At 45.4% G+C, this 43,683-nt stretch carries 32 protein-coding genes and 1 pseudogene; 10 read left to right on the forward strand and 23 right to left on the reverse strand.

The window, feature by feature from the left end:
• A partial coding sequence (locus tag CKO50_RS24225) for a hypothetical protein (protein ID WP_217989642.1) occupies positions 1 to 247 on the forward strand: 247 nt, incomplete at its 5' end.
• A gap of 133 nt (positions 248 to 380) precedes the next feature.
• Here the strand turns inward: CKO50_RS24225 and nagP are convergent.
• The 5 genes from nagP to secA form a co-directional block, all read right to left on the reverse strand.
• The gene (nagP, locus tag CKO50_RS02995; protein ID WP_010605791.1) at positions 381 to 1,682 is read right to left on the reverse strand and encodes an N-acetylglucosamine MFS transporter NagP; all 1,302 of its coding nucleotides are present in this window, start codon (positions 1,680 to 1,682) and stop codon (positions 381 to 383) included.
• Between the two features lie 240 nt (positions 1,683 to 1,922).
• A complete protein-coding gene (locus CKO50_RS03000) occupies positions 1,923 to 4,514 on the reverse strand; it encodes a family 20 glycosylhydrolase (protein ID WP_095726948.1) in 2,592 nt (863 codons plus the stop codon).
• A gap of 324 nt (positions 4,515 to 4,838) precedes the next feature.
• On the reverse strand, positions 4,839 to 6,911 hold the full coding sequence (locus CKO50_RS03005) for a M13 family metallopeptidase (RefSeq protein ID WP_095726949.1): 2,073 nt from the start codon (positions 6,909 to 6,911) through the stop codon (positions 4,839 to 4,841).
• Between the two features lie 114 nt (positions 6,912 to 7,025).
• Complete coding sequence (gene mutT / locus CKO50_RS03010) at positions 7,026 to 7,418, reverse strand: 8-oxo-dGTP diphosphatase MutT (protein WP_095726950.1); 393 nt, start codon at positions 7,416 to 7,418, stop codon at positions 7,026 to 7,028.
• Positions 7,419 to 7,525: 107 nt separating this feature from the next.
• Positions 7,526 to 10,234 (reverse strand): preprotein translocase subunit SecA, encoded by a 2,709-nt coding sequence (secA, locus tag CKO50_RS03015; RefSeq protein ID WP_095726951.1) that lies wholly within the window; start codon positions 10,232 to 10,234, stop codon positions 7,526 to 7,528.
• Between the two features lie 483 nt (positions 10,235 to 10,717).
• On the opposite strand from secA, the gene CKO50_RS03020 reads away from it, so the two are divergent.
• Positions 10,718 to 11,203 carry a DUF721 domain-containing protein gene (locus tag CKO50_RS03020; protein ID WP_010368638.1) on the forward strand — a complete coding sequence of 162 codons (486 nt, stop codon included), beginning with the start codon at positions 10,718 to 10,720 and terminating at the stop codon, positions 11,201 to 11,203.
• Between the two features lie 45 nt (positions 11,204 to 11,248).
• On the opposite strand, the gene lpxC is transcribed toward CKO50_RS03020, so the two are convergent.
• The 16 genes and pseudogenes from lpxC to mraZ all read right to left on the reverse strand — a co-directional run bounded on the left by lpxC (position 11,249) and on the right by mraZ (position 28,894).
• Positions 11,249 to 12,172: a UDP-3-O-acyl-N-acetylglucosamine deacetylase gene (lpxC, locus tag CKO50_RS03025; protein ID WP_010368639.1), complete on the reverse strand. Its 924-nt coding sequence runs from the start codon at positions 12,170 to 12,172 to the stop codon at positions 11,249 to 11,251.
• 88 nt (positions 12,173 to 12,260) lie between these two features.
• Positions 12,261 to 13,499: a cell division protein FtsZ gene (ftsZ, locus tag CKO50_RS03030; protein WP_095726952.1), complete on the reverse strand. Its 1,239-nt coding sequence runs from the start codon at positions 13,497 to 13,499 to the stop codon at positions 12,261 to 12,263.
• A 21-nt stretch (positions 13,500 to 13,520) separates the two neighbouring features.
• Positions 13,521 to 14,753 carry a cell division protein FtsA gene (gene ftsA / locus CKO50_RS03035; RefSeq protein ID WP_010605798.1) on the reverse strand — a complete coding sequence of 411 codons (1,233 nt, stop codon included), beginning with the start codon at positions 14,751 to 14,753 and terminating at the stop codon, positions 13,521 to 13,523.
• On the reverse strand, positions 14,750 to 15,535 hold the full coding sequence (locus CKO50_RS03040) for a cell division protein FtsQ/DivIB (protein WP_095726953.1): 786 nt from the start codon (positions 15,533 to 15,535) through the stop codon (positions 14,750 to 14,752). The genes ftsA and CKO50_RS03040 overlap by 4 nt, the downstream gene beginning before the upstream one ends.
• Before the next feature lies 1 nt (position 15,536).
• Positions 15,537 to 16,448, reverse strand: a complete 912-nt coding sequence (locus CKO50_RS03045) for a D-alanine--D-alanine ligase (protein ID WP_095726954.1) — start codon at positions 16,446 to 16,448, stop codon at positions 15,537 to 15,539.
• Positions 16,445 to 17,878, reverse strand: a complete 1,434-nt coding sequence (murC, locus tag CKO50_RS03050; RefSeq protein WP_095726955.1) for a UDP-N-acetylmuramate--L-alanine ligase — start codon at positions 17,876 to 17,878, stop codon at positions 16,445 to 16,447. The genes CKO50_RS03045 and murC overlap by 4 nt, the downstream gene beginning before the upstream one ends.
• 8 nt (positions 17,879 to 17,886) lie before the next feature.
• Complete coding sequence (gene murG, locus CKO50_RS03055) at positions 17,887 to 18,954, reverse strand: undecaprenyldiphospho-muramoylpentapeptide beta-N-acetylglucosaminyltransferase (protein ID WP_095726956.1); 1,068 nt, start codon at positions 18,952 to 18,954, stop codon at positions 17,887 to 17,889.
• Positions 18,951 to 20,126: a cell division protein FtsW gene (ftsW, locus tag CKO50_RS03060; RefSeq protein ID WP_010368646.1), complete on the reverse strand. Its 1,176-nt coding sequence runs from the start codon at positions 20,124 to 20,126 to the stop codon at positions 18,951 to 18,953. Before ftsW ends, murG begins: the two co-directional genes overlap by 4 nt.
• A pseudogene (gene murD / locus CKO50_RS03065) lies at positions 20,123 to 21,443 on the reverse strand (UDP-N-acetylmuramoyl-L-alanine--D-glutamate ligase). The gene ftsW and the pseudogene murD overlap by 4 nt, the downstream one beginning before the upstream one ends.
• Positions 21,443 to 22,525 (reverse strand): phospho-N-acetylmuramoyl-pentapeptide-transferase, encoded by a 1,083-nt coding sequence (gene mraY, locus CKO50_RS03070; RefSeq protein WP_010368649.1) that lies wholly within the window; start codon positions 22,523 to 22,525, stop codon positions 21,443 to 21,445. Before mraY ends, murD begins: the two are co-directional and overlap by 1 nt.
• Before the next feature lie 18 nt (positions 22,526 to 22,543).
• Positions 22,544 to 23,902 carry a UDP-N-acetylmuramoyl-tripeptide--D-alanyl-D-alanine ligase gene (gene murF, locus CKO50_RS03075; RefSeq protein WP_095726957.1) on the reverse strand — a complete coding sequence of 453 codons (1,359 nt, stop codon included), beginning with the start codon at positions 23,900 to 23,902 and terminating at the stop codon, positions 22,544 to 22,546.
• The gene (locus CKO50_RS03080; protein WP_095726958.1) at positions 23,899 to 25,362 is read right to left on the reverse strand and encodes a UDP-N-acetylmuramoyl-L-alanyl-D-glutamate--2,6-diaminopimelate ligase; all 1,464 of its coding nucleotides are present in this window, start codon (positions 25,360 to 25,362) and stop codon (positions 23,899 to 23,901) included. Before CKO50_RS03080 ends, murF begins: the two co-directional genes overlap by 4 nt.
• A complete protein-coding gene (locus CKO50_RS03085) occupies positions 25,355 to 27,169 on the reverse strand; it encodes a penicillin-binding protein 2 (protein ID WP_095726959.1) in 1,815 nt (604 codons plus the stop codon). Before CKO50_RS03085 ends, CKO50_RS03080 begins: the two co-directional genes overlap by 8 nt.
• Positions 27,166 to 27,489: a cell division protein FtsL gene (gene ftsL, locus CKO50_RS03090; RefSeq protein ID WP_095726960.1), complete on the reverse strand. Its 324-nt coding sequence runs from the start codon at positions 27,487 to 27,489 to the stop codon at positions 27,166 to 27,168. The genes CKO50_RS03085 and ftsL overlap by 4 nt, the downstream gene beginning before the upstream one ends.
• On the reverse strand, positions 27,489 to 28,421 hold the full coding sequence (gene rsmH, locus CKO50_RS03095; protein ID WP_095726961.1) for a 16S rRNA (cytosine(1402)-N(4))-methyltransferase RsmH: 933 nt from the start codon (positions 28,419 to 28,421) through the stop codon (positions 27,489 to 27,491). Before rsmH ends, ftsL begins: the two co-directional genes overlap by 1 nt.
• 14 nt (positions 28,422 to 28,435) lie before the next feature.
• Positions 28,436 to 28,894: a division/cell wall cluster transcriptional repressor MraZ gene (mraZ, locus tag CKO50_RS03100; protein ID WP_010368661.1), complete on the reverse strand. Its 459-nt coding sequence runs from the start codon at positions 28,892 to 28,894 to the stop codon at positions 28,436 to 28,438.
• 429 nt (positions 28,895 to 29,323) lie between these two features.
• On the opposite strand from mraZ, the gene CKO50_RS03105 reads away from it, so the two are divergent.
• Positions 29,324 to 32,317: an EAL domain-containing protein gene (locus CKO50_RS03105; RefSeq protein WP_095726962.1), complete on the forward strand. Its 2,994-nt coding sequence runs from the start codon at positions 29,324 to 29,326 to the stop codon at positions 32,315 to 32,317.
• A gap of 29 nt (positions 32,318 to 32,346) precedes the next feature.
• Here CKO50_RS03105 and CKO50_RS03110 read toward each other — a convergent pair whose 3' ends face one another.
• A complete protein-coding gene (locus tag CKO50_RS03110; RefSeq protein ID WP_095726963.1) occupies positions 32,347 to 34,011 on the reverse strand; it encodes an alkaline phosphatase in 1,665 nt (554 codons plus the stop codon).
• A 175-nt stretch (positions 34,012 to 34,186) separates the two neighbouring features.
• Complete coding sequence (locus CKO50_RS03115; protein WP_095726964.1) at positions 34,187 to 35,401, reverse strand: sodium:proton antiporter; 1,215 nt, start codon at positions 35,399 to 35,401, stop codon at positions 34,187 to 34,189.
• A gap of 250 nt (positions 35,402 to 35,651) precedes the next feature.
• On the opposite strand from CKO50_RS03115, the gene CKO50_RS24405 reads away from it, so the two are divergent.
• From CKO50_RS24405 to CKO50_RS03145, 7 genes are all read left to right on the forward strand, one after another.
• Complete coding sequence (locus tag CKO50_RS24405; RefSeq protein WP_255229268.1) at positions 35,652 to 36,575, forward strand: TonB-dependent receptor; 924 nt, start codon at positions 35,652 to 35,654, stop codon at positions 36,573 to 36,575.
• Positions 36,576 to 36,787: 212 nt separating this feature from the next.
• The gene (locus tag CKO50_RS24410; protein WP_255229270.1) at positions 36,788 to 38,452 is read left to right on the forward strand and encodes a TonB-dependent receptor; all 1,665 of its coding nucleotides are present in this window, start codon (positions 36,788 to 36,790) and stop codon (positions 38,450 to 38,452) included.
• A gap of 85 nt (positions 38,453 to 38,537) precedes the next feature.
• Positions 38,538 to 39,884 carry a DUF5690 family protein gene (locus tag CKO50_RS03125; protein WP_255229272.1) on the forward strand — a complete coding sequence of 449 codons (1,347 nt, stop codon included), beginning with the start codon at positions 38,538 to 38,540 and terminating at the stop codon, positions 39,882 to 39,884.
• 17 nt (positions 39,885 to 39,901) lie between these two features.
• Entirely contained in the window at positions 39,902 to 40,711 is an 810-nt protein-coding gene (phnX, locus tag CKO50_RS03130; protein WP_095726966.1) for a phosphonoacetaldehyde hydrolase, read from the forward strand.
• Positions 40,711 to 42,129 (forward strand): FAD-dependent oxidoreductase, encoded by a 1,419-nt coding sequence (locus tag CKO50_RS03135; protein WP_095726967.1) that lies wholly within the window; start codon positions 40,711 to 40,713, stop codon positions 42,127 to 42,129. The genes phnX and CKO50_RS03135 overlap by 1 nt, the downstream gene beginning before the upstream one ends.
• Complete coding sequence (locus CKO50_RS03140; RefSeq protein ID WP_255229276.1) at positions 42,126 to 42,389, forward strand: hypothetical protein; 264 nt, start codon at positions 42,126 to 42,128, stop codon at positions 42,387 to 42,389. Before CKO50_RS03135 ends, CKO50_RS03140 begins: the two co-directional genes overlap by 4 nt.
• Before the next feature lie 100 nt (positions 42,390 to 42,489).
• On the forward strand, positions 42,490 to 43,182 hold the full coding sequence (locus tag CKO50_RS03145) for a UTRA domain-containing protein (RefSeq protein ID WP_095726968.1): 693 nt from the start codon (positions 42,490 to 42,492) through the stop codon (positions 43,180 to 43,182).
• Positions 43,183 to 43,683 lie beyond the last annotated feature (501 nt).

Genomic DNA, 43,683 nt, shown 5'->3' on the forward strand with positions numbered 1-43,683 from the left:
GCAAACACCAAACAATAAGCACCAAACACCACACATCTGCGTAGCAGCGATTTTATATCGCGACGTAAGAAAGCAACCCTCTCAGCATAAAGCAGCTCCTACACGGCAAACACCAAACAATAAGCACCAAACACCACACATCTGCGTAGCAGCGATTTTATATCGCGACGTAAGAATGCAACCCTCGCTGCATAAAGCAGCTCCTACACGGCAAACACCAAACAATAAGCACCAAACACCAACGTAGCAGCGATTTTATATCGCGAAAAAGATCCCAGCATCAAGCTGGCCCTATAGGTAAAGGAAGACATAAAAAAAATGCCACCTTATTCAGGTGGCATTACACACGGGATTATTTCTACATACATAGAAATTCTGTATTACTTCCAGCTTCTCATTTTATGACCCTTCAATGCATAGAAGAGAATGAATAAGTAGCTAGGTAGCATTAAGCTGTACGCACCTTGAGCACCTAGTCCAGCAACATTACCTAAACCGATAAGCAATGGTCCAAGTGCACCACCGGCAATACCCATAATAAGTAGGCCTGATGCAGTGCCTGTTAAGCGCCCTAAGCCATCAAGTGCTAAAGGCCAAATTGCAGGCCATACCATGGCATTAGCAAAACCCAACAATGCAATACACAATAGCGGATCTGGCAAGTGAGGTCCACCAAAAGGTATCAATAGTATATTCGATAGGAAGTATGACTCATTGCTGCCTAAAACAACAGCAAAAACAGTGACTATACCTGCAATAGCTGACATCACAAGCGCAGTTTGCTGTGACATAAAGCGTGGAATAGTCGCGATTCCGATCGCATAACCGATTAACATACAGCCCATGGTATATGAGGTCATCACAGAGTAATCAGCAATCCCCAGCTGCAATGCATATGAACCAATCGTATCTGCTGCAATAACTTCCACTGCAACATATAGCGCAATACCAATGACGCCTAATGCTAAGTGAGGGTGACTAAGCGCTTCTTTTACTTCACCCTTGCCTGTTGAGCTTTCTTCTTCAAATACAAGATCTGGGAGAGGTGACACTTTTGCAAATAAAGCAAATAAGAAGATTAAACCTGCGATACTCATATATGGAGCAATCAAGCTGTTTGCCATCGCGTCCTTTTGAACTTGTGATAGTGCTTCACCTTCATTTACTACGCCGCTGACTACAACAGCTGCAAATACGATAGGTACGATTACACCCGCAGATTTATTGAGTAAACCCATAATACATACGCGGACAGCCGCTGATTCTTCAGAGCCCATTTTTACCACATATGGATTTACAGCGGTTTGTAGCACAGTTTGACCAACACCTATCATTAATTGAGCAAATAGGAAGATTTCGATCATTTGCATTTTTGCAGCCGGAATATACATCAATGCAGATAAAGCCATAATCGCGCAACCGATAGCCATACCATTTTTGTAACCGACTTTTTTGATCAGCATCGCAGATGGGATACCCGCGATCGTCACTGCAATATAGAAAGAAGAAATGATAAATGAAGCTTGGAGCGGTGATAGCTCCAACATCTGTTGTAAAAATGGCGTAATAGCCCCATTTAACCAAGTAATGCAGCCCAATATGAAAAACATTGACCCTGCGAGTGTCATAGGTAGCCAGACGCTTTGTTTGGCGAGTTGTTCTTTATCCACTGTCGCTTCCATAAAACTCTTCTTGTTGCTAGGGGTACATTGAAGTTTTGAAGCAAACTCAGCAATGTACAAAGTTAATTTGGATTATTATTTTTGCGCTTTATGTGCTCAATTTGGCATAGATCAAGAAAAATGACAGCGCTGACATTTAACTTTACGTTAAAATCTATTTCATTACCAGTTAGAATTTGAGCAAAATTATCACCAAAAAAGGGCCATAGCCCTTTTTTGCGATAAACTGAATACGAGGGTTTATTTCAACCCTGTGACACGGCTCGTATTTTTTTCTCCGGCTCGCGTTCTCAACAATACCTTACTTTCATCTGAGATACTCATCTGATCAGTATAAGGCTGCCAAGATTCACCATTGTCTAAGCTCACTTCAATTGCAAGATAAGGGAAAGCACTATTCGCTTCAAGTTTACCCAACACCACCTTGGCACCGGGAACCGGAAGGTTTGGCTTAATGCCATCGTTTTGCAATTTTGCAATCTCTTTTAAAGACAGGGCTGCTGCAAAGGTTGAGAAGTCCTTGTTTAACTCTTTTTGGTTAATACGACGCCCTTCCCAATCCGCTTTATGCCAAGCGCGCTCCGCAAGCGAAAGCAAACGAGGGAAAATTAATCGTAACACTTGGTCTTCCGAGCGAATGGTCTCACTCCATATTTGCCCTTGCATACCAAGGATATTTTGCGGTCTTTTAAGCGCGGGCAACTCTCGACCAACTAAGGCTTCTAGATTCACAATAGGCTCACGGTTTCGCGTGAAGTCCGCATTCGCATAAATATTATCTGGCATATACGAAAATGCTTTTTTCGTATCCGTGTAACGAGTTGCCCAATAATAGCCGCGCTCTTCAGGGTGCGCTTCGTAAGGGTGATCAAAGTACAAATGTGTACCGTGAGACAAAATAACTTGGTAATTGTTGTTTGCAAAACGGTGGGCTCTGTCTGCAACGCCCCACTCCCAAATGTTATCCCAAGTATTTACCAAAAACTGTGGATTTGGAAATTCATCACGTTTAAAGGTCGTCGTGGTGTTATACATTAAACCATCTTCCCAAGCGGCTGGAGTGATCCCACGCTTAGCAAGCAGTTTTGCCACTTTTTGTGTAAAGTATGGTTTTAAATCATTAGGTCCAGCCACTCCGTTGTCGGCTACCGCAAATAGATCATTACATGCTGGTGACTCAGTCCATGAGCCCTTTCCAACCTCATCGCCACCGAAATGGACTGTCGTTAGCATGGTACCAGCATCACGATACATTTCCTGCAGCTCATATACCACCTTCTCCATAAAGGCATAGCTTGAGTCCAAGCACACATTAATAGAGTTATCCGTATAGAGTTGCACCGTTAAATATTTTGAGGTGTCATCAATATCGTTCAGAAGATAGGCTTTGGCCTCTTGCGCTTTACCTGCTTCCATCAATTTGTGATAACGCGCTTCCATCGACTTGATCGCAGCACGAGCATGCCCAGGGCTTTCGATTTCTGGAATGATCTCGATATGACGCGCGGTGGCAAATTTAAGTAACTCGACAAAGTCCTCGCGAGACAGATAACCATTTCCACTTCCCGTTTTGAAAGGACCTGTGCCCAACTGAGTCAGTAAGCACTCACGCTCTTGTAAATCAAAACAACGGAATGCGCCAACTTCCGTCAACTCAGGGAGCCCAGGGATCTCCAAACGCCAACCTTCATCATCTGAAAAGTGCCAATGAAACTTATTTAACTTATAACGCGCCATCTGTTCAATTAATTTAAATAACGCATCTTTGCCATGATAGTTACGGGCATTGTCGTAATGCATGCCACGCCAGCTAAAACGCGGAGAGTCTTTGATCTCTACATGAGATAAGGTAATTTCATTTTTACTATCGGCTGGAAATAGCGCAAGCAAACTTTGAATACCGTAAAATACACCTGCGTTATCAATGCCCGTGATTTCAATCACATCATCATCAATATCCAATGTATATGACCCAGCTTGGCTGTAGTCATAATCGCGCCCTAGACTTTTCGCAACTTTAAGGCGGATTGTCGGAATATTTCCTTCTGGTACATGATTAGCTTCAGCTTTTAAATCCAGCCCATACTCTGATAAGTCTTCTTGAAATACGGCGACTTCTGACTTCAAGCGTCCGGCAAAGCGGATCTGCCAGTTTTTGTTAAGGGTGATTTCGCCACGATTAAAGTCGATGTGCTCAGGCTTTGGAATGATACGTCTTAGCGCATCTTCTTTTGAGACCGAAACATTGCTTTGATTACGTTCAAAACGCAGTGTTGCATTTGCTATCTGTGTGTAATCGGTAGGTGTATTGTATCTTTTCAGTTGGTTCTCACGCTCAAATGGCGCAACGAACTGTGTCATGTCTTCTGTATCAGTATTTGCAAAAATGACCGGTTTATTTTTACCTGAGACAATAAAGGCACGCGGCATAAAATCACTGTATGCAGCAACCCAAGCCGAACCATCAAAAGCCAACTTGAGCTTTTCACCGGCTTTTAAGCCGGCAAACAAATCGGTAGGGGTTATACGATGAAGGTCGCCATTAATATGCTCAAAGCGCAGACCTTCAGCTGTTTCCGTTGAGATATGACGAACTGAGTGCAAATAGATTTGCCAATCGCTTTGTCCTTTTGGTAGATCAACTTTTGAATTGTTAGTCAGTGTAATAGCACCGCTAAAGCCGCCGGCACCATTGCTGAAGTTATTTTCTACCGCAAATTCAAAATGCGTGTCACTTGCAAACTGCGCTAACTGCTGCTGCGTAAATGATGCGTGTGTATAGAACGAGCACCCAGCAATTATCGCCCCAAGCAAAGTCGTTTTTATTCTCATCTTTTGCTCCCAGTCTTCATGTTCAATTCAAAATGAACATCATTTAATCACTTATTGTTCCTAAACATCATATAAAAGTTAAAATGACAGCGCTATCATTATTTTTTCATATCCTTGTGTTAGACAAAATGAAGCTACTCTGATTTGGCTGTAAATACCATCAAATAGCGATGAACTAGACCTCGGAAATAGCGAGTGCTTGCAGAAAGTGCTGAATTGAGTTTGATATCTTGTGGAAGCTTCAGAGGATCGTAATTGAGAGTCGTAGAAAAGCGGCGGATTTACTGCATGAATGCAATAACGCCGCCNATTCAAAATGTGAAATTACCAGATTTTCACTCTGTCTTCTGGTTTAAGATACATCTTATCGCCTTCTTTCACATCAAATGCCTCATAGAACTCTGGCATATTCGGCAATACACCAATCACTCGATAATGACTTGGTGAATGCGGATCTGTCATCAGACGATTACGCAGCTCTTCATCGCGGTATTTGCGACGCCAAATTTGTGACCAGCCCATAAAGAAGCGCTGCTCTCCAGTGTAACCGTCAATAACCGGCGCTTTTTGATCGCCTAGTGAAATTTGGTACGCTTTATAAGCGACAGTTAACCCGCCTAAATCACCTATATTTTCACCCAATGTCAGTTGACCATTTACGCCCGCATCTTCAAATGGTTTAAAACCATTAAACTGCTCAACCAGCTTTTGGCTACGTGCTTCGAATTGTGAAAGGTCAGACTCACTCCACCAATTACGTAAGTTACCATCACCATCGTACTTCGCACCTTGGTCGTCAAAGCCGTGACCTAACTCGTGACCGATAACCGCACCGATTGCACCGTAGTTTACAGCATCATCCGCTTCTAGGTTAAAGAATGGCGGCTGTAAAATCGCAGCAGGGAATACAATCTCGTTATTCACAGGGTTATAGTAAGCGTTTACGGTTTGCGGTGTCATGAACCACTCACCACGGTCCACAGGTTTGCCTAATTTATCGATCATTTCCTGATTAGCAAATTGGCTATAGCGTACATAGTTACCGACTAGATCATCAGGACTTATCTCAAGTGCTGAGTAATCTTTCCATTTGTCAGGATAGCCTATTTTAGGCGTGAACTTATTGAGCTTTTCTTTTGCTGCTACTTTTGTTTCAGCACTCATCCATTCTAGGCCATCAATTGCCTGATCAAACCCTTTAATAAGGTTGGCAACCAACTCTTCCATACGCGCTTTCGCTTCTGGTGGGAAATAAGACTTTACGTAAATCTTGCCTAACATTTCACCTAGCACAGAATTACTTGCATCTACCGCTTTTTTCCACGTTGGCGCTTGTTCTTCTACACCCGTCAATGTTTTACCAAAGAAGCCAAATTTAAGGTCAACTACATCTTTACTTAGTAACTCAGCATAGTCATTGGTAAAGTGGAAAGTTAAATAGTCTTGCCATGTCTCTAGCTTTGAATCTGCAATGATTTTTGATAGCGCTTCAAAGAAGCTAGGTTGGCTCACAATAAGTGAATTCGTTTTAATACCAAGTGCGGTTAAAAACGCAGACGTATCAAAGTTAGGCATTAACTCATTAAATGCGGCTTGGCTGAGCTTGTTATATGTTTTAGTCGCATCGCGGCTTTCAACACGTGTCCACTGTGCCTCGGCAATTTGCTTTTCTAACTCAATAATATTGAACGCAGCTTGACCTGGATTTTTATGACCCGCTTTTGCTAGTAATTGCTCAATGTAGAGTCGATACTGCTCGCGGATCTGGGTGAATTTTTCATCCTCTTTTAAGTAGTAGTCACGATCAGGTAAGCCAAGGCCTGATTGGAACATATAAAGCGCGTTTTCACTTGAATTCTTGGCATCATTATTAACGTACCAACCAAATGGTGTGCTTGCGCCCGTTAAACGCATTTTAGCAAAGATAGATGGCAGCTCTGACTTACTCTTCAGTGCTTGAACTTCATCCAAGTAAGGCTTAACTGGGTTTAAGCCCAACTCATTTCTCGCCCCTTCATCCATATAACTTTGATAAAACGCACCCAACTTTTGCTCATCACTACCCGCTTTTGCAGATGCGTTGTTTGCAGCATCTTCCAATACTTTGCGGAGTGCTTTTTGCGATTCATCATAAAGCTGCGAGAAAGAACCATAATTTGATTTATCTGCCGGGATTTTGGTTTTTTCTAACCAATGACCATTGACGTGATAGTAAAAATCATCTTGTGGGCGCACTGATTTATCAATGTTTTCTAATTCGATACCAGAGTTCAAAACCGCCTTTTGTGCTTCGGCTTGTTCCGCTGGCTTTTGTTGTTGTGTTTGCGGTTGTTCACTACAACCAATCAATCCCAATGCAAGTGCAACACTTGCAGCAGTCAGAGATAGTTTTTTCATTTTATTCCCCTGATAGAGTTTCGCTTATAAATAGCCATCCGATAGTCTACCGCTGCACCTGACGAATGACTACGTCCTGATTTTGGAATTTAGTAACAAAGTTTGTCACTAATATTAGCGTGCTTGTAGTAACTCAACGATTGCTCTATTGGCCTCAGGAAACGCGAGCTCATGTAACTGCTCAACCGCAACCCATTTAGAAGGCTGCCCTTCTGCGCCATGAGCTTCACCTGAAAAGTCCTCAACGTGATGAATGTATAAGCATACCGCCTTATCAGCATAGTCATGCTCAATGCGCATTAGCTCAGATGAGTTATAGATCTCAATGCCCACCTCTTCTTGCAGCTCACGTTTCAAAGCCGAAAAGACATCTTCACCCGCTTCCACTTTTCCACCGGGGAACTCCCAAAGCCCACCTTGGTGTTGATCTTCACCTCTTAAACATACAAAGATTTGCTGCGCCTTTTCAATAACACCAACTGCGACTTCAACACGTTTTTTTTGCATCATTTACTCCATAAAAAAAGCGACTTAGCGTCGCTTTTTATACCAATTTAGATTTAGGGTCCGTTTATCTTTCAAAACAGCAAAGGTCAACGGCCCTAGTTATGCTGTTATTTTAGTTTTCCGCAACACTGCTTAAACTTCTTACCTGATTGGCAAGGACAAGGCTCATTGCGACCAACCTTTGGTTCAGTGCGCTCGGCAACAACCGCCCCCTCAGGCGTTTCACCGCCCACGCGCTCAACTTCTTCGTGTTGATATTCACGCGGTGCTTGCTCACTCTTACGATGTTGTTCTTCAACCTTCTCAACATCTTCCTCAGCGCGCACCTGAACTTTACTTAGTACGCCAACAACGTCAATCTTCAAGTTTTCAAGCATTTGTGAAAATAACTCAAACGACTCACGCTTATATTCTTGCTTCGGATTCTTCTGCGCATAACCACGTAGATGAATACCTTGGCGAAGATGATCCATTGCCGCTAAGTGATCTTTCCAATGCTGATCTAGGCTTTGTAACATAACTGCTTTTTCGAAGTGACGTAGCACGTCAGGGCCTACCATCTCTTCTTTTTGCTTGTACGCCTTATCAACGTCCTCTACGATACGATCGCGGAGCATTTCTTCATATAGCTTGCTGTCTTCTTCAAGCCATTTAGCAATCGGAAGCTCAACATGGAAGTCATTTTTCAAGCGTTCTTCAAGTGCTGGGATATCCCACATTTCCGCTAGACTTTGCGGTGGAATATACTGATCAATAGTCGCATTCAATACATCTTCACGAATAGCGGTGATCGTCTCTGAGATATCGCCTTCTTCAAGTAGTTCATTACGTTGCTCGTAAACCACTTTACGCTGGTCGTTAGCAACGTCATCGTATTCAAGTAATTGTTTACGAATATCAAAGTTACGCGCTTCTACTTTTCGCTGTGCGTTTTCAATGGCACGATTAACCCATGGGTGTTCAATGGCTTCACCACGTTGCATACCTAGTTTGCGCATCATGTTAGTCATACGCTCACCTGCGAAGATACGCATCAATGCGTCATCCATCGATAGGTAGAAACGGCTTGAACCAGCATCACCTTGACGACCTGCACGACCACGCAACTGGTTGTCGATACGGCGAGATTCATGACGCTCAGTACCAATAATATGTAAACCACCAGAAGCCAGTACTGCATCATGGCGCGCTTTCCAAGCGGCTTTAATTTCTGCTACCTGTTCTTCTGATGGGTTTTCTAATTTTTCAACATCCGACTGCCAGCTGCCACCCAGTACGATATCCGTACCACGACCAGCCATATTCGTCGCAATCGTTACTTTGCCCGGTAGGCCCGCATCCGCGATAATATCCGCTTCTTGCGCGTGGAATTTCGCATTCAGTACGTTATGCTCAATTTTTTCTTTGCGAAGGAAGTGAGAAAGATACTCAGAACTTTCGATAGACACTGTACCTACCAACACAGGCTGGCCACGTTCTTGGCAAGAACGAATGTCTTCAAGAATTGCTTCAAATTTCTCTTCTTGCGTCAAATATACCAGATCCGCACGATCGTCACGCACCATAGGTTTATTGGTTGGGATAACTACCGTATCTAGGCCATAGATTGACTGGAACTCGAACGCTTCAGTGTCCGCTGTACCTGTCATACCCGCAAGCTTGTTATATAAACGGAAGTAATTCTGGAATGTGATTGAAGCCAAGGTTTGGTTTTCGTTCTGAATACGAACCCCTTCTTTCGCTTCAACGGCTTGGTGAAGACCCTCAGACCAACGACGTCCTTCCATCGTACGGCCAGTGTGCTCATCAACGATGATAACTTCGTTATCTTTTACAACGTAATCAACGTCTTTTTGATATAGCTTGTGAGCACGAAGTGCTGCGTAAACATGGCTGAGTAGTGAAATATTACCTGCCGAGTAAAGCGAGTCACCCTCTTCAATCAAACCACGTTCAGTCAGTAACTCTTCAACTTTGATTTGACCACGCTCGGTAAGGTGAACTTGTTTACCTTTTTCATCAATGGTGAAATCGCCATCGCCTTCCACGCCTTCTTCGTCTTCTTTTTCTTGCTGTACAAGATCAGGCACAATTTTATTGATTTCGGCATAAAGCTCAGAGCTATCTTCAGCAGGACCAGAAATGATCAGTGGTGTACGCGCTTCATCGATTAGGATTGAATCCACTTCATCCACAACCGCATAGTTAAGTGGACGTTGTACACGTTCTTCAACACTAAACGCCATGTTATCGCGCAAGTAATCGAAGCCGAACTCGTTATTGGTGCCGTAAGTGATATCCGCAGCATAGGCTTGCTTTTTCTGCTGTGGCATCATGCCTGGTACATTACAACCTACAGTAAGGCCTAGGAATTCAAAGAGTGGACGGTTGGTCTCAGCATCACGCTTAGCTAAGTAGTCGTTGACGGTAATAACGTGAACACCCTTGCCTGAAACCGCATTCAAATACGCCGGCAATGTTGCTGTTAGTGTTTTACCTTCACCCGTTCTCATTTCTGAAATACGACCTTGGTGAAGCACCATACCACCGATCATTTGCACATCGAAATGACGCATTCCAAATACGCGCTTAGATGCTTCACGCACCGTAGCGAACGCCTCTGGTAATAAGTCATCTAGAGCTGAACCTTGCTCAATACGCTGTTTAAATTCAGCCGTTTTTGCTTTTAGTTCCTCATCGCTTAATTTGCCGTATTGTTCTTCTAAAGCATTGATTAAAGCGACTGTTTTTCTTAGGTTTTTGATGGTGCGATCATTACGACTACCAAAAATTTTGGTAAAAATATTTGCTAACATGTTTAAACCGTTTCACTCTGTGTATTGGCTGACCCATCTCTCTAAACCTATGTTGTTAAGACTGGGTCGCGCTTGTCCTGTTGGCGACAAAAGCGTTCCTAAATTACGGTTTTCATTTTGCCAATTTAGGAGTGAGCATTTTGTATCTTGCCGAGTTAAAATTATGCCCTATCATACCAGACTCTTTGTTTCTGCAAACCTTATTGGGTAAATAATACCAAGTTCAATTGCAAGAAATCTTTACTGTTGGGCGTAAGCGTACCGTTGCAAGTGATAAAGTTTAGTTGGCACCTAACTCGACTCAGTTATTCGAGTACAAAACTAAGCGCTTTTGACAACAAATGTTGGTACTTTTGGATTTCTCAAAAATTTGTCTCTGATATACTTAGAAGACTGAGAAACCACCAGTACGGAGTAAGTTGGCTCCGTATTATCCCAATATGGCGGTTATTTTTTATTTTTCAACCTATGGGAAGTAAGTCATTGGCTAAAAATCGCTACAATCCAAAACCACTTGATGAAGTGATGGGTGGGTGGTCAGATAAACTCAATCAATATGGCCAAAAAAGCGCCCAAGCGGCACAGTTACAGAGCTGCTTGGAAGACACGCTAGGCCCTATTTTGAGTAAGAAATGCCGTGTCGCTCACTACAAAGAAGGGACACTGACAATAGAGGCGGCTTCAGCAACGCTTGCTACTCGGTTAAACTTTTTGAAAATGGATATTCTCAGTGCATTTAGAAAAGTTGGATTACATGACTGTGCATTGGTTAAAATTACCACTAACCCAGAAGCTCAACAGCGCCTCACCAACAAGGTGGAGTCCCAATCTTCGACCTATCAAGCCAATCGCAGTATGAGCCAAGCCACTGGCGAGCATTTGCTAGCGCTGGCGCAATCCGCTCCACCATCGCTTAAGGCGAAACTAGAAAGACTCGCTAAACACGCAAACACAACGCAAAAAAAATGACGCCTTAGCGTCATTTTTTTATCAAACTGTATTAGCTTAAAAGTCTTATGCCGTTGCGGTATTGATACCCGCTTCCATTCCTGGCGCTGGCATACTGACTGGCTCTTCGAATGTTGCCCACTCCCATGCTGACTCAGTTGCCATGATTTCACGAAGCAACATATTGTTTAGGCCGTGGCCTGATTTATAGCATGAGATCTTACCTAAAATGTTGTGACCTGCCATAAACATATCACCCACGCAGTCTAAGATCTTGTGTTTAACAAACTCATCCGCATAGCGCAGGCCATCTGGATTTAATACTTTAAACTGGTCTAAAACAACCGCATTATCCATGCTGCCACCTAGGGCCAGATTGTTTGCATGCATATACTCGATATCACGCATAAAACCAAAAGTACGAGCACGACTGATCTCTTCAGTAAAGCTTTGAGCGGTAATGTCTAATCCAATACGTTGGCGGCTAGCATTGATCGCAGGGTGATTGAAGTCGATTTCAAAGTCGATGTGGAAACCATCGTAAGGCTCAATTTCAGCCCACTTGTCACCATCTTCAACACGCACTTTTTCTTTGATGCGAATAAAGCGCTTGGCAGCGTTTTGCTCTTCAATACCGCCTTTTTGAATTAAGTAGATGAATGGCAATGCACTGCCATCCATAATAGGCACTTCGGCGCTGTCTAGCTCTACGATGAGGTTATCAATCCCAAGTGCAGCTACCGCGGCAATCAAATGCTCGGTAGTAGACAAGCGAACGCCGTCTTTATTTGTTAAACACGTACACAGTTGCGTGTCGCCCACAGCTTCCGGTGTTGTTTCAAAATCAACAACAGGGTCTAGATCAACGCGGCGAAATACAACACCTGTATTCACACCAGCTGGTCGGAGAGTGATCGTGACCTTTTCACCTTTGTGTAAACCTACACCTGTGGCTTTAACGACTTGTGCAATCGTACGTTGTTTAATCATATATTCGCCCACTTAAATTCTAGATAGGCGGCGGAGTATAACATAGTTCCACCAAACTGCCAATCTTTGTTTATTTTTTATACCAACTTTAGTCTGACTGCTTACGTAAAAAAGCCGGAATATCGAAGTAGTCACCTTTTTCTTTACTGTCGTTGCCTTTCGCGCTTGTTGAACTAGTCGTTTGTTGTGGCTTCTGTTCTTGCACTTGTGGTGCTTCAGCTGGTTGCTCAGGTTCTGGCGCTGACGTTTGTGGTTGCGTAAAGCTTGGCACATACATGCTCGTTTGTGAGCTAGTTTGTGTGCCACCTACCGCATCCGAGCCAGAAGCTTGTCTAAAGCTATTGTCTACAATACCAAATTGTGGGCGACGGTCACCACCTAAGCCTGTAGCAACCACCGTCACTCTTAGCTCTTCGCTCATTTCAGGGTCAATAACAGCACCTACTACCACAGTCGCGTTCTCAGACGCTAGCGCTTTAACGTGGTTACCAACGACCTCAAACTCTTCGATAGTAATGTCCATACCCGCGGTGATATTAACCAAAATACCTTTCGCGCCAGTTAGATCAACATCTTCTAAAAGCGGGCTAGAAATCGCGGCTTCCGCTGCTTCTTGTGCACGATCAGGACCTGTTGCCGAAGCCGTCCCCATCATTGCAGTACCCATTGCTGACATCACGGTTCTCACATCCGCAAAGTCAACGTTGATTAGACCTGAGCGTGTGATAAGCTCTGCAATACCTTGTACCGCGCCATAAAGCACATCATTTGCTTTAGCGAAGGCATCTAGCAGTGTAGTCCCTTTACCAAGAACTTTAAGCAATTTGTTGTTTGGAATTGTAATAAGTGAATCTACAATTTCTGACAACTCAGCAATACCTTGCTCAGCCGCAGCCATGCGCTTTTTACCTTCAAGATCGAAAGGACGCGTTACTACAGCCACAGTCAAAATACCAAGTTCTTTTGCTGCGCGAGCAACTACAGGTGCGGCACCGGTACCTGTACCGCCGCCCATACCGGCTGCGATAAATACCATGTCTGCGCCTTCAAGGCTGCTCTTGATGGTTTCTAAATCTTCTTCTGCTGCGCTGCGGCCCACTTCTGGGTTTGCGCCGGCCCCAAGACCTGAAGTAATTTGAGTACCTAGCTGTACAGTAATATCCGCTGACGAACGACGTAACGCTTGTGCGTCAGTGTTCGCTACGATAAAACGTACGCCTTCAATTTCTTGGTTTACCATGTGTTCTACAGCGTTACCGCCGCCGCCACCGACACCGATGACTTTAATGACAGCTTCTTCGCTGTGCTGTTCCATAATATCAAACATCTTCACTCTCCGACTTGAGTATTAAAACTCGCCTTGGAACCATTTTGTAACACGGTTCCACCAACTCCCCTCTGCATCTACTTTCGACTTCTGTGCATTCATCGATTGTAGTGAACGGCCGTATTGTAACAAACCTACCGCCGTTGCATATGCAGGGTCATCCACATAATCTGTTAATCCCTTAATGCCAATTGGTTTCCCTATTCTTACTGGCATTTGGAATATATCTTCTGCGACTTCTTGTGCACCTTGCATCTTGGCGCTACCGCCTGTGATAACAAGACCTGCCGCAATTTGATCTTCAAAACCTGAGCGACGTAATTCTTCTTGTGCAAGCTCAAACAGTTCTCTAAATCTTGGCTCTACCACTTCAGACAAAGTATGACGAGACATTACCCGAGCTGGACGCCCACCAACACTTGGTACTTCGATGGTTTCTTCACTTGATGCCATTTGGCTCGACGCGAAGGCATATTGTACTTTCAGAGACTCGGCATGCGAAATAGGTGTTCTAAATATTTTTGCTATATCGCCTGTGACCTGATTGCCCGCAACCGGGATCACGGCAGTATGACGCAACGCTCCATTCACATAAATCGCAATATCCATGGTGCCACCACCGATATCTAATACCGCAACACCAAGCTCTTTTTCATCTTCGGTCAACACCGAGTAACATGACGCCAAAGCGTTAAACGTTAATTGGTCTACCTGTAAACCACAGCGCTCAACACACTTTTCAATATTCTTTGCCATGTCATTCGAGCACGTAATGATATGTGCTTTCGCTTCCATCCTTACGCCACTCATACCCAGAGGGTTTTTGATCCCCTCTTGCATGTCGATGCTATATTCTTGCGGCAATGAGTGCAGCATTTTGCGTTCGGCAGACATAGGTACAGAACGTGCAATGTGAATAACATTGGCAATATCATCGTCTGTAACTTCAGCATTGTTTATTGCCACCACGCCACTTTCGTTTTGACACTGAATATGTTTACCTGAGATCCCCAAATAAACCGAGCTTATTCTGCAATCAGCCATTAGCTCTGCTTCATCTACAGCGCGTTTAATAGACTCAGAAACGAGGTCTAAATCGTTTACCCCGCCCTTATCCATGCCGTGAGACTCTTGGCGTCCGACACCGACAATACTAAGTTGATTGTCCACAGTGATCTCCCCAACTGTGGCGACGACCTTTGATGTGCCAACATCCAATCCAATCACTAAGTTTCTTTCTGCCGACTTTGTCATGCTTCACTCTTGTTATTTTGTTGTTCTTGCTGCTCAGTAGGTTCTTTCCAACTCACTGCCAGTCCCGTGTCGTAGCGTAAATCAATGACATCGATTACTTTACCTTCAGGGCGTTCCATACGTGGATACACGTCAATAAAACGTTGTACTCGTTTGGCTTTATCTTCACGCCCTAAATTTAAGCGGATCCCATTGTCCAGCCATAGCTGCCAAGCAAATCGTTCTGAAAGCGCTAAACTTTCCAACGTAAACTGATTTACCGCCAACAAAGCTTTAAACTGCTTAAATGTTTGCCATGCTTCTTCAGCACTTCCTTCAGGGCCGTATAATTCAGGCAGCCCTTGCGGCAATTTGTTACTACTCGCTTGGAATACTTCGCCATCATCATTGAGTAATGAATCGCTATTCCAATGCGCAACCGGCTTATGTTCTACTACATAGACTTGCAGCGTATCCGGCCATTGTTTTCTGACTGACACTGTCGCAATCCAAGGCAAAGACTTTACTGCCTTGTGGACTGCTTTTACATCAAGCTCAAAAAAACTATTTAAATCTGCGGTTTTAATTGCCGCCACAATGTCATCTTCATTGGTGTAATGTGGTTTACCGAGTACTTTGAGTGTTTTTATTTGCGCATCATGATGTGCAACTAACCAATCACTTACCCAGTATGTTCCTCTTACCAATGTAAAAATCACCACAAAGAAGAAGCTAAGTCCCCAGAAAAGGGGCCAGTTCACTCTTGAACTGATCAGCTTCAACCCTGCTAAAAATGCTCGCATATTAAAGCGTTTGCTCCAAAATGCGAACAACTAATTGCTCAAAACTTACACCCACCGCTTTTGCTGCCATCGGCACTAAAGACTTTTCGGTCATACCAGGTACGGTATTTACCTCAAGTAGATAGAAATGACCTTGCTCATCTTGCATAGCGTCAACGCGTCCCCAGCCAGTGGCACCAACCAATTCAAAAGCATGCTTTGCCATCACTTGTAATTGATCAGTGTGTGCAGCGCTAATATCCGCCGGACAATAATACTCTGTACTATTAACTTGGTATTTCGCTTCATAATCGTAAAAACCACGAGGCGTACGCATTTCAATAACAGGCAATGCCTCTTTACCAAGCATAGACACGGTAAACTCACGCCCAGTGATCCATTGTTCAACGAGCACTTGATCGTCAAACTTAAAGGCATTATTTAATGCCGCAGTCAAGGTTTCTTCGCTGTCTGCCTGAGCCATACCTATGCTTGAGCCTTCATGACTTGGCTTTACCATGACTTTGCCAAACTCAGCGATTAGCGCCTTAGCATCAAAACCCGTCTCTTTGCTCACGACAGCATAAGGTGCCGTACTTAACTTGGCAGACTGAAATAAATGCTTACAGCGGACTTTATCCATTGCAAGCGCACTACCAAGTACACCGCTCCCTGTGTATGGTATCCCCATAAACTCAAGCGCACCTTGAATAGTGCCATCTTCACCGCCACGGCCATGTAGTGCAATGAATACGCGATCCACACCTAGGTCTTTCAGTTGCCATAAATTACGTTCTGCTGGATCAAAAGCAATCGCATCTACACCTTGACTAACGAAGGCATTTAACACTGCATTGCCGGATTTTAGCGACACCTCTCGCTCTGCTGAACTACCGCCAAGTAATACGGCTACTTTTCCAAACTGACTACTCATAATTCACTCTGTTTTAACTGCGCTATCGATAGCCCGGTAGCGGCTAACTGCTTCACGATTTGACCTATATTGCCGGCCCCTTGCGTCAACACTAAATCACCATCTGCCATGGTGCTTGCCAACACTTTCGCCAATTCACCATGGTCACTAATATGGATCGGCTCAACGCCACGTTGGCGGAGACTACGACACAAACTTTTACTATCCGCACCAACGATGGGCGCTTCACCGGCACTATATACATCTAACAGCAGTAGTTTATCAACATCGCAAAGCACTTTTACGAAATCTTCATATAAATCGCGTGTTCGACTATAGCGATGTGGCTGATAAATCATAACCAAACGCTTCTCAGGCCAACCAGACTTAGCAGCTTTTATCGTCATCGCGACTTCAGACGGGTGGTGACCATAATCATCAACCAACATCACCTCACCCACTTCATTATTGAATGAGCCGTAATGCTGGAAGCGACGTCCTACACCTTCAAAGTTGGCTAACGCCTGATAAATCGCTTCGTTTTCAATATTGTGATCTTTTGCAACCGCAATAGATGCCAGCGCATTCAATGCGTTGTGCTTACCCGGCATATTTAGCTTCACTTCAAGTAACTCACCGTCTTTGGTTCTGACTTTAAAGTGTGATTCACTTTGTGTTTGCTTGAAGTCCAATAACTGATAATCCGCATCGTTAGCCTCACCATACGTGATGGTCGGCCTTGCAAAGCGTGGCAATAATTCTCTCACGACTGGCGAATCAATACACACCACCGCCAGACCATAAAATGGTAAGTTATGGATAAACTCGATGTAGGTGTCTTTCATTTTTTCGAAGTCACCCTCGTAAGTATCCATGTGGTCTTCTTCGATATTTGTTACCACCGACACCATCGGCTGCAAATGCAAAAACGATGCATCACTTTCATCCGCTTCTGCGATAAGGTATTCACTGCTGCCCACTTTGGCATTACTACCAGCACTATTGAGCAAGCCACCAATAATAAAGGTTGGATCCAGCTCAGCCCGCGCAAAAATACTCGCAATCAGGCTCGTCGTTGTGGTCTTACCATGTGTTCCAGCTACCGCAATCCCGTGACGAAAGCGCATCAACTCGGCGAGCATTTCGGCGCGACGAACGATTGGCGTACGGTTTGCTTTCGCCGCTTGGATCTCTGGGTTTTGGTCGTTGATTGCACTCGATACCACAACCACATCGGCCATTTTTACATTTTCAGCTTGGTGGCCGATAAAGATCTCGGCGCCCATATTTGTTAATCGCTCTGTCATCGTACTTTTGGCGATATCTGAGCCTGTAATTCGGTAACCTTCAAAGGCCAGCACTTCTGCAATCCCACCCATACCAGCACCACCAATCCCGATAAAGTGGATGGTGTTGATACGTCGCATTGCTCTTCTGCTTGAAGCTTCCATTTAATATCCTAGTTCGATAATTCTGTACAAATTTGGGCAACTTTCGCTGTTGCCTCCGACTTACCGCATTGTCTCGCTTTTGCTGCCATCGTCGCAATTTTTTGCGGTTCAATAACAAGTGGCTGCAGTGTCGTTGCTAGTGTTTCTGGCGTCAGTGCAGTTTGCTGTAATATATAAGCAGCCCCAGCCGACACTAAAAATTGCGCGTTAGCCGTCTGGTGATCGTCAACGGCATGTGGGAAAGGCACAAAAATCGCCGTTTTCCCAGCTGCGGCTATTTCACTCACGGTAAGCGCACCGGCGCGGCAAATAACCAAGTCAGCCCAAGCGTATGCGGCATCCATATCATGAATGAACTCGCTGACCTCAGCATTAATGCCTGCACTTTCATATCGTTGTTGTGTATCGTCTTGGTTATGTTTACCGCTTTGATGACGAATATTTAATCCGATACTGGCCACCTGTTGCTTTAGTAACTTAAGTCCTTCTGGCACGGTTTCATTCAGTGCTTTTGCTCCCAATGAACCACCGACAATTAATAGATTTAACGGCACTGAAACCGGTTTATCGCTAATCTCAGCAACACTTGCACGTACCGGATTCCCCACAACCTGCGCGAGCTTTTCACTGAATGCGCCGGGAAAACCAGTCAATACGCGACTTGCAATTTTCGCCAGCAACTTATTGCTCATACCCGCAACCGCATTTTGCTCATGGATCACCAAAGGGATCCCAAGCAGTTTCGCAGCAACACCTACAGGGCCAGTTACATAACCGCCCATAGCTAACACCACATCAGGCTTACGCTGTTGTAAAATACGCTTTGCTGCAAGTACCGCTTTTAAAACCATAAATGGTGCGGTTAGTAATCGTTTGAGTCCATTACCACGGACGCCTTTCATGGCAATGAAATCAATTTCAAAGCCGTAACGCGGCACCACGTCGGCTTCCATTCTGTCCGCAGTGCCAACCCAGCTCACTTGCCAAGCCTGCGCTTGTAAAAATTGTGCCACTGCAATACCTGGAAAAATATGTCCACCTGTACCGCCCGCGACCACTAGAAGACGTTTAGTCATCGTCTACCTCCACGGGATGTTGCCTGTCTTGTCGACATTTTTGTCTCAAAGTCTATGCGCTGTAAAATACCTGCCGCAATTGTCATCACCCAAAGACTCGACCCACCATAAGAAACAAACGGCAGCGTTAAGCCTTTAGTGGGTAAAATACCAGCGCTCGCGCCAATATTAACGACTGCCTGAAAGGCAAACCAAATACCAATGCCCAGGGCAAAATACCCTTCGTATTCTTTGCCTGCTTTAAGGGCCTTTTGCCCGATAAAGAGCGCTCGAGTAACCAATACGCCGAGTACAATAATTATGCTAAACACACCAATAAAGCCCAGCTCTTCCGCTATTACAGCAAAAATAAAGTCATTATGTGCTTCCGGCAAATACTGTAGCTTTTGTATGCTATTACCTAGGCCTTGACCAAACCAGCCACCTTGGCCGTATGCCATTAGTGATTGTACCAATTGATAACCGGCACCAAACGGATCTTCCCAAGGGTTTAAAAAGCCCACGACACGCTTCATACGATATGGCTCAATGATGATAAGCAGTACTACCAAAGAGACACCGGTAAGCATTAAGGTAAAAAACTGCCAAAGCCTTGCACCGGCTAAAAACAACAGGCCAACGGTCGTTACAAACATAACTACCACAGTGCCTAAATCCGGCTGCATCAAAATTAAGAACGCATACACCGCAAATACAATCATTGGTTTGGCGAAGCCTTTGATGTTTTCTTGTACTTCATCGCGTTTACGTACCAAATAGCCAGCAATGTAGCTGAAGAAAAATAGCTTAGATGCCTCCGCAACTTGCAAACCAAAAGGACCAAGCGGGATCCAGCGTCTTGCACCATTTACTTCGCGACCAATAATGAGTACCGCCACTAACAGTACCAAACCAAAAAGCAGTAAATATGGATTACTGCGTTTCCACCAAGTCATTGGCACACTCGTCGCAAACCAAAAGAGAATAAACGAGCCCACTAAAAAGATAACGTGGCGAATAGTAAAGTGAAAAGGATTATCAAATAGTCGCTCGGCGACCGGCATAGAAGCACTTGTCACCATCACAAATCCCACTCCAATAAGCATGAGCATGCAGTACATCAAAGGTACGTCAAATAAGCTCTCGGACTGGCGAGGCGTTAGCGCCTCTTTGATATCAGCGACGTTAATCAAGCATGTTCCCCCACTAAACGGACGAACTCATCCCCACGCGCCATATAGTTTGGATACATATCTATGCTGGCGCAGGCTGGTGCTAGTAACACAATATCACCATTGGCCGCTATCGTTTTTGCCGCCAATACCGCTTCTTCCAGATTGTTGACCTGATGGCTATTGCGCAGTAGTGGCATAAACTGTGCGCCGTCTTGTCCGAAACAAAATAGCGCTTTGCAATGCGTAGTGAGTGGCGTCTTAAGCGGTGAAAGGTCTGCGCCTTTCGCATCCCCACCCACGATCAAAATAATATTTTTGCGGCCTGAAGCCAAAGAATCAATAGCGGCGACCGTCGAGNACATTCGTTGCCTTTGAATCGTTGAAGTAACGAACCCCTGCAACATCGGCAACCAACTGACAACGATGAGGTAACCCCGTGAAACTCGCAAACGCGCTGGAAAATGCCTGCATAGGCAATTGCATCGGCGCTAATAACGCCAATACTGCCAAGGCGTTAAATTGATTATGTCGCCCCACCATCGCCAACGTTTTTACCGCTAGCAGTGGTGTTTGTTTGTGTGCAAAATGCGGCTCACCGTCAAAGGTCATTAAGTGATAATCCCCCTCAGTGAGGGATACACTGCTGCCTTGCCCATGCTGCGCAAAGGTATAATGATCTTCAGCATTAAAGACAATATGTTCAACATGTTGGTAAATACGTTGCTTCGCTTCAATATAAGCTTGAAAATCAGGATAGCGATCCATGTGATCTTCAGTAATATTGAGGATCATTGCCGACAAACAAGTCAAGCTATGCGTGGTTTCAAGCTGAAAACTAGACAGCTCGAGTACATAAACATCATGTGGCTGCTCTAACAACGACAGCACAGACGTACCAATATTGCCGCCAAGCCCAACTTTCAATCCCGCGGCTTTCAATACTTCTGTCGCAAGCGTAACGACGGTGGACTTACCATTAGAGCCCGTGACGGCAATCACCGGACGGGTATTGAGGCGTGCAAATAGCTCGATATCGCCTATGACTTCAACGCCTTCGGCAATGGCTGTGGCAACGCTCTGTTCAAATAACGGGATCCCTGGGCTGATGATAATCAGATCCGTTTGCGCCAAAGCGGCATCAGCAAGATTGCCAAATACCGCTTCACATTCAGGTGCGTTGTGACTTAGCCAGTCCGAGCCCGGAGGCACTGGACGACTATCAACCACTTTTGGATTAATACCGTGCGACAGCAGAAAACGCACAATCCCCTGTCCTGTGACTCCAAGTCCCAGTACCGTGACATGCTTTTTCTGTAATTGCTCAATATACGTCATTATCTAATCTTCAACGTCGCAAGACCGGCCAAAACCAAGATAATCGAGATGATCCAAAAACGGACTATCACGCGTGGCTCAGGCCATCCTTTTAATTCGTAATGATGGTGAATAGGGGCCATTCTAAAGATCCGCTGACCTCTGAGTTTGTAAGACCCTACCTGTAAAATGACGGATAATGCCTCCATCACAAATACACCGCCCATAATGATCAGCACTAACTCTTGGCGTACTAAAATAGCGATGATCCCGAGTGCACCACCCAACGCCAATGAACCCACATCGCCCATAAAAACTTGTGCCGGATAGGTGTTAAACCATAAGAAACCAAGGCCTGCGCCGACAATCGCCGTACATACCACAACCAGTTCACTCGTGAGTGGTAAATGAGGAATATGAAGGTAGCTTGAGAAGTTCGCGTTACCAGTCACGTATGCAATAATCGCGAGTGCTGAGGCAACCAAAATGGTCGGAACAATGGCAAGACCATCCAAACCATCAGTCAGGTTAACTGCGTTTGACGTACCCACAATCACAAAGTAACTCATGACCAAATAGAACAAACCAAGTTGTGGTAATACATCTTTCAAAAATGGCACGACTAGCGTGGTTTCCGCAGCGCTGGTAGACGTAAAGTACAAAAATGCCGCCGTAGAGATCGCAATAACCGACTGCCAAAAGTATTTCCAACGTGCGATTAGGCCTTTACTGTCTTTTCTGATCACCTTGCGGTAATCGTCCACGAACCCAACAATACCTAAGCTGCCAATGACAAATAACGTCACCCATACATATTTGTTGCTAAGGTCGCCCCACAGTAGCGTACTGGTAAAGATCGCAGCAAGAATTAACAGTCCACCCATAGTTGGGGTACCCGACTTGGACAAGTGCGATTCAGGGCCATCATCACGCACGGTCTGACCAATTTGCATGCGCTGTAATGCAGCGATGAGTTTAGGGCCAAAATACAACGAAATCATTAAGGCCGTTAAAATGCCTAAAATCGCCCTCAACGTAAGGTAAGAAAATACGTTAAACCCAGAATAATATTGGGTAAGATACTCGGCTAGCCAAACTAACATGATACTTCTCCTGTCTCGCTATCCGACTGGCCAGCGTTTACNGAGCAGTTCCATCCGCGCACTACGTGATCCTTTAACGATAACGGTGCATTGTCCTGATTGCTCGGCCAATACAACCCGTAACGCCTTCATTAAGTTCTCGCGAGTCGAGAAATGACGATTTGGCTTTTCAAATACATTGCTAGCGCTGCTACTCAGCACCCCCAATGAAAACAATTCATCAATGCCTTGCTGCTTAGCATACTCGCCGACTTCACGGTGATATTCGCGAGCATCTTCACCCAGTTCTGCCATATCACCCAACGCCAATACTTTATAGCCAGACATAGACGCCAGTAAATCAATCGCCGCGTTGACAGATTTCACGTTTGCATTGTAGGTGTCATCGACGACACGCAACGTGTCCGAGACTTGGATCATGTTGACACGGCCCTTTACTTCAGCCATTTTTCCAAGACCCGTTGCCACCTCACTTAAGCTTGCGCCAAGCTCGGTTGTCAATGCAGCCGCAATCAACGCATTGCCAACGTTGTGCTGGCCACTAAGCGGTAAACTAATGGTGGTACGCTCTTCTCCCAGACATAGCGTGAAGGTAGGGCGAGCTAGCTCATCCAACTCAATTGCTTCCACCCAAATATCAAGCTGAGCATTTAAGCTATAACGTTTCACTTTAGAAACAGCTAAGCTTTCCTGCCACATCTGAGCATAATCGCTATCCGCATTGATGACTGCGACACCGTCAGCTTTTAGGCCTGAGAAAATCTCACCTTTCGCTTTTCCTACGCCATCAATTGAACCAAACCCTTCGATGTGGGCTGGTGCGACATTACACACTGTCGCCACGTCTGGACTTACTAATGCAGTGGTATAAGCAATTTCACCCAAGTGGTTAGCGCCGAGTTCTATCACCGCATACTCATCATCTTCACTCAAGCGCAATAGCGTCAACGGTACCCCAATATCGTTATTAAAATTACCCTTCGTCGCAAGGACTTTGCCTTTTTGCGCCAAAATCGCCGCACACATTTCTTTCACTGTGGTTTTACCGACACTGCCGGTAATTGCAATGGTTTTAGGGGCAACAGTTTCAATTACTGCTCGGCCAATTTGGCCTAATGCAATACGCGTATCTGCAACCACAAACTGTGGCAAATCAATATCTTCATCAAGCTCAGAAACAATAGCTGCAATGGCACCTTGCGCTTTGGCCACATCCAAAAAGCGGTGGCCGTCAAAGTTAGGCCCTTTCAGTGCTAAAAATACCTCTCCAGACTGTATTGTTCTGGTATCAGTATTAACATTGGCGACCGCCAAATTCTCCCCGTCGTAAGGGGTTTTTAAGACTGCTGCAAGCCAAGAAAAATCTATCTTGATCATGCCTTCTCCCCTCGTAAAATCGCTGCAACGCATTGCCTATCACAAAAATCAATGCGCTCAGTACCTATAATTTGATAATCCTCGTGCCCTTTCCCCGCAATCAGCACCACGCTGTTTTCATCAGCTAGGTCTATCGCGTGTTGAATGGCTAGCCCTCTATCTGGCTGGCAGACAGCATACTCAGGGTGGATGAGTCCTGCCTTAACGTCGTCAATGATTAAATTGGGATCTTCGCTTCGTGGATTATCACTGGTGATCACCAGTTTATCTGCATATTTCTCTGCAGCTCGCGCCATTTCAGGACGCTTACCTTTATCTCTATCACCACCGCAACCAAACACACAGATAAGATTGCCCGGAACATGTGCTCGCAAGGCTTGTAGTGCAAGTGCCAAAGCGTCTGGGGTATGAGCATAATCAACAATACACGTAGGCTTTTCAGGGGCACTAAATGGCTGCATGCGGCCTGCAACTGGCGCGAGTTGGCTGCAAGCTTCGCTTAATGCTTCAAGACTTGCACCTTGCAATAATAGAGTCGCAATCGCAGCAGCTAAATTATAAAGATTAAACTCACCATACAGTGGCACACTGACTTCACATTCACCCCAGCTGGTTTTTAACGTCGCCGTTAAACCGTTTGGGTGTGCCGACACGGCATCAAAGAATACGTATTGTTGATAGCTATGCGCTTCACTCCAGCGACCGTAAACAACCACAGTGTCGTCGCCGAACTCAGCGGCCCAACTTGCACCCACTTCGTCGTCAATGTTGATGACTTTGCGATTTGGCGCACAGCGAGTGAATAGCAGTTTCTTGGCTTCTGCATAGCTTTGCATATCACCGTGATAATCTAAGTGATCGCGCGTCAAGTTGGTGAAAACAGCCACATCAAAGTCGCATTCGTCAACTCGACCTTGCACCAAGCCATGGGAAGAGACCTCCATCGCGACTTGATCATACTGTTGCTGTAAAAACGCTAAAATACGTTGTAAATCTACGTTTGACGGCGTGGTGTTTGCCAGCGGAATAAGACTGTCTGGTTGACCATAACCAAGCGTACCTATCACAGCCCCTGCACTACCGGTTAGGCTAGCTAAATTGGCAATCATTGCTGTCGTGGTAGATTTACCATTGGTGCCAGTAACGCCTGTGAGTTTGAGCTTTTTACTCGGGTATGCATAAAACTGCGCTGCAATTGCCGCCAATTTATCGGCAAGATTATCGATAAAAATCGCTTGCTCTGGTGCGACATTAAGCTCGCTTCCCGTTTCTGCAAGCACACATTTAGCGCCTTGCGCAACGGCACTAGCGGCATATTTAGCACCGTCTTGGGCATGACCTTGCAGTGCAACAAAACAATCACCCGGCTCAATCGCTCGACTGTCTATGCGCAGATGCTCAACCTCAACAGGGGCAATATTGACACCATAATCACCGAGTACCTGAGCCAGATCACGCATCGTTATCTGCTCCTGAAATATAAGCCACACGCTCTTTATCAGGTGCTACATTTAAAATTCTCAGTGCATTAGACATGATTTCAGCAAATGCAGGCCCTGCGGTTTGACCACCATAGTAAACGTCTCCCGCTGGTTCATTGACCATCACCACAACCGCAAGCCTTGGGTCGCTTACTGGTGCAACGCCCGCAAAGTAACCAACGTACTCATCACCATAGCCACCCGCAACCGCTTTTTCTGAAGTACCTGTTTTACCAGCGGCACGGTATCCGTCAACTTTAACATTACGAGCCGTGCCACCACGTTCGAACACAGATTCCATCATTTCTACCACGGCATGCGTATCTTGCTCGCTAAAAATACGCTTACCTTCAGGAATTTCATCCTGCTTCACAATAGTGAGTGGTCGCAAGATGCCGCCTGCTCCAAACATGGCGTAAAGTCTCGCCATTTGTGCGGTGCTTACTGATACTGCGTAACCATAAGAGAGTGTTGCGATTTCAAAGTTAGACCAACGGCGGTTTGGATAAAATAGACCTGCGCTTTCACCAATCATATTTGAGCCCGTTGGTTCACCAAAACCCACTTGTTGGTATAAATTGATAAAATACTCTTTTGGCAACATTTGCGAGATCTTCGCAACTCCCATGTTACTGGAGATTTTAAGGATCTCTCTTAAGCTCAGCTCACCATTGTTGCGAGTGTCTTTCACTAAGCCACCACTTAAGTTCATCCAGCCCGGATAAGTATCTATCGTGTCTGTTGCCTTAACTACACCATAATTTAAACCAGCCAATACCGCTAAAGGCTTTAAGGTTGAACCGGGTTCAAATAGGTCTGTCATAGCACGATTGCGACGTTTATAAGGTGCGGCAGTACTTAGATCGTTAGGATTAAAGCTTGGGCTATTCACCAAAGCTAAAATTTCGCCAGTGTGTACATCAACAACTATCGCCGATCCTGATGTCGCTTTATAGCTCAGTACCGCCGACTTTAACGCCCGATAGGCAATGGCTTGGATCCGTAAATCGATACTCAAGTAAACATCTTCTGGCTCAACACGCTGCTCTTCTGAGAGCACTTGCACTTCACGACCTTGCGCATCTTTACGAATGGTACGTTTACCAGCGGTACCGGTTAGTGCTGAGTCAAACATGCGCTCAACACCTTCAATACCTTTACCGTCGATATCTGTTACACCAATCATGTGTGCCGTTACTTCGCCGCTTGGGTAAAAACGTTTGGACTCATCAAGCAAGTGCACGCCCGGCAGGCGCATTTGACGAATATAGTTGGCAACAACCGCCGTCACTTGACGCTTCAAATAGACAAAACGACGGCTTGGGTCTCCCCTAAGCCGCTCATCGACATTTTCTGGTTTGAGTCTGAGTACATCTGCAAGCTCTTTCCACCTGAGCTCATCATCGTACCAAGCTTGTTTCCGTATTTTCAGCTCAGCATCGTTTTGCTCTAACGCTTTATAATCTTCACCTTCTTTACGGGCTTTACGTAACACTTTCTTGGCAAGTGCCTTATCAATGGCAAGGGGATCTGCATAAACGCTCACAACAGGCACACTCACTGCCAGCTCTTTGCCATTACGGTCGAAGATCATGCCTCGTTGGACATTGAGTTTCTCAACCCGTACAGTGCGCTTATCATTTTCTTCAATGGCCTTATCGGGCTCAATTACTTGCAAAAATGCAGCGCGTGCAACAAGTGTCATAAAAACGGTGAGCATCACGCCGCAAACTAGAGCAAAGCGCCAGGTGATAATAGATTGAGTTTTTTGCTTTTGTTTATTCATGGCAGCACAATCACCTGTTCATCTTTACTGGTTGGGCGTTTCATCTCTAACTGCATCTTGGCTATCTCTTCTATCCTTGCATGCTGAGAGTAAAACTCTTCTTCCACAACGAGGTAACGCCATTGTAGGTCTAACTCATCACGCTGTTGTAATAACTCATCCTGCTGTATCAATTGCTGGCGAGTTAAATGGGTAATTTGCACTACCGCGAGTGCGGAAATCAAAATCGTAAGCAGCAAGAATGCCGTCAACTTATTAGCAATGATGTAATAGCCTATTTCTGCAAATAGGTTTGGTTGACGTTGCTTACTTGCATTCACTAGAGCTTCTCCGCCACTCTTAATACTGAGCTTCGCGAGCGTGGATTTTGTGCAATCTCTGCATCGCTAGGCTTAACGGCTTTACCCACTGCCTTTAAGGTGAGATTTTGTTTAAGTTGTTCATCCGTTAAAGGCAGACCTCTGGGTATCGCCTCTCCCTTACTCTGCTTCTTAATAAACTGCTTTACAATGCGATCTTCTAGAGAATGAAACGAGATCACCACTAACCGACCACCAGGTTTTAATACCTCAAGTGACGCTTGCAATGCAGTCTGAATTTCTTCTAACTCGCTGTTAATATAAATACGAATGGCTTGGAAAGTACGAGTTGCAGGATGCTTGTGTTTGTCTTTGACAGGCACAGCTTCATCTATCAATTGCGCTAATTGCGCTGTCGTTGTAATCGCGGTGTGTTCACGTACTTCAATGACTTTACGAGCAATACGAGTGGCAAACTTTTCTTCGCCATACTTTTTGATCACGAATACCATTTCTTCAAGCTCTGCTTCAGCTAGCCACTGTGCAGCGCTGCGACCTGAATCTGGATCCATTCGCATATCCAGCGGCCCATCTTTCATAAAGCTAAAGCCACGGTCTGCATCATCAAGCTGAGGTGAAGACACACCAATGTCCAACAAGATGCCATCAACCTGACCTAAGATACCGGCTTGTTCCGCGACAGATTTAATTTGCGAGAAGCGACTGCGCGCAATCGAAAAACGCGCATCATCGGCAAACTTCTCAGCCGCCTTAATCGCTTGAGGGTCTTGATCTATGGCTTGTAAACGCCCAGTCGACAACCTTTTGAGGATTTCACCTGAGTGCCCACCACGACCAAACGTCCCGTCGATATATATACCTTCAGGGTTAATTGCTAGGGCATCTAGGGTTTCGGTCATTAATACCGAAATATGCTTAAACTCTTCGCTCATTAATTTATTTACCCCTACAAGGAAAAGTTTTCCAGTTCAGGGCTTTCCTCAAAGTTTCCTGAGTGTTCAATCTCGGTATCCGCTTGCATTTGCTGATACCAGCGTTCTTCGTCCCAAATTTCAAATTTATTGAGTAACCCAACTAGCATGATCTTTTTGCCTAATTGCGCATGGGATCGCAATGAAGGCGCCAGTAAAATCCGGCCATTTTTGTCTAGTTGGTATTCTGTAGCATGACCTAGCAACATCCGCTGCCAGCGTCTCACTCTGGGATTGGTATTAGAGATGCGACTTAGTTTGGTCTCAATTTCTAGCCATTCGGAGAGTGGGTAGAGCCACAAGCACGGTTCATTGATCGCAATAGTACAAATAACAGTTCCCTGATCTTCGGACAGCAGCGGTTGGCGGTACTTAGTCGGTACCGCAAAACGCCCTTTGTCATCCAAAGCTAGCGAACTTGCACCTCGAAACATGCGTGATCCTATTTCTAAGTTGGTTGATCCAGTTTGATCCACTAAAACCCACTTTTTACCACAGAAGAACAGTCTAGGGCTTGACAAGCACTTTTGTCAAGCTCAGTCGGTACCTTTAACGCCTTTGAAAGCCAGAAAAATCGCGGGATTTGTGGAAGATTATGAATTTTGTGGAAAAAAGTGGAGCGATGAAAAAATGCCATTTTTTTTGACCGGATAACCACCTCATACTTTCAAATTAGAAATTAAAAACTCCATTTGTTAACCCTTGCTTAAGGATGCTTTTACAGCTGAATTATTTATGCAAATTTGCTTGGTTGTCCCTACTTGATTCGGTATCATTCGCGCTCTCTGATCAGCTCCATAGGTGGGATTATTCTGAAATCTTCAATACAGTTTCGATTTTATCGCTTACTCGTTCTACTGTGCTTGCCATGTCTGATCATTATTTTATTTCTATTATGTGAGCAACGTCAGCAGGCATTAACACAACAGTCACAACAGGCGCTGCATTACGCCAAACAAGTTGCGGCGATCCAGCAGGTAGAGCTCGCAGATACAGAACAAGTCTTGCAGCAACTGTCGACCCGTATTGATCATCTTACGGTAGAGCACGGCAAATGCCCGCCGCTGCTTTATCATGCAATGCTGCTCAGCCCAAACCTAGCTAATCTGGGAATTGTCGACGCGCTAGGAAACGTACTTTGCACTACGCATCAAGCAGATCAACGTGAGATCAATATCGCCGATCGTGGTTACTTTAAAACCGCAATGCGCACTGCCCAGTTTAGTATTGGTGAGTATCAAATTGACCGCAGCATGCAGCGTGCGACAGTCAACTTCGCGCTACCAATTTACGATGAACAACAACAGTTTTTGTTTATGCTTGTCGCGGTGAAAGGCCTAACGCACTGGAGTCAAACCCTTGCAAAGTTGCCCCTCCCTGTTGGTACTCGGGTAATGATTGCCGATGCTAAAGCGCAAATCATTGCGCAATACCCAGCAGCAAATGCAGAACTTGGCCGTGCTGTTAGCAGTTCTTGGCCAAGCAATTTAGGCACACAGGCGACGCTACTAAACACCCCAGAAGGCAATCGCTTGGTGTATGTTAAGCAATCACTCAATAACAGCAACCGAGCGTTACAAATCTACTTCAGTTTCGACTTTGAGTCCCAGTTAAGTAGAATAGATAAGCGTTTTGCACTCTTTCTAGGAATATTTTTGACGCTTGTGTGCATTTTGTTTTGGCAAACCCATTGGCAATTAAAACAACAACTTTTAAAACCGCTTAGCGCACTCAAGCATGCTATTGCTAAACTTGAGTCAGGCAAGCAAGATCCCCGTTTTGACGCAACCAAAGTACCCAGTGAATTTGAGCATATCGCCGAGCGTTTTGCCCATATGGCGCAAACACGCCTAGCCGCTGAAGACAATGCCAATCATAGACTTGCTGTTGTAAAGGCCTTAATTAATGCGCTCCCCGATAGCTATGTTCGCTTAGATCAACAGGCTCAGATCTTATCTCGCTATGGTGATTATACCGATAAGGCACAAACACTTAAGGAGTTACTCCCAGAACATATCTATAAGCGGATCCGAGCAGAACTTGCACTGCTAAACGATAAAACCTATGTGCAGCTCGAGTTTTCTCCAACCGGTAACCAAGTAGTTGAATGTCGTCTGTGCGCCATTGAGTCACATCCTCAGGCGTTGCTTATTTTCCGTGATATTAGTCAACGTAAGCATCAAGAAGAAGCACTAAACCTTGCTGCATTGGTGTACAACAATAGTAGTGAGTGCATGATCATCACAGATGCCAATGGCTTTATCTTGGACGTCAACCTCGCCTTTACGCGTGTAACTGGTTACTCACGTTCAGAGGTGCTGGGAAAATCAACTGCCATGCTGGGGTCGGGTCAACATGACCGTAGCTTTTACGAATTGATGTGGCAGCAGCTCAACGAACATGGCCGCTGGCAAGGTGAGATTGTCAATCGTAAGAAAAATGGCGAACTTTACACCGAATGGCTAACTATCGATAGCGTTTATGATAGCAACCGTGAGATCTATCGCCGTGTCGCGATCTTCACCGATATTACCGAAGTTAAGCGCAAAGACGCGCTGATCTGGAAACAAGCACATTTTGACGAATTAACCGATCTTCACAATCGTGTGGGACTTAAAAAACACTTAAAAAAGCAGGTTGTCAGCGGACAACAGCAAACCGCAGTGTTGTTGCTCGATCTCGACAACTTCAAAGATATTAACGACACATTGGGCCATTATTACGGAGACTTGCTTTTAAAGTTAGTCGCGCAACGTTTGAAGAGTATGGCTCCGCATGCATTTTTATCCCGCATTGGAGGTGATGAGTTTGTCTTTGTGTTGGAGGATGACGAACATAAAGCAAAGTGCAAAGCACTAGCAGCTCAGATCCAGTCCGCACTCAAACAACCGTTTGAGATCAAAGATGAGCATTGCCATATCACAGCAAGTATGGGGATTGCCACCGCACCAACAGATGGTAATGGTGCAGAAGCCCTATTAAAAGCTGCCGACCAAGCAATGTATCGAGCAAAGCAGCAAGGTCGTAACGGCTATGTGATTTTTGATGACGCTTTGCGCAAAGTCGCGGAATCTAGAATGCAAATGCTCAAAGGTATTCGTACTGCACTGCATAACAATCAATTTGAAATGCACTACCAGCCTATCGTATCACTTGACGACAATCGCGTCGCCAAAGCCGAGGCCTTGATCCGCTGGCGACACCCAGAGCAAGGTATGGTGAGTCCCGCTGAGTTTATTCCGTTAGCCGAAGAAACCCAGCTTATTCACCATATTGGTGATTTAGCATTTTCGCAGTCTGTTGACACGTTGACGCAACTACAGCACTTAGGCCATACAACACAAATTAGCATCAATGTGTCACCGGTCCAATTTGCTGCTAAAAATTGTACTTTAGCAAGTTGGAGTGACAAGCTCACAACGCTTGCGATCCCCCCTGAGCACGTGGTTTTAGAAGTTACGGAGGGAATGATGATGCACAATGATAGCCGAACTAAACAACGAGTTGAACGCTTAAAACAGCAAGGTTTTCAATTTGCGTTAGATGACTTTGGCACGGGTTACTCATCACTCGCGTATCTAAAGCAATTAGATTGTCACTTTGTCAAAATTGATAAACGCTTCGTCGATGGCATCGCAACCAATGCTGACGATTTAACCCTGTGTGAAACCATTATTTTGATGGCCCACCGCCTTGGTTTAAAAGTCATCGCTGAAGGCGTTGAGACCGCAACTCAGCATCAGCTATTAAAACAGGCTGGATGTGATTTTGGTCAGGGTTATTACTATTCAAAACCACTACCACAACGCGAGTTTCTAACCTTAATGACAGAAAAAAGCCACATTGCTGTGGCTTAACTGAAGTTACTTAAATCTAGGTGCTTGGTTTATTCAGTTAAACCAAGCGCAGTCATCATTTTGTTTGCAACGTCCACATGGTGCTGCATGGTTGAGAACTGCTTAGTTACGCCCGCAGGACCAAAAGTATAAACCGGTACTGGCGCTGCCGTATGTGTACCAGTACCCCACACTACACTTTGCTCTGAGGCGATCGCGCGAGCGATTTTTCCGGTGTAATCCTCTTTGGCGTATACATAGAAGTCACTAAAGTCTTCAAACGCTGGGATCATATCAGCGCTATTTTCATCGTATACACTCTGACCGACTTTTGTAGCATTATCTAGCGTCACTGTGTAAGCCGTCATATCTTCAATGGTCGCTTTCCAAGTTGGACCCGATACATTTTCATAGGCTTCATCAGGCGCAGCTTCTGCAAGGATATCGAAGAAAGTGCCTGTTTGCGCGTAAAGCTTGTCTAGTTGCGCAAGCGGGCCAAAGTTAAATTTAGGATGATATTCTTTAGCAACACCATTTACATACATACCATCGCCAGACAGCGTTTGTGCTTCAGGACGCTCATGCTTTGAATAACTAAAGCCAAAACTACCGGTTTCGTGGTCTGCAGTCACAACGACTAGCGTATCGTTACGGTCTTTTACCCATTCATGAACAGCTTCAACGGCTTCATCAAATTTAAGCAGCTCGTTTAACATCCAACCTGCATCGTTTGCGTGACCCGCCCAGTCAATTTGACCACCTTCAATCATCAAGAAAAAGCCATCTTCATCTTTAGACAAGATATCAAGCGCTTTTACCGTCATTTCTTTTAATGAAGGCTGAGTACAGCTGTTACTTTGTTGGCAAGCTTTGTAAGCGATTGCGTCGCTCATACCAGAGTTTGCGAATAGACCTAGTACTTTTTCGCCTTCAAAACTGCTTAATTGTGCTTTATCAAAAGCAAGGCCATAACCATGTTGCTCTTTTGCTTCAACAACGAGGTTAGTTTCATCTCCACGTTTTGATTTTTTGTATACGCTGCTGGGCATGCCAAGCGCGTCAAGTTGTGCTTTTACTTCTGCATTGTCAGGCGTGCTCTTTGGTACGAATACGCGAGCACCACCAGATAACATCACATCAACGCTGCCAGAGCGAACTAATTGCTCAGCGATTTCCGCTTCGTATGAACGATGCGGCATATGGGCAGCAAATGCAGCAGGCGTCGCGTGCGTAATACGCGTATCTGAAACAAGACCCGTCGCTTTACCTGCGGCTTTGGCTTTTTCTAAGATAGTCGCTACTTTATTGCCATCGGCATCAAGGCCTATCATTTCAGAGCCTGCGGCAAGGCCGGTTGCTAATTGTGTTGCCGAACAAGCAGAGTCAGTCACTAGACTGCCAGTTGCGCCATGTGGTGCGTTCATGGAAAGACCTAAATGACCACCCGCAGCAAGTTTAGACAGCGCTGTTTGATTGCCTTTGTTTTTATAAGTTGAGTTTGGCGCGCGCTGAGCATACTCTTCAAGTAAGCCAACTTGCTGTGGTCCCATACCGTCACCGATCATAAGGATCACATTTTTTACTTGTGTCACTTCTTGCACTGGTACTTCTTTGATGACTTCAACTTCTTTGATCACCTCAACGGTTTTCGTATCGTCATCACACGCGGTAAGTAGAATTGCAGAGATAGCAACTGTAAGTAACTTTTTATTCATTGTACTGTTCCTGAAACGTAATATTTGTCTGTAAGGCGGGCACAGTCTAGGCGCGTTACATGACTTTTTTATTTCAGCAAAGTGACAAAAAATATTTTATTTCACAATAAGTTACAATATAACAGTACAATTCAGACACGAAATCACAGGCTACACCAATTGTGATTTAGAGTAATCACTCTCGATCAGAAGCACTGGTAAATAACTTAGAAATAGGTCGACTGGATAATCCAAATACAAAAATGCTGAGCAGCACCGTTGCCATTGCCACTTGAGTAATTTGCAAACCATTTGGCAACTCTTCGCTGAGTAGCATTAAGGTTAGCACCACCGAAGCCAATCCCTTGGGGCCAAACCAAGCTAACGTAAAGCGCTCTTTGGTTGTCAGTTCACCACCTAACAAGCAGAGGAATACCGGGATCAATCTAAACATGGCGGTTGCTAACACTGCATACACCCAAACCTGCCATTGGGTAACATTTAACAGCACTACACTTGCCGACAAACCAAATACTATCCAGATCATAAAAGCCGCAAATTCGGCGAGATGTTCGCCTTCTTCGATAAGCTGATCTTTAAACTCATCACGATAATATTTATCAAACAGCAAACCGCTGACAAATGCAGCGATAAAACCGCTGCCATGCAAAGCTTGGGTTACCGAAAAAACTAAAAAAGCGATGCCAACAAAGAGAAAAGGGCTGGTTTTAGACGCAAAGTAATGATGTTGATAGGCACGTTTAAGTAACCAAATGATCACCCCAGTCAGTAACCCCGCGACAACGAGTGCAATCCCCACTTCGCGTATAAAAATCCAAGCAAATGATTCGGTCGTCGCTTGCATTCGCTCAGCTAATACTCCCAGTAAAAACAGAAATACCGGAATACATAGGCCATCATTCAAGCCACTTTCCACATTAATTGCCTCACGTAATCTGGTGGGTACAGACTTATCCTGAATGAAGGTTTTGCATAAAGTGGCATCGGTTGGGGTGATGATCACCGCAATTAAAAAGCAAGCCAACCAAGATAACTGAAACAGCTCATGAGCAACCCAAGCGCCAAATACCATGGTTAATGGCAGCCCGAGTAATAATTTAACCGGTAACTGGAAGCTGTGAGATAACACCCGTAATCGCGTTTTTGCAGCATCGGAAAATAAATAAATCGCAAGCGTCAACTCAATAATCGGCAACCAAGTTTGTAGGCCATTAATATCTACCGCTAACGCTTGTTGCCCTCCTTCAATATTACCAAGCACAAAGCCTATCGCCCCGCCCGTTAGCACAAACCACATAGGTGCGGTGAGCTCCGCCCTATCTAGTTGTCGAGCTGTAATGCTATAAATAAAAAGAGAAAGTCCAATCGCCGCAATCAAAGCATAAATCACGTTGCTATTCCTTTACTGAAAACCTGCTGCTGATAAGGCGAGTATGACAAATCTTATTCAGTTAAGCCAAACATCTAACAACATCCTCCTAACTCCTAACTCTTATAAAGCGAATTAAACAACAAAGAGCAGTAGGCGCTAGTTAATTTTTCACCTTTGTGTCATCGGAATGTAAAAAACCGTCATTACTCTATCTGCAATAAACTGGACTAGACCAGAAAACTTAACCCAAACTTTTGAGAAAAGAGCAATGAAAAAACTAACCCAAATCGCTGCTGCCGTGTTACTCGCCACCAGTCCCAGCTTATATGCTGCGACAGGTAAACTTGTTGGTGTTGTAAAAGACCCACAAAGTAATCTGTCTGGCGCTGTTATCTCAGTAAAAGGCCAAGATGTATCCACAGTATCTGATTATCGTGGTCGCTTTGAACTACCAAAACTGGATGCCGGTCGCTACACCTTAGTCGTGAAATATATGGGTTATCAGGAAACTGAACTACAGGTTGAGGTTACTGATGGCAAAGTCACTACGTTGTCTCCAATCTTATTAAACCATCAACAAGCGATGGAAGAAGTGGTCACGGTTGGGCAAATCTTCCGTGGCGCAATGGCCGCAGCAAATAACCAAAAAAATGCCAGTAATATCAAAAGTATCATTTCTGCCGATGGGATTGGTAAGTTACCAGATAGAAATGCCGCTGAAGCCGTGCAACGTATTCCAGGTGTGTCGATAGAGCGTGACCAAGGTGAAGGCCGCTTTGTTGCAGTGCGCGGTTTACCGTCACAGTGGAGTTCGGCCAGCATCAACGGTAACCGCCTTCCAACCGCTGAAGAGGAAACCACCAGCCGCGCCACTGCGTTCGACTTTTTTCCAAGCGAATTGATTGAATTTGTGGAAGTGTCCAAGGCTATCACCCCTGACATGGAAGGCGATGCGATTGGCGGTAATGTTAATTTCGTGACCAAAAAAGGCGCTGATGATTTTATCCTCAAAACCAACTTTGCTGTGGGCCAAAACGAACTGGCCGATGGCACAAATTATTCTGCCAATGTGGTGTATGGCGACCGTCTACTCGACGACAAGCTAGGGTTTNTTTTATCATTAACGCCACAGCGTGGCAGCGTGATTGGGCAACCGACAACTATGAGCCGCGCCGGGGTAACGATAGCTTAGGCATTTACCGTTTAGAGCTGCGTGATTATACCGGAACCCGTGAAACTTACGGCTTAAATGGCTCGCTGGAATATCAACTTGAAAACGGCACGCTCAGCGCCAGCGCGCTATATGGCACACTGATTGATGATGAAACCCACTATAAGCACAGGCTGCGTTTTGATAAAGACCGTGCTGAACTGCAGCACATTCGCAACGAACTCATCACCGAAATGCAAGGCTTTGAAATTGCAGGTGAACATGACTTTGGCTTTGATAAAACGCTCTCTTGGCAACTAGCCACGTACGAAAATGAGTTCCGTTATGGCGACAAACCCAACAGTGAAGACAATAGCTATTTTGTCGCTCGTTTTGATCAAAAAGAGGTGGGATATGTTGGACTTGAAGACCGCGATACCGGTAAAAATTATGCCTACAACCAAGTAGACGGCGGCAGCGATCCATGGAATGCCATTAGCAATCACTTCCCCTCGGGCTTTACACTCGATCCAAGCAAAATGGGCTTGTCTTGGGTTGAGCTATACAAGGTCTACGTCAACGAAAAAGACAGACTGGTAGCCAATGCCGACTTTGACTGGCAATACAATAACCAGCTAGCCGTTAAATTTGGGGCAAAATACCGTGACAAAGTCCGTAAAGCTGACTTTGCCGACGAGTTTTACGCGTGGGACAGCGAACAATATGGCGCAGCGCCAACGCTTGCAGACTTTACCTTAAGCGATCAACCCGGTCGCAGCGATTACTTAAGCGAAGCCAAGTTTGATTATCGCACGCAGTTGTCGCAGGTGGCTTCCACCGAAGCTCTTGCTCAGTTTTGGACGCAAAATCGCAATAAGTTCAAGCTAGATACGGGTGAATCAGCACTCATCAGCAACGGTGGAGCGCTGGGCAGAAACTTCGATGTTGAAGAAACCCACACCTCGTTCTACGGTATGGCAACTTACCAAGCTAGCGACAACTGGGAAGTATTAGGCGGCTTACGCGTTACCCGCACCGATACCGAAGTGTCTGGTTACACTTATTTAGCCGACGAAGACAAAGTTGTTGATACCACCAACAGCAATGATTATTGGTCAATATTACCCGCACTACATGTTACCTATCGCGCCAATGACGATACCAATTATCGCCTTGCACTAACTCGCACCTTTGCCCGTCCTGACTTTGGCTCATTAACACCAGGCGCAACTTACCTTGAGCAAGACAACCAGCTTAACTCAGGAAATCCAGCGCTCGACCCTACCTACTCAAATAATCTCGACTTGATGGTGGAACATTATTTTGACCGCGTTGGCTTGGTCTCTGCGGGGGTATTCTACAAAGATATCCAAGACCCAATCTTCCAAGCCACCAGCGTTGGCAATTACAACAACAAGCAAGGCGTGACCATCATTCGTCCTGAAAACGGCGATAGCGCTTGGCTTGCGGGCATTGAACTGGCGTTTAACCGCGACCTTGGTTTTATTTCTGACAGTTTGAGCAACTTTGGGGTAATGACCAATGCAACCTTTATGGATTCTGAAATGCAAATTCCAGAGCGCACAGAAAAAGTGGCGATTCCACGTCAGGCCAATGAGCTTTACAACTTTACGCTGTATTACGACGACACCCGTTTTGCAGCTCGAATAGCGCTTAATCATAAAGGTGCTTATATCGAAGAGCACGGCGGCGATAGCCAATCGGATAGCTACTATGGTGCCAATACCAGCGTCGACTTTACAACGTCATACCAACTTAACGAACAAACGTTAGTTTACCTAGAGCTGAGTAACCTCACCAATGAAGCATTGCAGTACTACCAAGGTGAGCAAGGTCGTCCATTACAGGTGGAATACTATGGTATCCGCGGCATGGTCAGCATTAACTACCAATTTTAATACCAATTCACTTGATTAAGCCGATTGGTATACACCGGTTGACGGGCAATCCACAAAGGATTGCCCTCGAATTACCGAGGATCCTATGATGTTGCAGATCACCCTATTTAACACCCGCCCGCGCTGGTTAAAGGACGCCCAAGGTATCGGCTTTGTGCTATTTGCCGCGACCAGTGCGTTTATGACTTACTTTTGTATGTACGCCTTTCGTAAGCCATTTTCGGTCAATACCTATGAAGCCTTTGATGACCCAAGCTGGGTTGTTAGCTTTAAAATTGCCCTGATCCTTTCGCAAGTATTTGGCTATCTATGCGCGAAATTTATCGGCGTTAAAGTGATTGCTGAAATGCAGCATCATTATCGCGGCCGTGCGATTTTGGCCATGATTTTAGCCGCCGAACTCGCACTGGTGCTATTTGCCATCACTCCTACGGGCTGGAATCTGGTTTGGCTGTTTGCCAATGGCCTCTCCCTTGGCATGATCTGGGGTTTGGTTTTTAGCTTTTTAGAAGGCCGTAAAACCACCGAAATCTTAGGTGCGGTACTCAGCGTAACTTTTATTCTTGCCTCTGGATTGGTCAGAACTGTGGGCAAATGGCTGGTGAGTGAACTCAATGTGCCTGAACTATGGATGCCAGCGGCAACCGGGGCGATTTTTCTACCACTCCTTGTACTCAGCGTTGCTTGTCTAAATAGCATTCCTGAACCTACACAAGAAGATGAACAATTACGACAAAAGCGCGCGCCAATGGATGGCAAAGCCCGGCTGGCGTTTTTTAAACAGTATTGGTTTGGAATAACCGTGCTGGTGCTTAGCTTTTTACTCTTTACTGGCTTTCGTGACTTTAGAGATAACTTCTCAGCTGAGATCTGGCAGGCCTTAGGGTATGGGCAAGAACCCGCGATTTTTGCTTATGCCGGGATCCGCATCGCCTTTATCGTACTCATTGCGCTTGCCGCTTTGGTATTAATTAAAAATAACCGCATCGCATTTTTTGCCAACCATGGCTTTGTCTTACTCGGGGCTTTACTGCTGGCTGGCAGTACGTATTTATACCAAACCCAAAGTCTCGATCCTAAAACTTGGATGGTACTACTCGGGGCTGGTCTTTATATCAGTTATATCCCCTATAACTGCTTTTTGTTTGACCGCATGATCTCAGCAGTTGGCTCGACTGCGAACGCCGGTTTTTTGATTTATCTGGCGGATTCGGCGGGCTACATCGGCTCAGTGGGCATTTTGCTCTATAAAACTTTTGCCACACCTGAGCTCAGTTGGCTGCACTTTTTTACCATGACCTGCTACTGGGTAGCGTTTATCGCAAGCGCCCTCGTAGTGAGTTCAATTATTTATTTTGCCGTGAAATTAAAGCGACCACGTAAGGCGTCAACGCAACTACGCACCACGGCACTTTCATCACATATTTCCTAGCTAGGAGTCTTTGCAACATGAAACACATTGAAGCGTTAATTTTGGATTGGGCAGGTACTGTGGTCGACTATGGTTCGATTGCCCCTACCAGTATTTTTGTTGAAGCATTTAAGCAAGCGTATCAATTTGATATTTCCTTGGCTGAAGCGCGCGGCCCGATGGGAATGGGCAAATGGGATCACATTAATACCTTGCTACAAATGGACAGCGTCCGCACCCGCTGGATAACCCAATTTGGTCAGGCACCGAGTACGGCAGATGTTGACCATATTTATCAAACCTTTATGCCGCTCCAACAGGCAAAAGTCGCCGACCGAGCTGCCCCCATTCCGGGCGTGCTTGCGGTGATCAAACGTTTACAACAACAAGGCGTTAAGATTGGCAGTTGTTCTGGGTATCCCAAGCCTGTGATGGACGTACTAGTGCCTGCCGCTGCCGACTATGGTTATCAGCCAGATTGTGTGGTTGCCAGTGATGAATGTGCAGCTGGCTCTCGCCCAGGCCCTTGGATCGCGTTAGAAAACGTGCAAAGACTTGGGATTAATCGCGTATCAGGATGCGTAAAAGTCGATGACTCCGCGCCGGGAATAAGCGAGGGGTTAAATGCTGGTATGTGGACCGTAGGACTTGCTTTAACGGGTAATGCGGTGGGGCTTAGCGAAGAAGAATGGACTGCGCTTGGTCACGAAGAGCAAAGTGCACATTCCCTTAATGCTTATCAGCAGCTTGGCGAGGCCGGTGCGCACTATGTGATTGATTCACTAGCCGACATCGAAATGGTCTTGGTGGATATTTCTGCTCGTATCGCCCGTGGAGAGCGCCCGTAATGCGTTTTCAGCCTTTTTGGTTTGATGAAGCAATCACTCAAGCCGATATTAAAGCCGCAGCCAGCGCGCCGCCTCATGGCGCGTTGGATACCCAAGTTTGTATCATAGGTGGCGGCTTTACTGGCCTTTGGACAGCCATAACGCTGAAAAAGCAAAAACCTGAGCTGAATATCGCCATTATTGAAAAAGACCTCTGTGGACAAGGTGCTTCGGGTCGTAATGGTGGAGCTATGCTGACATGGTCGACTAAGTTTGCCAGCTTAATTAAAGAGTTTGGCTTAGAACAAGCCTGCTTTTTAGTGCGCCAGTCGGAGCAGGCCGTTCATAACATTAAAGCCTTTACCAGTAAACACGGGATTGAATGTGACTGCCGCGTTGATGGTACTTACTATACGGCTTCAAATCTCAGCCAGCGTAATGCCTTTAGCCCCATTACCACCCTACTCGAGCAACACCAGCTTAATGCGTGGCAAACACTGGATAAAGCGCAGTTGCAAGCAACCGGCTCTAATGCCAACCTTGCTGGAATTTACTCCCCCCATGCCGGTAGTGTTCAACCCGCCAAGCTTGTGCGTGAACTGATGAAGGTGGCAAAAAAACTTGGGGTCAAGGTATTTGAACACACCCGCTACCTAAAGCACCAAGGCCAAGACACACTAACCATTACCACAGACAAAGGCGAGATCAGAGCCAATCAGCTAGTATTTGCCGTTAACGCTTGGCTGCCAAGCTTATTGCCACAGTTTTCTCGCAGCGTGGTGTTGGTTTCGAGCGATATGGCGATCACCACACCAGCACCTGAAAAGCTTGCGGCAATGGGGTTGAACCACGGTGCTTCGGTGATTGATGCACGTATTTTTGTGAATTACTACCGCACCACCTCAAGCGGTCGATTAATGCTTGGCAAAGGTGGAAATTATTTTAGTTTCAATAACCAAGTGAGAGACACCTTTCACCGTGCTAGCCGCTATCAAGCGATTCTTGAACGCTCATTTAGCCATTTCTTTGCACATCACCAGCTCAAGATAGAAAGAACCTGGACCGGCCCCTCAGACCGAAGTGTCTCTGGTATGCCTTTCTTTGGTCACTTAAATGGTCAAGCTAATGTGTTTTATGGCAGCGGTTACTCAGGCAACGGCGTGGTGCAATCCTATTTAGGTGGACAAATCTTAGCGAGTCTACTGCTTAATCAACATAACGACTGGCGTCACTGCGCCTTGGTCAACCAAACGCTTAAACAGTTTCCCGTCGAGCCATTTCGCACCGCGGGGGCCTTAATGGTGAGAAATGCCATTCGCCGTAAAGAAAGCGCTGAGGATAACAACACGCCACCGCATAAACTCGATGTTTGGCTAAGCAAGCTTAGTGGCAGCGCAGCAAAATTAGATCCGAACGTGAAGCAGGAGTATATAAAGTGAATGCCATCGCACAAATAAAACAGCTATTCGAGCAATATGGTCATGCCACCTATGACGAGGCATGTAGCCAAATTTACCATGCCGAGCAATGCGCCACCCTCGCGAAAGAAAATGGTTATGATCAAGCGACCCAAATCGCTGCATTTTTAAATGATATTGGCCATTTTGTTGCCCAGTCTCAGCATAACCCCGACTTTACCCCGCAAGGATATAGCAATCATGGCGATTTAGGGGCGGATCACTTAACTTTAGCCAAATAGAAGCCTATTTGGCGAGTTAGGCCAATCTGAGTTTACAAGTCTATTTATCCTGTCATAAAACGATAGTAAGCTTGTCACAAAAGGTTTTATCGACTCAATTATGCTGCTTTATCAACGAATTCGAAACCATATCCAAGCGCTGCTCGCCGCTGGCAGCATGACGCCCGGTGCCAAATTGCCTTCAGAACGTGCGCTGCAAGAAGCATTTAGCTCAACACGGATCACCGTCCGTGAAGCCCTAGCACGACTAGAAGCCGAAGGACTTATCTTTAGCCAAAAGCGGCGCGGCTGGTTTGTCACACCGGAAAAGCTCAAATGGCATCCAGCTAAAAAAGTAAACTTTAACCACCTTGCCATTGAACAAGGCTTTACACCAACAACTCAAGTAGTCGCAATTAATGCCCCTTCCACAGAGCCTGAGTTTGGCCACTCTCATTTTGACGGCCAGCCGGTGTATGAACTAACTCGAGTACGTGCGTTAGATGGTCGCGCAATAATGATGGAACAGATCTATTGTGCAGCCGAACGTTTTGCCGACTTACACAACCAACCGCTGGATGGCTCAATCACAGAAGTGATGTCGACTCACTACCAAGTTGACGTCAGCTTTGAACAGTGTGTAATAAGCATCACCGTACTACCCGATGACGTTGCCGACAAATTAGAAAAGAACAGCGGCGCACCTTGCTTAAAGGTACTGCGCGCCCGCTATGACGCCGAGCAAGCGTTGGTGGATTACAATATTGAATATTGGCTCCATGACGCCATAGAGATGATTGTTGAAGGCGTGTAACCCCCGTACCCGTAGGTCGTGCTTTAGCACGACAACCTTTCCAGAGCTACTGCCGCGTCAAAAACATCTTTATTAATTCTATACCCTATGTCTAAATACAATTTATTGGTGGGATATTGGGTTTTGCATGCCATAACTGACTATTCCAAAATCTATATAGGTATGCTCTGGTGCGCAATGAAAGTGACTAATTTTTGCAGTCTTGTTTTTTACCATGATACACGAAGACAGGGTGGATATGGGGTCTACCGAACAAATCAATGACACCCATTGCTGTTTACATCAGTGCTGGGGAAGTGAAGTAAAAAGTATAAAAATACTTCAGTCGCTGGGTACAAAAACATTTTTCGATAGGCTAATTTTTAGCGCCCAAGCGTATCACTACATCAAAACCGAGTTATCGTGCACGACAAAGCGCTGTAAATACAGAAGTAAGAAATTCTAGAGTTGAGAATGTGAGTTTTGCTAAGCCAACAAGCGCTCGCAGTTTGTTAGGTTTGT

Origin of the sequence: Pseudoalteromonas sp. HM-SA03 (assembly GCF_002289345.1) — a bacterium.
GTDB lineage: Bacteria > Pseudomonadota > Gammaproteobacteria > Enterobacterales > Alteromonadaceae > Pseudoalteromonas.

Coding starts and splice junctions, on each gene's coding strand:
- CKO50_RS03080 (WP_095726958.1), bottom strand. CDS start 25,362: ATGCGTGATCTGGCTCAGGTACTCGGTGATTATGGTGTCAATATTGCC.
- phnX (WP_095726966.1), top strand. CDS start 39,902: ATGAAACACATTGAAGCGTTAATTTTGGATTGGGCAGGTACTGTGGTC.
- mutT (WP_095726950.1), bottom strand. CDS start 7,418: ATGCAAAAAAAACGTGTTGAAGTCGCAGTTGGTGTTATTGAAAAGGCG.
- mraY (WP_010368649.1), bottom strand. CDS start 22,525: ATGTTAGTTTGGCTAGCCGAGTATCTTACCCAATATTATTCTGGGTTT.
- murG (WP_095726956.1), bottom strand. CDS start 18,954: ATGACTAAACGTCTTCTAGTGGTCGCGGGCGGTACAGGTGGACATATT.
- ftsA (WP_010605798.1), bottom strand. CDS start 14,753: ATGACAAAGTCGGCAGAAAGAAACTTAGTGATTGGATTGGATGTTGGC.
- murC (WP_095726955.1), bottom strand. CDS start 17,878: ATGGAAGCTTCAAGCAGAAGAGCAATGCGACGTATCAACACCATCCAC.
- CKO50_RS03135 (WP_095726967.1), top strand. CDS start 40,711: ATGCGTTTTCAGCCTTTTTGGTTTGATGAAGCAATCACTCAAGCCGAT.
- CKO50_RS03000 (WP_095726948.1), bottom strand. CDS start 4,514: ATGAGAATAAAAACGACTTTGCTTGGGGCGATAATTGCTGGGTGCTCG.
- lpxC (WP_010368639.1), bottom strand. CDS start 12,172: ATGATTAAACAACGTACGATTGCACAAGTCGTTAAAGCCACAGGTGTA.
- CKO50_RS03005 (WP_095726949.1), bottom strand. CDS start 6,911: ATGAAAAAACTATCTCTGACTGCTGCAAGTGTTGCACTTGCATTGGGA.
- ftsZ (WP_095726952.1), bottom strand. CDS start 13,499: ATGTTTGATATTATGGAACAGCACAGCGAAGAAGCTGTCATTAAAGTC.
- rsmH (WP_095726961.1), bottom strand. CDS start 28,421: ATGAGCGAAGAGTTTAAGCATATTTCGGTATTAATGACCGAAACCCTA.
- CKO50_RS03085 (WP_095726959.1), bottom strand. CDS start 27,169: ATGAATAAACAAAAGCAAAAAACTCAATCTATTATCACCTGGCGCTTT.
- CKO50_RS03045 (WP_095726954.1), bottom strand. CDS start 16,448: ATGAGTAGTCAGTTTGGAAAAGTAGCCGTATTACTTGGCGGTAGTTCA.
- secA (WP_095726951.1), bottom strand. CDS start 10,234: ATGTTAGCAAATATTTTTACCAAAATTTTTGGTAGTCGTAATGATCGC.
- CKO50_RS03125 (WP_255229272.1), top strand. CDS start 38,538: ATGATGTTGCAGATCACCCTATTTAACACCCGCCCGCGCTGGTTAAAG.
- CKO50_RS03040 (WP_095726953.1), bottom strand. CDS start 15,535: ATGCGAGCATTTTTAGCAGGGTTGAAGCTGATCAGTTCAAGAGTGAAC.
- CKO50_RS24410 (WP_255229270.1), top strand. CDS start 36,788: ATGCAAGGCTTTGAAATTGCAGGTGAACATGACTTTGGCTTTGATAAA.
- nagP (WP_010605791.1), bottom strand. CDS start 1,682: ATGGAAGCGACAGTGGATAAAGAACAACTCGCCAAACAAAGCGTCTGG.
- CKO50_RS03145 (WP_095726968.1), top strand. CDS start 42,490: ATGCTGCTTTATCAACGAATTCGAAACCATATCCAAGCGCTGCTCGCC.
- mraZ (WP_010368661.1), bottom strand. CDS start 28,894: ATGTTTCGAGGTGCAAGTTCGCTAGCTTTGGATGACAAAGGGCGTTTT.
- CKO50_RS03110 (WP_095726963.1), bottom strand. CDS start 34,011: ATGAATAAAAAGTTACTTACAGTTGCTATCTCTGCAATTCTACTTACC.